Annotated in this window: 57 protein-coding genes and 1 tRNA gene (2 of these 58 running past the window's edge); 30 read left to right on the top strand and 28 right to left on the bottom strand. The window is 69.9% G+C overall.

Going from position 1 to position 54,772, the window contains the following annotated elements; all coding sequences use genetic code 11:
- The 3 genes from ACMGFI_RS17515 to ACMGFI_RS17505 all read right to left on the bottom strand — a co-directional run.
- On the bottom strand, positions 1-507 hold the 5' portion of the coding sequence (locus tag ACMGFI_RS17515; RefSeq protein ID WP_436911231.1) for a methionyl-tRNA formyltransferase. It extends 468 nt beyond the left edge of the window; 507 of the gene's 975 nt are visible here — the first part of the coding sequence; its start codon is at positions 505-507; its stop codon lies off the left edge, out of view.
- 159 nt (positions 508-666) lie between these two features.
- The gene (locus ACMGFI_RS17510; RefSeq protein WP_436911229.1) at positions 667-1,536 is read right to left on the bottom strand and encodes a CheF family chemotaxis protein; all 870 of its coding nucleotides are present in this window, start codon (positions 1,534-1,536) and stop codon (positions 667-669) included.
- Between the two features lie 60 nt (positions 1,537-1,596).
- On the bottom strand, positions 1,597-2,505 hold the full coding sequence (locus ACMGFI_RS17505) for a winged helix-turn-helix domain-containing protein (RefSeq protein WP_436911227.1): 909 nt from the start codon (positions 2,503-2,505) through the stop codon (positions 1,597-1,599).
- Positions 2,506-2,681: 176 nt separating this feature from the next.
- Between ACMGFI_RS17505 and ACMGFI_RS17500 the strand changes: the two genes are divergently transcribed.
- Entirely contained in the window at positions 2,682-2,939 is a 258-nt protein-coding gene (locus tag ACMGFI_RS17500; RefSeq protein WP_436911225.1) for a hypothetical protein, read from the top strand.
- Positions 2,940-3,075: 136 nt separating this feature from the next.
- On the opposite strand, the gene ACMGFI_RS17495 is transcribed toward ACMGFI_RS17500, so the two are convergent.
- From ACMGFI_RS17495 to ACMGFI_RS17475, 5 genes are all read right to left on the bottom strand, one after another.
- Positions 3,076-3,876 carry an ABC transporter ATP-binding protein gene (locus ACMGFI_RS17495; protein ID WP_436911224.1) on the bottom strand — a complete coding sequence of 267 codons (801 nt, stop codon included), beginning with the start codon at positions 3,874-3,876 and terminating at the stop codon, positions 3,076-3,078.
- A 9-nt stretch (positions 3,877-3,885) separates the two neighbouring features.
- Entirely contained in the window at positions 3,886-5,289 is a 1,404-nt protein-coding gene (locus tag ACMGFI_RS17490) for a hypothetical protein (protein WP_436911222.1), read from the bottom strand.
- A 601-nt stretch (positions 5,290-5,890) separates the two neighbouring features.
- Entirely contained in the window at positions 5,891-6,739 is an 849-nt protein-coding gene (locus ACMGFI_RS17485) for an undecaprenyl-diphosphate phosphatase (RefSeq protein ID WP_436911221.1), read from the bottom strand.
- A gap of 382 nt (positions 6,740-7,121) precedes the next feature.
- Entirely contained in the window at positions 7,122-7,772 is a 651-nt protein-coding gene (locus ACMGFI_RS17480) for a DUF7504 family protein (protein ID WP_436911219.1), read from the bottom strand.
- A 231-nt stretch (positions 7,773-8,003) separates the two neighbouring features.
- Positions 8,004-8,987: an NAD-dependent epimerase/dehydratase family protein gene (locus tag ACMGFI_RS17475; protein ID WP_436911218.1), complete on the bottom strand. Its 984-nt coding sequence runs from the start codon at positions 8,985-8,987 to the stop codon at positions 8,004-8,006.
- Between the two features lie 113 nt (positions 8,988-9,100).
- Here ACMGFI_RS17475 and mntA point away from each other — a divergent pair, with 113 nt between their 5' ends.
- Together mntA and hepT are read left to right on the top strand one after the other, a co-directional pair.
- Positions 9,101-9,541, top strand: a complete 441-nt coding sequence (mntA, locus tag ACMGFI_RS17470) for a type VII toxin-antitoxin system MntA family adenylyltransferase antitoxin (RefSeq protein WP_436911217.1) — start codon at positions 9,101-9,103, stop codon at positions 9,539-9,541.
- On the top strand, positions 9,538-9,993 hold the full coding sequence (hepT, locus tag ACMGFI_RS17465; RefSeq protein ID WP_436911216.1) for a type VII toxin-antitoxin system HepT family RNase toxin: 456 nt from the start codon (positions 9,538-9,540) through the stop codon (positions 9,991-9,993). The genes mntA and hepT overlap by 4 nt, the downstream gene beginning before the upstream one ends.
- Positions 9,994-10,017: 24 nt before the next feature.
- On the opposite strand, the gene aglF is transcribed toward hepT, so the two are convergent.
- A complete protein-coding gene (gene aglF, locus ACMGFI_RS17460) occupies positions 10,018-10,782 on the bottom strand; it encodes a UTP--glucose-1-phosphate uridylyltransferase AglF (protein WP_436911214.1) in 765 nt (254 codons plus the stop codon).
- 129 nt (positions 10,783-10,911) lie between these two features.
- On the opposite strand from aglF, the gene ACMGFI_RS17455 reads away from it, so the two are divergent.
- Both ACMGFI_RS17455 and aglM read left to right on the top strand, forming a co-directional pair.
- Positions 10,912-12,117: an AI-2E family transporter gene (locus ACMGFI_RS17455; protein ID WP_436911212.1), complete on the top strand. Its 1,206-nt coding sequence runs from the start codon at positions 10,912-10,914 to the stop codon at positions 12,115-12,117.
- Between the two features lie 175 nt (positions 12,118-12,292).
- The gene (gene aglM, locus ACMGFI_RS17450; protein ID WP_436911211.1) at positions 12,293-13,591 is read left to right on the top strand and encodes a UDP-glucose 6-dehydrogenase AglM; all 1,299 of its coding nucleotides are present in this window, start codon (positions 12,293-12,295) and stop codon (positions 13,589-13,591) included.
- A gap of 39 nt (positions 13,592-13,630) precedes the next feature.
- Here aglM and ACMGFI_RS17445 read toward each other — a convergent pair whose 3' ends face one another.
- The 3 genes from ACMGFI_RS17445 to ACMGFI_RS17435 are packed head-to-tail and all read right to left on the bottom strand — an operon-like array spanning position 13,631 to position 17,163.
- Positions 13,631-16,075, bottom strand: coding sequence for an STT3 domain-containing protein (locus ACMGFI_RS17445; protein ID WP_436911209.1), 2,445 nt, complete (start codon positions 16,073-16,075; stop codon positions 13,631-13,633).
- Between the two features lie 40 nt (positions 16,076-16,115).
- Entirely contained in the window at positions 16,116-16,667 is a 552-nt protein-coding gene (locus ACMGFI_RS17440) for a metal-dependent hydrolase (RefSeq protein WP_436911208.1), read from the bottom strand.
- Positions 16,660-17,163, bottom strand: a complete 504-nt coding sequence (locus ACMGFI_RS17435; protein WP_436911207.1) for an OB-like fold-containing membrane protein — start codon at positions 17,161-17,163, stop codon at positions 16,660-16,662. Before ACMGFI_RS17435 ends, ACMGFI_RS17440 begins: the two co-directional genes overlap by 8 nt.
- A 137-nt stretch (positions 17,164-17,300) precedes the next feature.
- On the opposite strand from ACMGFI_RS17435, the gene trmY reads away from it, so the two are divergent.
- The 11 genes from trmY to ACMGFI_RS17380 all read left to right on the top strand — a co-directional run bounded on the left by trmY (position 17,301) and on the right by ACMGFI_RS17380 (position 26,367).
- Entirely contained in the window at positions 17,301-17,897 is a 597-nt protein-coding gene (gene trmY, locus ACMGFI_RS17430) for a tRNA (pseudouridine(54)-N(1))-methyltransferase TrmY (protein ID WP_436911206.1), read from the top strand.
- A gap of 85 nt (positions 17,898-17,982) precedes the next feature.
- Positions 17,983-18,055 (top strand) — tRNA-Pro (locus ACMGFI_RS17425).
- A 222-nt stretch (positions 18,056-18,277) separates the two neighbouring features.
- Positions 18,278-19,519: an RNA-guided endonuclease InsQ/TnpB family protein gene (locus tag ACMGFI_RS17420; protein ID WP_436911204.1), complete on the top strand. Its 1,242-nt coding sequence runs from the start codon at positions 18,278-18,280 to the stop codon at positions 19,517-19,519.
- 215 nt (positions 19,520-19,734) lie between these two features.
- Positions 19,735-20,154, top strand: a complete 420-nt coding sequence (locus ACMGFI_RS17415; RefSeq protein ID WP_436911202.1) for a DUF8059 family membrane protein — start codon at positions 19,735-19,737, stop codon at positions 20,152-20,154.
- A gap of 72 nt (positions 20,155-20,226) precedes the next feature.
- The gene (locus tag ACMGFI_RS17410; protein ID WP_436911200.1) at positions 20,227-20,532 is read left to right on the top strand and encodes a putative quinol monooxygenase; all 306 of its coding nucleotides are present in this window, start codon (positions 20,227-20,229) and stop codon (positions 20,530-20,532) included.
- A 131-nt stretch (positions 20,533-20,663) separates the two neighbouring features.
- Positions 20,664-21,569: a complex I NDUFA9 subunit family protein gene (locus ACMGFI_RS17405; RefSeq protein ID WP_436911198.1), complete on the top strand. Its 906-nt coding sequence runs from the start codon at positions 20,664-20,666 to the stop codon at positions 21,567-21,569.
- Positions 21,570-21,871: 302 nt separating this feature from the next.
- Positions 21,872-23,056, top strand: a complete 1,185-nt coding sequence (locus ACMGFI_RS17400; RefSeq protein WP_436911197.1) for a tubulin/FtsZ family protein — start codon at positions 21,872-21,874, stop codon at positions 23,054-23,056.
- Positions 23,025-23,804, top strand: coding sequence for a hypothetical protein (locus ACMGFI_RS17395; protein ID WP_436911195.1), 780 nt, complete (start codon positions 23,025-23,027; stop codon positions 23,802-23,804). Before ACMGFI_RS17400 ends, ACMGFI_RS17395 begins: the two co-directional genes overlap by 32 nt.
- On the top strand, positions 23,805-24,446 hold the full coding sequence (gene cofC, locus ACMGFI_RS17390; protein ID WP_436911193.1) for a 2-phospho-L-lactate guanylyltransferase: 642 nt from the start codon (positions 23,805-23,807) through the stop codon (positions 24,444-24,446).
- Between the two features lie 370 nt (positions 24,447-24,816).
- Positions 24,817-25,965 carry a 7,8-didemethyl-8-hydroxy-5-deazariboflavin synthase subunit CofG gene (gene cofG / locus ACMGFI_RS17385; protein WP_436911192.1) on the top strand — a complete coding sequence of 383 codons (1,149 nt, stop codon included), beginning with the start codon at positions 24,817-24,819 and terminating at the stop codon, positions 25,963-25,965.
- 144 nt (positions 25,966-26,109) lie between these two features.
- Positions 26,110-26,367 (top strand): hypothetical protein, encoded by a 258-nt coding sequence (locus ACMGFI_RS17380; RefSeq protein ID WP_436911190.1) that lies wholly within the window; start codon positions 26,110-26,112, stop codon positions 26,365-26,367.
- A 48-nt stretch (positions 26,368-26,415) separates the two neighbouring features.
- Here ACMGFI_RS17380 and ACMGFI_RS17375 read toward each other — a convergent pair whose 3' ends face one another.
- Positions 26,416-27,492, bottom strand: coding sequence for a prepilin peptidase (locus ACMGFI_RS17375; RefSeq protein WP_436911188.1), 1,077 nt, complete (start codon positions 27,490-27,492; stop codon positions 26,416-26,418).
- Positions 27,493-27,714: 222 nt separating this feature from the next.
- On the opposite strand from ACMGFI_RS17375, the gene ACMGFI_RS17370 reads away from it, so the two are divergent.
- Entirely contained in the window at positions 27,715-29,322 is a 1,608-nt protein-coding gene (locus ACMGFI_RS17370) for an HNH endonuclease (RefSeq protein WP_436911187.1), read from the top strand.
- Positions 29,323-29,490: 168 nt separating this feature from the next.
- Here ACMGFI_RS17370 and fer read toward each other — a convergent pair whose 3' ends face one another.
- The 3 genes from fer to ACMGFI_RS17355 form a co-directional block, all read right to left on the bottom strand.
- Entirely contained in the window at positions 29,491-29,877 is a 387-nt protein-coding gene (fer, locus tag ACMGFI_RS17365) for a ferredoxin Fer (RefSeq protein WP_436911185.1), read from the bottom strand.
- A 188-nt stretch (positions 29,878-30,065) separates the two neighbouring features.
- Positions 30,066-31,265: an inorganic phosphate transporter gene (locus ACMGFI_RS17360; RefSeq protein ID WP_436911183.1), complete on the bottom strand. Its 1,200-nt coding sequence runs from the start codon at positions 31,263-31,265 to the stop codon at positions 30,066-30,068.
- Between the two features lie 168 nt (positions 31,266-31,433).
- Complete coding sequence (locus tag ACMGFI_RS17355) at positions 31,434-32,594, bottom strand: inorganic phosphate transporter (protein WP_436911181.1); 1,161 nt, start codon at positions 32,592-32,594, stop codon at positions 31,434-31,436.
- 148 nt (positions 32,595-32,742) lie between these two features.
- On the opposite strand from ACMGFI_RS17355, the gene hisA reads away from it, so the two are divergent.
- On the top strand, positions 32,743-33,462 hold the full coding sequence (hisA, locus tag ACMGFI_RS17350; RefSeq protein ID WP_436911179.1) for a 1-(5-phosphoribosyl)-5-[(5-phosphoribosylamino)methylideneamino]imidazole-4-carboxamide isomerase: 720 nt from the start codon (positions 32,743-32,745) through the stop codon (positions 33,460-33,462).
- Positions 33,463-33,469: 7 nt separating this feature from the next.
- Here hisA and ACMGFI_RS17345 read toward each other — a convergent pair whose 3' ends face one another.
- Together ACMGFI_RS17345 and ACMGFI_RS17340 are read right to left on the bottom strand one after the other, a co-directional pair.
- Positions 33,470-34,249, bottom strand: coding sequence for a zinc metalloprotease (locus tag ACMGFI_RS17345; RefSeq protein WP_436911177.1), 780 nt, complete (start codon positions 34,247-34,249; stop codon positions 33,470-33,472).
- Positions 34,250-34,555: 306 nt separating this feature from the next.
- Positions 34,556-35,812 carry an RNA-guided endonuclease InsQ/TnpB family protein gene (locus ACMGFI_RS17340; RefSeq protein ID WP_436911175.1) on the bottom strand — a complete coding sequence of 419 codons (1,257 nt, stop codon included), beginning with the start codon at positions 35,810-35,812 and terminating at the stop codon, positions 34,556-34,558.
- A gap of 142 nt (positions 35,813-35,954) precedes the next feature.
- Between ACMGFI_RS17340 and ACMGFI_RS17335 the strand changes: the two genes are divergently transcribed.
- Positions 35,955-36,134, top strand: coding sequence for a hypothetical protein (locus ACMGFI_RS17335; protein WP_436911173.1), 180 nt, complete (start codon positions 35,955-35,957; stop codon positions 36,132-36,134).
- On the opposite strand, the gene ACMGFI_RS17330 is transcribed toward ACMGFI_RS17335, so the two are convergent.
- Entirely contained in the window at positions 36,115-37,188 is a 1,074-nt protein-coding gene (locus tag ACMGFI_RS17330) for a TrmB family transcriptional regulator (protein WP_436911172.1), read from the bottom strand. The genes ACMGFI_RS17335 and ACMGFI_RS17330 overlap by 20 nt on opposite strands.
- Before the next feature lie 111 nt (positions 37,189-37,299).
- Here ACMGFI_RS17330 and ACMGFI_RS17325 point away from each other — a divergent pair, with 111 nt between their 5' ends.
- On the top strand, positions 37,300-38,592 hold the full coding sequence (locus ACMGFI_RS17325) for an MFS transporter (RefSeq protein WP_436911171.1): 1,293 nt from the start codon (positions 37,300-37,302) through the stop codon (positions 38,590-38,592).
- A 9-nt stretch (positions 38,593-38,601) separates the two neighbouring features.
- Here the strand turns inward: ACMGFI_RS17325 and ACMGFI_RS17320 are convergent, their stop codons facing one another.
- A complete protein-coding gene (locus tag ACMGFI_RS17320) occupies positions 38,602-38,772 on the bottom strand; it encodes a hypothetical protein (RefSeq protein WP_436911168.1) in 171 nt (56 codons plus the stop codon).
- A gap of 178 nt (positions 38,773-38,950) precedes the next feature.
- Here ACMGFI_RS17320 and hisB point away from each other — a divergent pair, with 178 nt between their 5' ends.
- The 4 genes from hisB to ACMGFI_RS17300 all read left to right on the top strand — a co-directional run bounded on the left by hisB (position 38,951) and on the right by ACMGFI_RS17300 (position 41,058).
- Positions 38,951-39,538, top strand: coding sequence for an imidazoleglycerol-phosphate dehydratase HisB (gene hisB, locus ACMGFI_RS17315; RefSeq protein ID WP_436911166.1), 588 nt, complete (start codon positions 38,951-38,953; stop codon positions 39,536-39,538).
- Between the two features lie 105 nt (positions 39,539-39,643).
- Positions 39,644-40,132 carry a TrpY family transcription regulator gene (trpY, locus tag ACMGFI_RS17310; RefSeq protein ID WP_436911528.1) on the top strand — a complete coding sequence of 163 codons (489 nt, stop codon included), beginning with the start codon at positions 39,644-39,646 and terminating at the stop codon, positions 40,130-40,132.
- 31 nt (positions 40,133-40,163) lie between these two features.
- Entirely contained in the window at positions 40,164-40,352 is a 189-nt protein-coding gene (locus tag ACMGFI_RS17305; protein WP_436911165.1) for a P-loop NTPase family protein, read from the top strand.
- A 100-nt stretch (positions 40,353-40,452) separates the two neighbouring features.
- A complete protein-coding gene (locus tag ACMGFI_RS17300) occupies positions 40,453-41,058 on the top strand; it encodes an IMPACT family protein (RefSeq protein WP_436911163.1) in 606 nt (201 codons plus the stop codon).
- Positions 41,059-41,341: 283 nt separating this feature from the next.
- On the opposite strand, the gene ACMGFI_RS17295 is transcribed toward ACMGFI_RS17300, so the two are convergent.
- Both ACMGFI_RS17295 and ACMGFI_RS17290 read right to left on the bottom strand, forming a co-directional pair.
- Positions 41,342-42,751 carry a hemolysin family protein gene (locus ACMGFI_RS17295; protein ID WP_436911162.1) on the bottom strand — a complete coding sequence of 470 codons (1,410 nt, stop codon included), beginning with the start codon at positions 42,749-42,751 and terminating at the stop codon, positions 41,342-41,344.
- A 159-nt stretch (positions 42,752-42,910) separates the two neighbouring features.
- Positions 42,911-43,480, bottom strand: coding sequence for a type IV pilin domain-containing protein (locus tag ACMGFI_RS17290; protein WP_436911160.1), 570 nt, complete (start codon positions 43,478-43,480; stop codon positions 42,911-42,913).
- Positions 43,481-43,572: 92 nt separating this feature from the next.
- Here ACMGFI_RS17290 and ACMGFI_RS17285 point away from each other — a divergent pair, with 92 nt between their 5' ends.
- The 3 genes from ACMGFI_RS17285 (at position 43,573) to ACMGFI_RS17275 (ending at position 45,462) form a co-directional block, all read left to right on the top strand.
- The gene (locus tag ACMGFI_RS17285; protein WP_436911159.1) at positions 43,573-43,842 is read left to right on the top strand and encodes a glutaredoxin family protein; all 270 of its coding nucleotides are present in this window, start codon (positions 43,573-43,575) and stop codon (positions 43,840-43,842) included.
- Positions 43,843-44,355 carry a redoxin domain-containing protein gene (locus tag ACMGFI_RS17280; RefSeq protein WP_436911158.1) on the top strand — a complete coding sequence of 171 codons (513 nt, stop codon included), beginning with the start codon at positions 43,843-43,845 and terminating at the stop codon, positions 44,353-44,355.
- A 117-nt stretch (positions 44,356-44,472) separates the two neighbouring features.
- A complete protein-coding gene (locus tag ACMGFI_RS17275) occupies positions 44,473-45,462 on the top strand; it encodes a ring-cleaving dioxygenase (RefSeq protein ID WP_436911157.1) in 990 nt (329 codons plus the stop codon).
- Positions 45,463-45,968: 506 nt separating this feature from the next.
- Here the strand turns inward: ACMGFI_RS17275 and ACMGFI_RS17270 are convergent.
- A complete protein-coding gene (locus ACMGFI_RS17270; protein WP_436911155.1) occupies positions 45,969-46,568 on the bottom strand; it encodes a conditioned medium-induced protein 4 in 600 nt (199 codons plus the stop codon).
- A gap of 197 nt (positions 46,569-46,765) precedes the next feature.
- On the opposite strand from ACMGFI_RS17270, the gene ACMGFI_RS17265 reads away from it, so the two are divergent.
- On the top strand, positions 46,766-48,931 hold the full coding sequence (locus ACMGFI_RS17265) for a heterodisulfide reductase-related iron-sulfur binding cluster (RefSeq protein WP_436911154.1): 2,166 nt from the start codon (positions 46,766-46,768) through the stop codon (positions 48,929-48,931).
- An 89-nt stretch (positions 48,932-49,020) separates the two neighbouring features.
- Here the strand turns inward: ACMGFI_RS17265 and ACMGFI_RS17260 are convergent, their stop codons facing one another.
- The 3 genes from ACMGFI_RS17260 to ACMGFI_RS17250 form a co-directional block, all read right to left on the bottom strand.
- Complete coding sequence (locus ACMGFI_RS17260; RefSeq protein WP_436911152.1) at positions 49,021-49,617, bottom strand: L-threonylcarbamoyladenylate synthase; 597 nt, start codon at positions 49,615-49,617, stop codon at positions 49,021-49,023.
- A gap of 554 nt (positions 49,618-50,171) precedes the next feature.
- Positions 50,172-51,968 carry an archaeosine synthase subunit alpha gene (gene arcS, locus ACMGFI_RS17255; protein WP_436911150.1) on the bottom strand — a complete coding sequence of 599 codons (1,797 nt, stop codon included), beginning with the start codon at positions 51,966-51,968 and terminating at the stop codon, positions 50,172-50,174.
- A 45-nt stretch (positions 51,969-52,013) separates the two neighbouring features.
- Positions 52,014-52,331, bottom strand: a complete 318-nt coding sequence (locus tag ACMGFI_RS17250; RefSeq protein WP_436911149.1) for a hypothetical protein — start codon at positions 52,329-52,331, stop codon at positions 52,014-52,016.
- Positions 52,332-52,473: 142 nt separating this feature from the next.
- Between ACMGFI_RS17250 and tmk the strand changes: the two genes are divergently transcribed.
- Complete coding sequence (gene tmk, locus ACMGFI_RS17245; RefSeq protein WP_436911147.1) at positions 52,474-53,079, top strand: dTMP kinase; 606 nt, start codon at positions 52,474-52,476, stop codon at positions 53,077-53,079.
- A 20-nt stretch (positions 53,080-53,099) separates the two neighbouring features.
- Here the strand turns inward: tmk and ACMGFI_RS17240 are convergent, their stop codons facing one another.
- Positions 53,100-53,453 carry a DUF7991 family protein gene (locus tag ACMGFI_RS17240; protein ID WP_436911144.1) on the bottom strand — a complete coding sequence of 118 codons (354 nt, stop codon included), beginning with the start codon at positions 53,451-53,453 and terminating at the stop codon, positions 53,100-53,102.
- A 90-nt stretch (positions 53,454-53,543) separates the two neighbouring features.
- Here ACMGFI_RS17240 and ACMGFI_RS17235 point away from each other — a divergent pair, with 90 nt between their 5' ends.
- Positions 53,544-54,596, top strand: a complete 1,053-nt coding sequence (locus ACMGFI_RS17235) for a thiamine pyrophosphate-dependent enzyme (RefSeq protein WP_436911141.1) — start codon at positions 53,544-53,546, stop codon at positions 54,594-54,596.
- Positions 54,597-54,677: 81 nt separating this feature from the next.
- Here the strand turns inward: ACMGFI_RS17235 and ACMGFI_RS17230 are convergent, their stop codons facing one another.
- Positions 54,678-54,772 carry the final stretch of an Lrp/AsnC family transcriptional regulator gene (locus tag ACMGFI_RS17230; RefSeq protein WP_436911139.1) on the bottom strand. 136 nt of this gene lie beyond the right edge of the window, so only the last 95 of its 231 coding nucleotides appear in the window; its start codon lies off the right edge, out of view — the gene reads right to left on this strand; its stop codon occupies positions 54,678-54,680.

Raw genomic sequence — 54,772 nt, 5'->3', positions numbered from 1 at the left:
CGTGTCGTGGTCGTTGACGTCGTACTTCCGGGTGGCGACGATCGAACCCGAGTCCGCGTCCTCGTCGAGCTTGATCAGCGAGAGCAGGAAGCGGTCGAGCTTCTCGATGATGGTCCAGTTCATCGGCGACCGCCCCCTCCCCTTCGGGAGGCCCGACGCGCTCCCGTGAACGCCGAACGCGCCGATCGACAGCGTATCGAGGATCGAATCCCTCACGAGCCGCTGCCACCCGTTCACGATCATGACGTCGATGGCTTCCCTCTCGAAGAACGCCACGTCGGATTCCTCGTCCATCTCGTAGGTCTCGGGGTAGTATATCGGAATGTCGTGCTCCTCGGCGATCCCGTCGAACGGGTGATACCCGGAGACGCCGTATTCTTCCGCCTGGTCCGGCTTCAGCGACACCACCAGGTCGACCGAGACGCCGGACCGGATCAGGTCGGACAGCACTTCGTACCCCGCTTCCGTACAGCTGGTGTAGCAGACCGTCCCGCTCTCGGCCGTCATGAATCAGTGTTTAAATATCGGGGTAATAAAGCTGCCGAGAGCGCCGATCGGGATCCACGCCTCCCCGGGTAGACCCGCCGAGGGATCGGGCCCCGTGGCGGGCGGCGTCTTTCGATGTCGGGCCGCCGGGAGTTCCCGTCGGCACCCGCGGCCGTCCCATCACTGCTCGCTCATCGCTTCGCTCGCCAGGTTCCGCCCGTGGGCGTTGAGCGACACCTCGGTGCGGGTGCGGACCTCGTCGACGGCGTCCATCTCCAGCAGTTTCCCGTAGATCTCCTCGACCTCCTCGACGCTGATGCCGACGAAGTCGCTCATCTCGAAGGGGGAGACGCCCGAGTACAGCGCCATCAGCACCTGCCGTTCCGTCTCGGTGAGTTCGTGCTCCTCGCTGCCACGCTCGGAGACGACGGCCTCGAACAGGTGGGCGAGCGCGCGGCAGTGGGCGTCGGTGCCCGAGAAGTGCGTCTCGACGCTGCGGCCCTCCTCGTCGGTGTGTTCGAGCCGGACGACCTGCCGCTGGCTGCCCGTGACCTCCTGGGTGGCCGTCTCGACGGTGCCCACGTCCGAAACCGGGAAGGAGGTGCTCCGGCCGCCGGGGAGCGCGAGCCTGACGGTGTCGTCGGCGAAGCGGAACCGGGCCTTCGACCACTCGGTGTCCCGGACGACGCCGCCGACGACCGCGGGGTGTTTGACGAGGATGACCTCCGCGTCCAGCGCCGCGCGGCAGTACTCCCGGTCGAAGGCGTCGACCTCGGGCGCGTCGACGAGGACGGCGTGGTTGCCGGCCCGCAGCGCGGTGGCGCCCTCGGCGGGGAACCCCTCGGGGACCACGCTGTCGGCGTCGTCGACGAGTTCGACCGCACCGTGGGGGAACGACTGGTTGCCGTCGGCGTCGGCGAGGACGAGCCGCTCGCCGGTGAGGACGACCCGCGAGGAGCGCCAGCGCGGCTCCGCGACCGGCTCGCCGTCCCTGACGACGAACGCGTAGTCGCCCGAGGCGTCCACGAGTTTGGCTTCGTCTCCGCTCATACCCAACTATCGAAGGATGACGGCCCGACGCATATAAATTCGTCTGGGTACGCACCGCGGTCAGGCGCGGCGCTCTTCGACAACGTCGGCGTCCTCGTCCAGCGTGAGCACGAGGCGGTCGCCGTCGTGTTCGACGGGAATCTCGACCCGCGGCGGGTCCTCGGCGACGACCGAGGCCGTCGGCTGGACCGCCCAGTCGAACGCCCAGATCGGCGTCTCGGCGACGTCGATTCCGCGCTCGTAGTAGAAGGCGACCACCGACGGGTGCGAGAGGATAGTCGCCTCGGCGTTGGCGAACATGTCGTCGCCGCACCGCCCGCAGGCGTACCGGACGCCGGCGTCGTACACGTCGTGGACGTCGGGCGGGTCCAGCTCCAGGTGCGGGTCGACGGGACCGTGACAGATCCCGCAGAACCCGTGCTGGTAGTTCTCGAACGTCCGGCGGGTCCAGCGCTCGGCGACGGCGGGCCACTCCGCGCGGGGGTAGCTCTCGAACGCGCCCGGCGGGACGAACAGGCTGATGACGTTCCGGTCGCACGCCGAGCAGGCGACGCGGACGTACTCCTCGTCGAACAGCGCCGCGAGCGACCCCTCGCAGTACGGGCAGTCGGCCTCGACCGGGACCGGGTCGCCCGCGACGGTCTTCGTGTACTGCCCGGCGAGGACCGACCCGACGACGTAGGTTCCCGCCGCGGTCAGCGCGTACCCCTCGCCGGTCTCGCGGACGAACGACCCGCGGAGTTTGTCGAGGTGGTAGTTGAACTGCCCGCTGTCGCGGACGCCGACGGCGTCCCGCAGTGCCGAGAACGACAGCGGGTCGTCGGCCTCGAACAGCGCCCGGACGGTGGCGAGACGCGTCTCGTTGCCCAGCAGTTCGAAGGCGCCCTCCGCGGACACCCGCTCGACGATCCCGTCGTCGGGCTCGTCGCTACCCGACTCCTCCTGCCCGGAGTCGCGTCCGTCGACCATACCGCGATACTCGGGACCCCGCGGCACAAATATCCCGCGCCGCCCCACCCTCCACCGCTCGGTGACCCCGTCGGCCGCGTCGTGACAGGCCGCTTACCGGACTGCGTTTCAGTATCCCGGCTTACAGAAATGTATTTCAGATTATACTTATGGTGGAGTCGCCCCTTCGATCAGATATGAGCCAACCCGTCCACGGTTCGACTGCAGTATCGGCTTCCGTCGCGTCCCAGTCCGTCGCCCGGGTCGTCGCGGTCAGCGCGGTCGTGATGGCGGTGGCGGTCGCGATGGTGGCGGTCGTCGCCCAGCCCGCGGTCGTCGTCGGCGTCGCGGTCGTCGCGGCGGCCGTTCGCTTCCGGCGCGTCGTCACCGTTCCGGTGGCGCGGCGCGCCCACGAGCGGCTGAGCGCCGAGCGCGGCCGCCCGGCGGCGAAGTGACATCGTCCGCCGCTCTCCGACGGACACCCCTATCCAGCAGGGAACTCGCGACGAGGGGTGCCCAGACCGGAGTGCGCGCGGAGGCAAACTCGCCCCTGTTGGCGCGTAGCCGAGCCTCCGGAGGGATCCCGTGGCTTCAGCCGCGGGAGGACGTTAATTCGAGAAACACGTCTTCGAGTGTCCGTTCCTCACCGATCTCCCTGTCGCCCGTGAGTTCGCTGGGCGGGCCTTCCGCGACGAGGTCACCATCGTAGAGGATGCCGACGGCGGTCGCGATCTCCTCGACGACGGGGAGGATGTGCGTCGAGAGGAACACGGTGGTTCCCTCCGCAGCCAGGTCCGTGATCGTCTCCCGAACCGTTCGGGCGGCGCGCGGATCGAGCCCGGAAGTCGGCTCGTCGAGAAAGACGACGTCGGGGTCGTGCATGATCGCCTGGATCAATCCGGTCTTCTGTCGCATCCCTTTCGAGTACGTGGCGATCCGCTGGTCGGCCGCGTCGGTCAGCTCGAACCGGGCGAGGAGCGTCTCGATCCGGTCGTCGATCGCCGCAGGTGTCATATTGCGTAGCCCGCCGTGGTACTCGAGCTGTTCGCGGGCGGTGAACTCCTCGTGGATCGGCGGTGATTCGGGCAGGAACCCGATGTGTGTGACGAGCGCCTCGCGGTCAGTGACCGGCGTCCCCGCGACGCGTCCGGAGCCGCCGGTCGGTGGCAGCAACCCCGTCAGCATCCGGATCGTCGTCGTCTTTCCCGCGCCGTTCGGGCCGAGAAAGCCGTACACGGTACCCCGCTCGACGGCGAGATCGAGGCCGTTGACGGCCGTCGTCTCGCCGTACGTCCGCGTCAGGTCGTCCGTGCTGATCGCTGGTCGCGTCCCCGTCCCGACCGCGGATGCCCGGTCGTTCGATACTTGCGTGTCGTTCGGTTCGTTAGCCATTTCCGATAGTCACCCGAGTTGATACTCCCGAAACCGCTGTACTGCGGTCTCGAACGCGGTCCTCGCGACGGCCGCGGCGAGCACCACCGCGAGGAGAAGCGAGCCGACGTGGACGGCGCCGGTCGGCACGCCGACGGCTGCGATACGCTCGGAGACGGGCGGAGCGGTTCCCACGAAGGCCGGCGCGCTGGCGAGCACCGCGATGGCGAGGACCAGTCCGTGCCGGAGGAACGCGCCTGCACCCAGCTCCGCGTAGATCGGAACGTCGGTGAAGAAAAACGGGACCGGCGCGTACTCGACTCGCTCGGCGCCCAGCCCGACCATCGCTGCGACCGACGCGGTACACGCACAGACGGCACCTCCGAGGAGCGCGATGGCGAGCGTCCGTCCGATCCCGACGGACCCGACGAGGCCCAGCGGGACGATGACGGCGGTACTGAGCGGGATACCCACCGCGGCCGCAGCGAGGACCAGTCCGGCGACGAACTGCCGCCCGGTGACCGACGTGAACAGCATCGGCAACGCGCGGTATTCGCTCCCGATCGGGTCCGCGGCGAAGGCGACGCCGGTGACGAGACCGAGCGTGACCGCGAAAAACACCAGTACCGTGGCCGTCCCGCCCGCGAGCGCGACCAGCGGGAACCCGACCACGCCCATGAACAGGAGCGCGTACCCCGTGGACAGGAGGCCCTGCGGAACGCGCCGCTCCATCAGCCACCGTTCTCGGGCGACGGTGTGCGTGGCTCGCGGGATGCGCTCGCCGACGAGTCGCTCGACCACCCCGGTTTCGAGGAGCGAACGCGAACCGCGAGTCCCCGCCGAACCGGCGGCATCGCGCTCCCAGACGCGGCGAGCGAGGACCGTCGTCCCGGCCGCGAAGACCGGGAGCGTGGTACCGAGGAGCGCGAACACGCCCAGCGTGTGACGGGCCGAGCCGACCGTCCCGTCGAGCGCGCCGACGAGCGCCAGGTCCACGAACCACGCCAGCGGCACTGCGCCGAAGAGCTCGACCGCGGGGGCCACCGAGAGCGACAGTTCCTGCAGGACCATCGCACCGACGACGAGCGGGATCCAGCCGAACACGACGAGGAGGTCCCTGTAGTGCCGTGCGCGTGCGAACCGGAGGGCGACGAGTCGGGCCGCGAGTCGACTGGTGGTCCCGACTGCAGCGGCGAGCGCAGCGATGCATACGAATGCGAGGGCGACCGTGAGCGCGACCGTCGGCGACCGGAGCCCGACGGCGATGCCGACCCCGACCCCGAGCGTCGGCACTGCGAGCGCGGCGAGCAGTCGCGCGCAGACGAACCCCAGCAGGCCGAGGGCAGCCGTGCTGGCGGGGACAGTCGTCAACAGCAGATCCGGGTTCAGCCGCTCGAACCGAACGTGCGTGTACTTCGAACTCCGCCAGACCATCCAGACGAACGCGACGCTCGCGAAGAGGCCCAGCGTATCGGCTGGAAGCGGCTGCCCCGCGGAGATGTCGCGCCCAAGCGAGTGACCGAGCCGTCCGAGACCGGCGGCGATTCCGAGGAGGGCGACGAGCAGGAGCGGGCGCCCGGTCAGCGGGTGTCCGAATTCACGACGGTGGCGTGTCCACTCCGCCCGTGTGATCTTCGTCCCCTGCCGGAGGTGTGCCGGTATGCGAGTGGGTAGGGTCATCGTCTCTTTGAGGGCGCAGTTTCGCGGACCCACTCGCTAGATTCGCCCGCCTCCGGAGCCACCGATCAGCTGGAAGGCCGACAGTTTCGGATGGGTTCTGAGCACGCGGCCGCTCCGGCGTGACACGCTGACTCCGATCTCGCGGCGACTGAACGCTTCCATCAGCTGGAAGCACGTCCCCGGCGACATTCAAAAATGCGCCCGTGTTTCAATTCGGCAACCGGCGCGAAAGTTTTTTATATGCCGAGTGATCCGCCGCGGTTCAGAACTCTAACCGACGCGCCAACGCTGGCGGCCGAACGCGTCGGGAATCGTTCCGGTTTCCGATGGACGGACGATGTGACCGAGCGGCGGCCTACAGCACCGCGAGCCAGCCGTGCTCCGCTGCCACGAGCAGTCCACCGCCGAGGACCGCCAGCGCGCCGAAGCCGACGCAGACGCCCCAGAAGGCGACGCGACGGACCAGCGCCACCAGCGCGCCGACGGTCAGGTAGCCGACGACGGCGCTGACCGCGAGCGCGAGGACAGCCTGCGGGACCGGGATCGTCGGCACGCCCTCGTCGAGGACGACCAGCAGGCCCGCACCGAGCGAGGCGGGGATCGACAGCAGGAACGAGAGTTGGAGCGCGCGCTCGCCCTCGTGGCCGCGGAGGAGCAACGCGCTGACCGTGGTGCCCGACCGGGAGACCCCGGGGAGCAGGGCGAGGCCCTGGCAGACCCCGACGACGGCCGCGTCGACGGCGTCGGGGGTCGCGCGCTCGCCCAGCCCCCAGCGGTCGGCCGCCCGCTGGACCAGGCCGGTGCCGACGAGCAGGACGCCGACGGCGGCGACGAACGCGCCGCCCGCCAGCTCCGTGGCGGCCTCCGCGAGCGCGGCGTAGACCGAGAGGCCGACGACGCCCGAGACGAGCGTCGCGACCCCGTAGAACGTCAGGTCCGCCCGGTCGGCGGCGAAGGCGTCGCGCGGGCGCCACTCCGGCGCCGAAGCGAGGAGCCCGACGGCTTCCCCGCGATAGAAGGCCAACGCGGCGGTGGCCGTGCCGGCGTGCAAGAAGAGTGCGAACTGCGTCGCCTCGAACGCCGACTCGCCCGTCAGCAGCGCGACGACGAGCGCGACGCTGCCCTCGCTGGAGATCGGGAGCCACTCGAAGACGCCCTGGACGAGTCCGACCAGCAGCGCGAGCAGCGTCGCCTGCAGGTCCATGGCGGGAGAGAGCACGTCGCGGATAAAGGCGTTCGGGTCTGGACGGACGGCCGGTCGGTCGTCGCGCCGGTCCCGGCACTCACGTCTCCCCCGCGGTCGTAAGACGGCCTTTCGACCGACGGGTCGAGCGGGCAGTCCGGCCGAGGACAGAGTAGCCCCCGCTCGCGCCGGGAGACAGGTCGCCTAGCCCTGGAGCCGTCCGCGGCGCGTCGAGTACCGTGACCCCACTCGTCGACAGGTCGGCCCTATCGACGCGGGCGAGCGAGTACGGTCGCGTTTGCCGCGAAAACGGCTCTCGGCCTTTATCGGCGCTCCGGGCCAGCATCGGAACCGGCGCCCGACGCGGCCGCGATCGCCGCGGTCGGGCCCTGCCGCGGGGCGGTCATCGGTCGAGGTCGTCGGCGGTTCGGACCGTCCACTCGCCGTCCTCGAAGGCGACCGTCGTCGCGAACAGGTCGTCGAGGCGCTCGATGGCCTCGTCGTCGTGGGCCTGCGGGTCGAGGTGGTAGTGGGCGACCGCGTCGGTCGCCGCGCAGCGCTCGGCGACCACGTCGAGGAACTCGGCCGCGCTGTCGAGGTCGACGTACTGCAGCAGCGTCGTGACCGACTGGAAACAGACGACCGTGCGGTCCGGCGCGTCGTCCCACTCGTCGAGACAGTCCGCGATCTGAACCCCGAGCCGCGTCAGGTTGTGCGGCGACCCCACCCGCTCAACCGCCCGGTCGGGGTCCCCCTCGGCCCCGTCATCCTCCTCGTCGGCTCCGTCGCGCGACCGATCCGAGCGGGCGCTCGCGTCGACGGCGAGGATCCGCATCCGGGTGGGGTAGCCGCCGGCGACCCGCTGCCAGGCGTCGACGTGTTCGGCCGGGGACTGGGTGAAAAGCACCGACAGCGCGCGTACGTCGGTCGACCCGTCGGGCGTCAACAGGTCCAGACAGAGCCGCGGCTCCGCCCCCGTGAACGACGGGCAGCAGACGAGGACGTTGTCGCCGGGTCGTATCGACACCCCCGACTGTTCGATGATCGAACACATGCGGGCGTGGTCGTTGCTACCCCGCTATGGGCCATAAAGCTACGTATCCGCGCCGCAGACCCGGCCTGGTCGACCATGTCCGGACGACGGGACCGGCCGCCACTGGGGAAACCGACGAGCGGTGTTCGAGCGGTGCGGCGGTCGGCAGTCGGCGGTGGGCAGTCGCCAGTCGCAGGTCGCGCGGCGGTCGACAGTCGGCGGTGGGCAGTCAGCGACCCCGCGGCGTGGCGGCTACGAGTTTCGGACGAGCGGTTCGTACCACTCGCGGTTCTCGCGGTACCACTCGACGAACGCCGCGACGCCCTCGCGGATCGTGTAGGTCGGTTCGTAGCCGATCAGCTCGCGGGCCTTCGACACGTCGGCGTGGCTGTGGTCGGCGTCGACCTCGTAGGCGTCGGTGTGCTCGATGTCCAGCTCGGGCGCCAGCTGGTCGCGGATCTCCTCGGCCAGCGTCCGGATGTCGATGTTGTCCGTGCTGCCGACGTTCATCACCTCGCCGTCGGCGGCGTCGGTGTCGAGCAGCGCGCGGTTGGCCGCGAGGATGTCGTCGACGTAGGTCATGTCGCGGGTCTGGGTGCCGTCGCCGTAGACGACCGGCGGCTCGCCGTTCATACAGCGCGAGACGAAGTTCGAGATGGCCATGTTCGGGCGCATCCGCGGGCCGTAGACGGTGAAGTACCGCAGCGCGACCGCGGGGACGCCGTAGCGCTCGGCGTAGACCATCGCGTAGCGCTCGCCGGCCAGCTTGGACGCGCCGTAGGGGCTGATCGGCGTCGTGAGGTGGTCCTCGTCGTAGGGGAGCGAGCGGGGCTTGCCGTACACCGACGAACTGCTGGCGAACACCAGCCGCTCGATCTCGTGGTCGCGGGCGGCGTCCAGCACGTTCAGCGTGCCGTCGACGTTGACCTCGTCGTACTTGCGGGGGCTGTAGTCGGTGCGGACGCCGGCCTGGGCGGCCTGGTGGTAGACGCAGTCGGCGTCGGCCACGAGGTCGTCGACCAGATCGGCGTCGCGCACGTCCCCCTCGACGAGGTCGTAACTGCCGTCGCTTCTCTCGGCGGCTTCCCGGGCGGTCTCGACGTTGTGCTCCTTGATCCGGGCGTCGTAATACGGGTCGAAGTTGTCGAGGACGACCACGTCGTGGCCGTCCCGGGCGAACGCTTCGGCGAGGTGCCCGCCGATGAACCCGGCGCCACCGGTGACGAGAATTCGCATTGTCGTATCGCTTACCCGGCGAGAGAAAAAGCCATCGTCACATCCCGCTGGCGATCCATCTCTCGAATCGGCACGGACTGACAATTAAATATAGTCGGTCCGTACCCTAAGACATGGAGCGTATCGAGGACACGGGTCTCGAATCTGATCTCCCGGTCGGTCAGATCCGAGCGACGCTAGACGACGCGCCGGTCCGGGTCGCGATCCTGTTCGGTTCTCACGCGGCCGGCCGTGCCCACGACCAGAGCGATGTCGACCTCGCCGTCGAGTTCGACGGTCTCGAACCCGGTGATTCCGAATACAACGAGACCCGATTCGGGCTGAGTACTGACCTCTGTGAGGCTCTAGGAACTGACGATGTCGACCTCGTCGACGTTCACTCGCTCCCGCCGTCACTCGCTCGCTCCGTCTTCGATCACGGGATCCTTTTGATCGGATCCGGTGACCGGATCGCGGTCCTCCGCGAGCGACTGCTTGACGAAGGGTCGGACGAACGGTCACCGCGTGAGCGATTCGATTCAGCACTCCGTCGGATCGACGAACACCTCGCATGAGCGACCTCCCGGCGGACCGGGCCCGGCGGATCCTCGATGCCGTCGACACTATCGAGCAATCGCTCGGTGTCCTTGCACAGAAGCGGAAGGCGGTCGACCGGGAGCAGTACAGAAGCGACCGCGACACGCGCGACATCGTGGAGCGTCGGTTCGTCAAGGTGACCGAAGCGGCGATCGATATCGGTACCGTCCTCGTCGTTCACGAGCGCGGTGAACCACCGGAGAGCAATCCAGCGACGATGCGCGCGCTCGCGGAAGAGGGTATCGTCCCGCCGGAAGTCGCGGAAGAGATGGCCGAAACGGCACGCTTCCGAAACGTGCTCGCACACACGTACGGCGATGCGATCGACGACGATGTGGTGTACGACGCACTGAACGACCTGGAGCGGTATCGATCGTTTCTCGTCGAAGTCCGGAAATATCTCAACTCGATCGACGCGCTGGACGAATGAACTGACAGACAGAGGAGGGGATCGCTACTCCGCAGTCGCGTCGGCCTGCTCACTGTCGTCGTCCGTCTCGACGGCGTCGGCCTCACGCAGGCGCTGTTCGGCGGCGTCGCGGTCCTCGGGGTACCCCACGTCGGTGCGCCAGCCGTCCATGCGGATGGCGTCGATGGTCCGCCCCGAGTGGATGAGGAGATCGATCGCGTCGCTGATCTCGTACTCCCCGCGGTCGGAGGGCTGGACGAGGTGACAGGCGTGGAGGATCGCCGGTGTGAACGTGTAGAAGCCGGTCATCACGAGGTTCGACGGTGGATCGTCGGGCTTCTCGACCACGTCGGTGATCTCGCCGTACTTGTTGGTGTCACAGACGCCGTACCGAGAGGCCTCCTCCCAGGGGACCTCCTCGACGAGGAAGGCGGCGTCGGCGCGGGACTCGGCCTGGCGGTTCACCACGTCCTCCAGGTTCGCCCGGAAGACGTTGTCGCCGAGCATCATCATGAAGTCGTCCTCGATGTGGTCCTCGGCGGTCAGCAGGGCGTGTGCGATCCCGAGCGGCTCGCGCTGGTGCGTGTAGGTGATCGGGACGCCCTCGAAGGCGTCGTCGTAGTGCTCGATGATCTTCTCTTTCTTGTAGCCGACGACGACGATCAGCTCCTCGGCGCCGAGTTCGACCAGGTTCTCGAAACAGTGGGTGAGGATGGGCTTACCCGCCACCTCGACCATCCCCTTGGGTTTGTCCTCGGTGAGCGGCCGGAGGCGCGTCCCCTCCCCGGCCGCGATCACGACGGCTTGCATGGCACCGACTGGTCCCTCGTCGGGTAAAACTCTTGTCGAGGGGAGAGAGGACGGGATCCGAGGGCGGGTCTCCGGGGAGCGTATGCCGGCACCAGGCGTTTGGGGGTCGCGGCCCTCGTTCGGAGCCGAATGGTCGACTCCGACGGCGCCGTCCCGTTCGACCGATCCCGGACCGGATGGTGGCTGTTCGTCGCGCTGCTCGCCCTCGCCGCGGCGTATCTCGCCCACGCGTTCGTCGGGCTGCTCGTCACCGGGGTCTTCGGGTACTACGCGACCCGGCCGATCAACGACCGCGTCGACCAGGTGATCGACGCCGACGCGGTGGCGGCGGCGGTCACCGTCCTCGTCGTGCTGGTCCCGGTCATCGCGCTGACGCTGTACGCCGGGTTCCAGTTCGTTACCGGGCTCGCGGACGTGCTCGGGAACGCCGTCGACCCGCTCTCGCTCGCCGCGCAGTACTTCGGGCTCGGGGAGGTCCCGGCCAGCGAACGCGAGGCGCTTCGGACGCTCGTCGAGAACCCCGACGAGTTCGTCGCGGACCCGCGAGCGGCGGCCCAGACCGTCCTCGCTCGCGGGGCAACCGTCGTCAGCGCGGTCGCCAGCACGCTCCTGTTCCTCGCTCTGTCGATCACGCTCTCGTACTTCCTGCTGGAGAACGACGACGTGCTCTCGACCGCGCTCGAACGGCTGTTCGGCGGGCGGGACACGACGGCCTACGCCTACGCGACCGCGCTCGACGCGGACCTCGAATCGGTCTTCTTCGGGAACTTCCTGTTCGTCGTCGTCATGTTCGTCGTCGCGACGGTCGCCTACGCAGCGACGAACCTGCTCGTGCCGCCCGCGGCCGGGATCCCCATGGTCCTCGTCCTCGGCTTTCTCACCGGCGTCGCCAGCCTGATCCCGATCGTCGTCGGCAAGATAATCTACGTCCCGATCCTCGGCTACCTCGCGCTCCAGGCGACCCGGACGGACGGCCTGGCGCTCGCGCTCGTCGGCGGCGTCGCCGTCGCCTACTTCCTCGCGCTCGATTTCCTCCCGCAGACGTTCCTGCAACCGTACATCTCGGGGCGCGACCTGGACGGGATCATGCTCATGTTCGCGTACCTGCTCGGTCCGATCCTCTTCGGCTGGTACGGGTTCTTCCTGCTGCCCATCCTCTTCGTCGCGATGCTGGAGGCCGTCCGGATCGTCCTCCCGGAACTGCTCCACGGCGAACGGCTCACGACGACCGCGACCATGGCCGATTCGGTCGGCGCGGACCCCCAGGACGAGGGCGCGGTCCCGACCGACGACCCCGGCGAGAGCGGAACCGGGCCGACCGCGGACGGCGAGTGAGCGGCCCGGTTTCATACGGATGATTGCAAGTCATTCCGGGATCGACCGCATGACTGCGTGCGGTCGACCCGGGAAACGCTTGCAATCATCCGTATCAGTCCCGCCGTTCCGTCCGCCGGCGGACTCGCGCCACCGACCCGAATCCTGAAGGCCGGCGGTAGCGAACGCCCCGCCAATGCACGTCAGCATCGTGGGCAGCGGCTACGTCGGGACGACGGTCGCCGCCTGCCTCGCCGACCTGGGCCACGACGTGACGAACGTCGACATCGACGAGGACATCGTCGCCGCGATCAACGGCGGCGAGTCGCCGATCCACGAGCCCGGTCTCGACGACCTCGTGGCCGAGCACGCGGGCGAGCGCCTGCGGGCGACCACCGACTACGACGCCGTCCGCGAGACGGACGTGACCTTCCTCGCCCTGCCGACCCCCTCCGAGGACGACGGCGCCATCGACCTGGCCTACATGGAGGCCGGCGCCGCCTCGCTGGGCGAGGCGCTGGCCGACAAGGACGGCGACCACCTCGTCGTCGTCAAGAGCACCGTCGTCCCCGGCTCGACCGAGGAGGTCATCGCGCCCGCCATCGAAGAAACCTCGGGGAAGACCGCCGGCGAGGGCTTCCGCGTCGCGATGAACCCCGAGTTCCTCCGGATGGGCACCGCCGTCGAGGACTTCCTCGACCCCCAGAAGATCGTCTTCGGCGCCCGCCGGCCGGCCGCCTACGACACCCTCGGGGAGGTGTTCGCGCCGCTGGTCGAGGAGAGCGACGCCGCGGTCGTCGAGACCGGGATCCGCGAGGCCGAGATGATCAAGTACGCCAACAACGGCTTCCTCGCCGCGAAAGTCTCGCTGATCAACGACATCGGAAACATCTGCAAGGAGTTCGATGTCGACGCTTACGAGGTCGCCGACGCGATCGCCTTAGACGACCGCATCGGCGGGAAGTTCCTGCGCTCTGGGATCGGTTACGGGGGTAGCTGCTTCCCGAAAGATGTTAACGCAATTATACAAGCTAGTCGAAGCGAGGGGTACGAGCCGCCCGTTCTCGAAGCGGCCGTCGAGGTAAACGACCTGCAACCGCAGCGCCTGCTCGGACTGCTGGACGAGCGGGCGGACGTGGCCGGCGAGCGGGTCGCCGTCCTCGGCCTCTCGTTCAAGCCCGGCACCGACGACGTTCGCAAGACACGGGCGGTGCCGGTCATCGAGGGCCTCCAGGAGCGCGGAGCGGAGGTGGTCGCCTACGATCCGGTGGCGACCGAGAGTTTCGACGACCACTACCCTGACATCGAGATTGAGTACGCCGACAGCGCGGCCGAGGCGCTGGAGGGCGCCCACGCGGCGGTCGCGGTGACCGACTGGGACGAGTTCGCCGCGCTCGACGCCGAGTTCGACGCGATGGCGAACCCGCTGGTCCTCGACGGCCGCCACATTATCGAGCGCCGCGACGGCATCGAGTACGTCGGGCTGACGTGGTGAGCGGCCGGCGACGACACGCCTCCCGGCTCCGTTGCCGGACTACCCGCCGACGGTCACTCGCGACCCGTCGACGACGGCCGACTCCGGCACCCGGACGGTCCGGGACTCGTTGCCGACCGTGAGGTCGTAGGTCCCGGGATAGGGGACGACCAGCCTGTAGGTCCCGTCGGCTCCGACCGTCGCTCCCTGGCGGTACGGGAACGACGTGCCGGGAATCTCGACCGTGGTCCGGGCCTCGACCGTCGCGTTCGCCGGTGCGGTCCCCGCGACGGTCGCGCCGGGGACGAGCGTGAACACCTTCGTCGTCGCCGCCGGCGAGGCGTAGACCGCGCGGTAGTGCGAGACCGCGTCGTACCCCCGTTCGGCCCAGCGGCTCCCGTAGGTCACGTAGAGGTGTTTCTGGATGGTTCCGTCACGGCGCGGCAACTGCTCGACGACGACGAAGCCCGTGTCCTCGTGGAGCCGTTCGTACCAGCGGGCGCTGGCCGCGGCGTCGTCGTAGACGAACGGCCGGTAGCTGTCCCGCGCCAGCGAGTAGTTCTCCGCGACGCCGCTGGTGAAGTAGTTGTAGACGCGGTTGACGCCCCACCGGCTGAAGACGTAGCTGTCGGGGTACTCCAGTCCCTGTTCGTCGGCGTAGCCGCCCATCCAGGTGGCCGTCTCGTAGGTCTCCTCCTCGACGACGCCGCTCTCGACGTCGCCGGGCAGGTAGGCGACGCCGCCGGCGACGACGGCGAGGACGACCAGCGCCGGCACCGCGACGGACCGGAGCGTCAGCGCGGCGCGGTCGAACCCCGCCGGTTCGACCCCACCGTCGGCGCCGGTCGCGGTCCGCCAGTCCGTCCCGACCGGGCGGCGGACGGGCGCCGGGAGCGCGGCGAGGTCGTACCGGGCGAGCAACCAGACGAACGCCACGGCCGCGAACACGGCCAGTACCGGCGCGAAGTGGGCGGCGAAGCGGATCTGCAGCGCGGTCAGAAAGAGGAGCCACCACGCGTAGCCGCTCAGGGCGAGCCACTGGCGGTCGCCCAGGGCCGCGCGCCGGAGCGCCCACACCATCACCGGCAGTCCCAGCAGGACGACGACGCCGAAAAACTCCAGCCCGAAGGCGTTGCCGGGCGTGAACACCGGCTCCTTCTCGGCGACGTTCGACCGGAAGAGCAGGAACCCGACCCCGCCCAGCAGTCTCCCGACGGCCTCCGGAACGAGGGCCCACAGGACCGCGAGCCCGACGACCGGGCCCGCGAGTTCCGTCCCGACGAGCGCGCGGACGGACAGCGACCCGCGGCGGACGAACTCGCCCACGCCGGCGAGCGCGAGCCCGCCGGCCAGCAGTACCCCGGGCACGACGGCGGCGGCGACCGACTGCCAGCCCAGCGCGACGTGGGCCCCCAGTGTCAGCACCGCCGCGGCCGCGATTCCCGCGAGCACCGGGCCGTTCGCACGCAGCGGCGACCGTTCCTCGACCACGTCCAGCGGGACCGCGGCGGCGAGGTACCCCGCGACGGGCACGAACAGGAGCGGGCTCCCCTCCCAGGCGAGCGTCTGTCCGGCGACGGCGACGCCGAGCAGGCCCGCACCGCGCAGCCCCGCCGACTCGAACGCCTCGTCGGCGTCGACGGTGACGACCCACGCGAGCACCGTCAGCGTCGCCGCTCCCCAGACGTAGTCGAAGGCGTGGTGGTCGGCGAACCCCAGCGAGGTCCGGAAGGCGAACGTCGGGACCAGCGCCAGGAGGACGGCCGCGACCAGTCCGACGCGCCGGTCGTCCATCACGCGAGCGCCGAGGAGATACACGACCGCGGCGGTCGCGAGCCCCGCGACGACGGGGTACCACGCCAGGACCGCGCCGGTCGCGGTCTGTCCGCCGCCGGCGAGGCCGGCGACCCACCACAGCGCCGCCAGGAACAGCGGCTCCCCCGTCGGGAGGTCGACGAGCGCCCCCAGATCGAGCGGCCCGCCCGACCCGCTCAGTAGCCGGTCGACCTGGTAGCGGTAGAAGTACGGGTCGTTGGCCGTCAGCACCACGTCGCCGCCGCGGAACACGTCGCGGTAGATGTACGCCCGGGTCCACACGAACAGCGCGGCGACCGCCAGGGCGACGCCGACGGCGGTCCCGCGCGCCGACGCGACCGCGGAGAGGTCGGGGCCGTCGGAACCCCGGAGCGACGAGCGGTCGGGCAGACCGAGATTCGAGACGACCGCCGCGAGTCCGCTCCCGTCAGCCGACCCGGTCCCGTCCGCGCCCGTCGCGTCGGACTCCAGCGCGGCCCGGACCGCCTCGGGGTCGGCGAGGCGGTAGCCGCCGCCGGTGTCTTCGACGACACCCTGCTCGACGAGGCGGCCGAACGTCCCGGTGTCGACCGCCACGTCGTCGAACGTCCACGAATCCGTCGCCTCGTCGGCGTCGAGGAGCGCGGCCAGCGCCGCCTCGAACTCCGGGTCCTCGGCGGCCCGCGCCGCGAGGTCGTCCCTGTCGGCCATCTTGCCGGGGAACTGTTTCCGCAGGAAAAAGACGTTCCGGTTACCGTGCGCCGTCGGCGTCGCTGCCGGCGCGCTCGCTCCGGTCTCCGTCCCCGGTTTCGTCGACCACCCCGCGACGACGGTCGACCGCGAACACGGCGCCGGCGACCAGTAGCGCCGCGACGAGCACGCGCGGATTCGAGGTGACGTAGAGGCTCGGCGTCGGCGGGCGCCACCAGGTGAACGGGTAGAGCCACGGACCCGTGTGCCCGTCGGCGTACACCCGGAGGCCGTCCAGCGCCAGCGACAGCGACCCGCCGGCGACGAGCGCGGCGAACGCCCGTCGCCGGTGTCGGTCCCCGAACGCCAGCGCGACCGCGCCTGCGACCAGGACGACGCCACCCAGTGTGCTCACTGCGCTCCACGTGAACGGGACGCCGAGCGCGGTCTCGACCGTCGCCGAGTCGACCACGGTGTCGATCTTCACGAGGTCCGGGACCGCGGCGCCGCACGCCCCCACGGCGACCCACGGGGGCGTGATCCGCTCGACCCGCCAGCTCGCGACGGTCAGAACGGCGTACGCCGCGAGGACGTGCGTCAGCAGGTCAGCCATCCCGGCCCACCTCCCACTCGTCCGCTCGCACCTCGAAGGTCAGCGACGCCCGGTCGACCCGCCAGTGGCGGAAGAACAGCGCGAGGACTAGCAGGGCGCCGACCGCGGAGACGGCGTACTTGTAGCCCGCCGAGCCGCCCGCGGGGTTGACGACCGCGACGGCCGAGGCGTCGATGGTCCGCCCCTCCCGGAGGGTGCCGTACGCCTGGACGAACCCGCCCGGCCGGACGCGCTCTGTGAACCCGTGGACGGTCATCTCGAAGGCGCCTTCGCCGGAGTCCACCCGTATCGTCGCGCGGTCGGCGTCGGGCTCGAATCGCTGGACCGTCCCGAACAGTAGCGTCCGCTCGCCGACGTGCGCGTCGTAGTCGGTAGCGAGGTCGTCGGTCTCCGGGTACGGGCTGTGTGTCGGCGCGACGGCGTCGTAGTGGACGCAGAGCCCCCCGAGGACGCCCAGGAGCGCGACCACGCCGACGAGTCGGACCAGCGGATGCACGCCCCCGTCTCGCGAGGGCGACGAGAAAACGTTTTCGCGCCGTGCTCGATACCGACGAGGTCCCCGCTCTCCCGAGCTACCGCCCCCTCCCGACGCACTTCGACGGAGGTATACCCCGACCGCGCCTCCCCTCGCTCATGCGCCAGTTCGTCGTCCTCGGTCACGACGCGCCGACGACCCCCGACTTCTCGCTCGACGACATCGCCGGCGGCGCCGGCCGCCTCGACGTGCTCTGTCGCTGCGTCACCTCCGCCTTCTTCCTCTCGCACGACATCCGCGAGGCCGTCCGCGTCCACCTCGTGCTGGCCGACGAGTTCACCGTCACCTTCGACGGCCGCGATCTGCGCCGGCTCAACCCCGACGAGCGCTCGACGGCCGCCCTGGTCCGCGGCGCCCTTGAGGAACGCGAGGAGGCCATCGGCCACCAGCCCGTCGAGACTTCGCCGGGCGTCTCGCTCACTCGCCGCGGGTTCGAGCCGACCCTCGACGCCGTCGCCAGGGACGGCACCGTCGTCCAGCTCCACGAGGACGGCGACCCCGTCGTCGCCGCCGACCCGCCGAACGACCCCGTGTTCGTCCTCTCGGACCACCGCGACTTCACCGACCGGGAGGCCGACCTGCTGACCGACGCCGCCGAACGCCGGGTGCGGCTGGGGCCCGAACGGCTCCACGCCGACCACGCGATCACCGTCGCCCACAACTACCTCGACACCGACGGCTTCACCGCGTACTGACCGCTCGGCCGGCCGCTGTCGGGCGATAGCCGCGCTTCGGAACTGTTAAAAACGGCCAGTGTCTCCGTCCAAGTGCTACCAGCGCGGGCCGGTGGGGTAGCTTGGTATCCTTCGGCCTTCGGGTGGCCGTAACCGCAGTTCGAATCTGCGCCGGCCCATAACTTCTCTGGCTTGCTGCTGGAATACGAACGCTCCTGTTAGTGTCAACAACTTTGTCGGAGTCTGATTAGCAGTGTTCTCGGTATTGATGAGGGCCCGCCGGAACCCGATCGCCACGGGTTCATCGCACTGTAGTTCCCACGTCATATAGAAGACATCACTATCTAGAGGGGAAGAGTCAAGCATTTATTTATAAATGATGCCGAATCTAGATCAGGATAGTGGGTGCCGATTACGTACGTCGGACGGCAATTACCCGTCTCGTGGTCGATAGCGAGCAACGCAAGCTGCTAAAGGACACGGTTACTGCGTGGAAACGCGGGTGCCAACTCGCCACAGATCTCGCGTGGGGACAGTGTAGCGACAAGAGCGACGTTCAAGCGCTTGCTTACGATACCGTGCGTGAAGAAACCGATCTGGGCAGTCAGCATACTGTTCTTGCCACTCACCAGGCCGCCCAAGCTATCACTGGGTGTATGGAACACCAGTCGCGGGGACAGCGGACCAGTAAACCGACGTTCACGGCACCGACTGTAAAATATGACACCCGGACGATGACGCTGTTTGATGACGAGACTGTGTCGTTGTCTACGACAGAAAGTCGTGTTCGGTGTCCGCTGGCACTTCCTGACGACCAAGAGGGCTACCAATGGCAGTATCTGGACGGTGACAACTGGGAGGTAACTGAGAGTACACTCACTGTTCGCGATGGTGAGTATTTTTTGCACATTGGATTCCGCCGACAGAAGACACGAACCGAGAAAAATACTACCGAGGACGGAACGGTTCTTGGGGTTGATCTCGGTATCGAAAATCTTGCTGTCACCAGTACTGCATACTTTCTGAACGGCGATGAACTCAGACACAAGCTACGAGAGTTCGAAAAGGTCCGTGGTGGGCTGCAACGGACTGGTACCCGTAGTGCCCACCGAACGCTGGCTGAGACCAGTCGCCGTGAGGTTCGATATCTCAGGGATGTAATCCATCGTGCGTCACGAGCACTTGTAGACGAGGCACTCAGATATGACTGTGATATCATTTCGTTCGAAGACCTATCGCATATCCGAACTCGAACGAATGCTTCGTGGGGCCACAGATGGGCGTTCCGTGCCCTTTTCGAGTTCGTCGAGTACAAGGCAGAGGTCCATGGAATCTCAGTAAAGCAAGTTGAACCGTCGAACACGTCGAAGCAGTGTGCGGAATGTGGCTCTACCTCTGACGAGAACCGTCCGACTCGAACCGATTTCCGATGTCAACAGTGTGAAACGGAAGCGAATGCGGACTACAATGCGGCAAAGAACATCGGGCTGCGGTACGTCCGTCGAGGTCAACAGTTGTCTCGGCGGACGGGCAACAGTCAACTTGCCCTGAAGTCCGGAACTGTGACGCCGAACGGTGGATTTACCGCCTACCCCCATGGGTTTGAGGCGAAGTTCACGGACAAGCCCCACCCGACGAGTTGAGGTTTCTGACTGGGTAGCGGTGGGGTTGTTGATATTCGTGCCGGCCCACTTTTCCACCGCACTATCTCCAGAGCGACGGGTTCGCGACGATACACCTGATACCTGGTGGACGGTACCCGGCAGTGTCGGGGATCCGATACCACGGTGTCGGGATTTACAGTCCCCGTGACCCGTCGCAACTATTAATGCAATCGAATATGTTCCCTATCCTGGGTATGACGAAGGCACTCAAGGGTTCGGGTTTTCTCGGATTGGCCGTGATGATGGCGGTCGGGTTGCACCAGTTCGTGATTCTGTCGGGCGGAAACGCGGTTCCGCCGTGGATGATCGGCGGCCACGCTCACCTGGGCGTGCTGTCGATCCTCGCGATCGTGATGGGCTTCGCGGTGCCGGCGGTGGGCGTGACGGGCACCCTGCGGACGGCGGTCACCGCGCTGTTTATCGCCGGCCAGTGGGGCATCCCGGGCATCGTGTGGCTCGGCGAGGGCTTCGGGCTCACGTTCCTGATGCCGACCGGGTTCCTGTGGGGCGGCGCGCTCATCGTGTCGATGCTGATCATGTTCTACAAGACGGTCACGCAGGACGCGAGCGCCGGCGGGAGCGGTCCCGCGCCGGCGGCGCCGGCCGACGACTGACGGCCGGGCGGGACGACCCCGAAACTGTCCGGTTCCGTGGTCTATTTTCCGGCGGCGCCTCGGGATGTGCCCGTGATCGTACTCCACGCGTCGTTCCCTATCGACCCCGAGCACCGCGACGAAGCGCTCGAACTGGCCGACGACCTCGTCGAGCGGTCCAACGAGGAACCCGGCATGATCGACTACCGGGCCACCGTCGACCTGCAGGACGAGAACGTGATCCGGTTTTTCGAACAGTACGAGGACGAGGCCGCCTTCGAGGCCCACACCGGGACCGACCACTTCCAGGCCTTCGAGGAGCGCCTGCCGGATCTCCTGGCCGGCGAGCCCGAGGTCCGGCGGTTCGAAGTCGAGTCGGCGACGGACCTCGAACTCTGAGCGGCGGCGCGTCCGGGACGCGGACCGCCGGGGCCGTAGTCGCGGGGTAGAGTCCCGAAGCGACCGCCCCGCCGACGTACACCACCAGTTGGGCGGGAACGTTTAGGGGACTGGCCCCGAATCGTTCTGACATGAACGTACTCGTCGTCGGCGGGAGCGGGTTCGTCGGGACGCACCTCAGCGAGGAACTGGTCGAGCGGGGCCACGACGTGACGGTCCTCTCGCGGAGCCCCGACGGCGAGGGGCTGCCCGCGGCCGTGAGCACCTACGCGGGGGACGTTACCGAGTACGACTCCATCGAGGGGGCCTTCGAGGGGACGGACGCGGTCGTCTACCTCGTGGCGCTGTCGCCGCTGTTCAAGCCCGACGGGGGCGACGAGCTGCACGACCGCGTCCACCGCGGCGGGGCGGAGAACTGCCTGCGAGCCGCCGAGGAGCACGGCGTCGAGCGGTTCGTCCACCAGAGCGCGCTCGGCGCCGACGCCGACGGGCCGACCCACTACCTGCGGGCGAAGGGCCGCGCCGAGGAACTCGTCCGCGACTCCGACCGCGAGTGGGTGATCTTCCGGCCCTCTATCATCTTCGGCGAGGGCGGGGAGTTCGTCGAGTTCACCAAGAAACTCAAGTCGTGGTTCGCGCCGGGCCTGCCGGTGTATCCCCTGCCCGGCGGCGGCAAACAGACGCGGTTCCAGCCCATCTGGGTCGGGGAGTTCGTCCCGATGATGGCCGATGCTGTCGAAGACGACGCCCACGTCGGCGAGACCTACGAGATCGGCGGCCCCGACGTGCTGACGCTCCGGGAGGTGACCGAACTCGTCTACGACTCGGAGGGGAAGTCGGTCTCCATCGTGCCGCTGCCGATGGCCCTGGCGAACGTCGGCCTCACCGTGCTGGGCAGCGTCGGGTTCCCGATGGGCAGAGACCAGGTCCGGTCGCTGCGGCTGGACAACACCACCGCCCGCAACGACGTGGACGCCTTCGGCGTCTCCGAGTCCGAGCTGACGACGTTCCGCTCGTATCTCGGCCTCGGCGGCTGACCCCACGACCGTCACTGACCGCTACCTCCTGGCCGCACCGTTCGACTGTCAGGTATCGGCGTGCTACGCCGTAGTATAGACCGCCTTCCCGACGACCGCCCGTGGTGTGTCCGCACTTCAACCGCTGGCTGGGGCTCGCTATCGTTCGACGCCTATCTCACCGGAGAAAGAACGGCCTACCCGGCCACAGTCGTGCGGTTCTCCGGTAACTAGTTACTACTATGACAACATCAGGTTCGATACCCGGACAAAAAGCTTATATCCGCGATGGGATTGTTTATTTCTCAACGGTAACGGCAGCTATGAAACTGGCGATGATCGGCTTCGGGCAGGCCGGCGGTAAGATCGTTGATAAGTTCCTCGAATACGACGAGGCCACCGGGAGCGGGATCGTCCGCTCCGCGGTCGCGGTCAACACAGCGAAAGCGGACCTGCTCGGGCTAGAACGAATCCCGGAGGAGAATCGAGTACTGATCGGCCAGGCGCGCGTGAAAGGGCACGGCGTCGGGGCCGACAACGAGCTCGGCGCGGAGATCGCCGAGGAGGACATCGACGAGATCCAGGGGGCCATCGACAACATCCCCGTCCACGAGATCGACGCGTTCATGATCGTGGCTGGGCTCGGCGGTGGGACCGGCTCGGGCGGGTCGCCCGTGCTGGCCAAGCACCTCAAGCGCATCTACACCGAGCCGGTGTACGGCCTGGGCGTGCTGCCCGGCGGCGACGAGGGGGGCATCTACACGCTCAACGCCGCCCGCTCGTTCCAGACGTTCGTCCGCGAGGTCGACAACCTGCTCGTGTTCGACAACGACGCATGGCGCAAGTCGGGCGAGTCGATGGAGGGCGGCTACGAGCAGATCAACGACGAGATCGTCCGGCGGTTCGGCGTCCTCTTCGGGGCCGGCGAGGTCGGTTCCGGCGACGAGGTCGCCGAGAGCGTCGTCGACTCCTCGGAGATCATCAACACCCTCTCCGGCGGGGGCGTCTCCACCGTGGGGTACGCCGCCGAGACCGTCGAGGAGGACGACTCCAGCGGGTTGCTCTCCCGGTTCAAGGGCGACGACGACGGCCTCGACGACGGCGGCATGGACACCGCCAACACGACCAACCGGATCACGTCGCTGGTGCGGAAGGCGGCGCTGGGGCGGCTGACCCTGCCCTGCGAGATCGACGGCGCCGAGCGGGCGCTGCTCGTGATGAGCGGTCCGTCGAACCACCTCAACCGGAAGGGCATCGAGCGCGGCCGCAAGTGGCTCGAGGAGCAGACCGGCTCCATGGAGGTCCGCGGCGGCGACTACCCCGTCCAGGAGAACAACGTCGCCGCCTCGATCCTGCTGTCGGGCGTCCACAACGTCCCGCGGATCAAGGAGCTCCAGCAGGTCGCCATCGAGGCCCAGGACAACATCGACGACATCCGGCAGCAAAGCGAAGAGAACTTAGAGGAGTTGGTGGAAGATGACGAGGATGAGTTGGATCCGCTCTTCTAAGAGCGCCGCGCTGGTCGCATTGCTCGCCCTCTCGCTCGCGGCGGTCGGGACAGCCGGAGCTATCTCTGTCTCGCCCGGCGAGGTCCCCAACGAGACGCAGGTCGGCGAAACGGTGACGACGACGGTGACCGTCGAGGACCCGTTCGTCGACATGCCCGACGAGTGGACCCTCCAGGGGAGCACCGAACTGGAGAACGTCAGCTGGACGGTGACGGTCCGCCAGCAGGGCGAACAGGTGAGCCAGGAGACCTTCGGCGACCAGTCGTTCGAACACCCGCTCAACGCCAGCAACAACGGCGACACGGTGGTCGTCGAGCTCACCGGCGACACGCCCGCCATCGAGAACTACACCTACGAACCGGCCGAGACCTACACGCTCTACGACTTCGAGTCGGTCCAGGGGAGTTCCACGAGCGGCCTGAACGCCACCTCCGTCCACCACTACACGAACGCCAGCAAGGACGCGCGCGAGTCGATCGACGAGGCCGCCGAGGCGATCAACGCCTCGGACGCTGACGACGGCCAGGACGACCTGAACCAGGCGATCTCCGCCTACGAGAACGGCAACTTCGAGAACGCCGAGTCCAACGCGCAGGACGCCCTGGAGGCGGCCGAGCAGGCCGAGCAGTCCGCCCAGCGGAACCAGACCATCCTGATGGCCGTCGGCGCGCTGGTGGTCCTGGGGATCATCGGCGGCGGCGTCTACTACTGGCGCTCCAACCAGGACGAACCCACGAAGCTGCAGTAGATGCGCGTCGTCGTCCCGTTCGCCCCCGAGCGGCCCAAGACCCGCCTCGCGCCGGCCCTCGACGAGGCCGAGCGGGCCGCGTTCGCGCGGACGATGCTGGACGACACCCTCTCCGTTCTTTCGACGCTCGACCGCGAGCGTCGGGTCCCGGTCGACCCGCTCGTGCTCTCGACGGCGCCCGTCGACGTCGACGCGCCGGTCGCCGTCGACGACCGGCCGCTCACCGACGCGGTCAACGACCGCCTGCCCGCGAGCGGCGGCGACGACCCCGTCGCGGTCGTCATGGCCGACCTGGCGCTCGCCACGCCCGACGCGCTCGAACGACTGTTCGAGCCCGACGCGGACGTGGTGATCGCGCCCGGTCGCGGCGGCGGGACGAACGCGCTCGTCGTGCGGGACCCGGCGTTTCACGTGGACTACCACGGCGCGTCGGTCCGCGACCACCGCGCGGTCGCCGCCGAGGCGGACCTGTCGCTCGCGCACGTCGACTCCTACCGGCTGGCGACGGACGTGGACGAGCCGGCCGACCTCGTCGAGGTGTTGCTCCACGGCGAGGGGGCGGCCGCGGCGTGGCTCCGCGAGGCCGGCTTCTCGGTCGCCGCGGCGGACGGCCGGGTCGGCCTCGAACGGAATTCGGGCTGAATCCGAACGAAATTCGGACAACGGTTTTCACGCGGTGGGGCAACGGTTCACACGCACGGGTCGACCCCGTGCGGACGGGTCACGTCTCGCGCCGGCACCCGGCCGCGTCGCCGACGCCGCTCCCAGTCACCCCGTCCGGGGACGCGGTCGGCCGTTCCGCGGCCGGCGGTCCCGGGTCCGCCGCCGGCCGTCCATTGTTCGTCCGTTTCGGCGGACCCGACCCCCGCTGGCTCCGACCGCGCCCCGTCGGCGCCGGTTCGTTCGACACCCCGTCGGCGTCGCCGCTCCCGGTATCCGTTCCCCCGGCCTCGACCCCTTCCCCGTCTCCGGGAGCGTCAACGCTTTGCCGGTCGAACGTGGACGGGCGAGTGTGATCCCCGGCGCCGACGAGTACGACGTGACCGTCGACCCCGACCCCGCGGAGGTCGAGCGCCTGCTCTCGGTCACGCCAGCGGACGTGGCGGCGGCCGACGAACTCACCTTCGCCCGCAACGTGTTCGTCCCGCTGACGACCGCCTGCCGGTACACCTGCACCTACTGCACCTACTACGACCCGCCGGGCCAGGCCGAGCTCATGTCGCCCGAGGACGTGCGCGAGGTCGTCCGAACCGGCGCCGACGCCGGCTGCACGGAGGCCCTGTTCACCTTCGGCGACGACCCCGACGACCGATACACCGCCGTCCACGAGCAACTGGCCGAGTGGGGCCACGACTCCATCCACACCTACCTCCGGGAGGTCTGCGAGATCGCCATCGAGGAGGGGCTGCTCCCCCACGCCAACCCCGGCGACCAGACGCGCGAGCAGATGGCGACCGTCGCCGACGTGAACGCCAGCATGGGCGTGATGCTCGAGACGACCGCCGACGTGCAGGCCCACGGCGGGCCCCGCGCCAAGAACCCCGGCCAGCGACTCAACACCATCCGCACCGCGGGCGAACTGGGCGTCCCGTTCACGACGGGCATCCTCGTCGGCATCGGCGAGGAGTGGGCGGACCGCGCCGAGAGCCTGCTGGCCATCCGCGAGTTGCACGACCGCTACGACCACGTCCAGGAGGTGATCGTCCAGCCCGTCCGCGAGAACGAGCGCTGGACGGACGGCTCGCCGGGCGTCGAGACGCTGCGCCGGACGGTCGCGATGGCCCGCGCGGCACTGCCCGAGGAGGTCTCGGTGCAGGTGCCGCCCAACCTCGCGCCCGTCCGCGACGTGGTGGACTGCGGCGTCGACGATCTGGGCGGCGTCTCCCCGGTCACCGACGACCACGTCAACCCCGACTACAAGTGGCCGGCGCTCCGGGAACTCGAAGATATCGCCGACTACGCGGACGTTCCGCTCTCCGAGCGCCTCCCCGTCTACGAACGATTCCTCCCCGCGCGGCTCCGGTCGGCGGGGGTCGACCCGGCCGACCCGCCGGCGGAGGCCGACCGCTGGGTCTCCGCGCGGGTCGCCGACGCCATCGACGCCGACGACGACGCGGGACGGCGCTACCGGGCTGTGCTGTCGGACGAGGCAGCGGACTGAGCGCCTCGCGCCCGGTGGACGCGCCACGCAGCGGCCCCACGGGCCGCGAGGAGGGCTCCGCCGGACAGAGTGGGTCCGCGACACGGCCGCCACCGTCGCGAGGAGCGCCCACAGTTAAGGCGGACCGGGAACAACCGACGGGCGATGATCGGGTCCGTCCGGCAGTACCTCGCGACACTGGCCGAGGAAGACCGCCGGACCGCGGCGTTTCTCGTCTGGAACGCGGGCAACACCGTCGTCGCGGTCGGGCTGCTCGTCGGCGCGTTCGCCCTGCTGGTCGTGACTTCGGCGCCCGGCTTCCAGCGGGGGGTCCTGCTCGCCTACATCGCCGTCGCCGTCCTCTGGCTCGTCTCCATCTTCACCATCGGGCCGCTCTACGAGCGGTTTGCCCCCGGGGAGTAGCCCGCTCGTGGGGCACGGTCCCACGTCGGACACACCGGCGCGACCGCCTCACACCAGCAGGGAGACGAGTTCGAAAAAGAGGTCGCCGTAGACGAGGCTGACGACGAGCGCGACGAACATGGGGACGATGAAGGGCATCCCCGGGGAGATCCAGACCACGTCCGCCTCGGCGAGCACGTCGAGCCCGTCGCGCAGCCCCTCGGCGGTCGTCCCGTAGGCCGACCCCTCGATATCGTCGAGGAACGCCCCCGCGCCCCAGGGGTCGTCGTAGTCGCCACCGCCGCCGGTGGCCGCCTGGGCGTCGCCGCCACCGCCCGCTTCGCCCCTTCGACCGCCGTCGGCGGTCGCCTCGTCGTCCCCTTCGACGGCGAGCTCGCCGCTCTCGGGGATCGAGCCGTCGCCGGGCGGAGCGGGGTCGTCGGGGAGGCTCGCGGGGTCGCGCAACCGCTCGGGGTTCTCGCGGACGGCAGTCAGCGTCGTCCCGCGCCAGCGCAGATACATCCGCAGGGCGTCCAGGTCGAGGCCCCGCCGGGTGAAGCCGCCGGGGGTCTGGAGCAGCGAGCCGTACTCGGCGGTCGCCTCCTCGGCGCGGATCGGCCTGCCGATGAACATGATCGGCGCGAGGTGGCCCGAGAGGGCGTTGCGCAGCGTGACGGCGACGGGGTAGGCGGCGCCGACGATGACCGTGTTCGAGAGGACGGTCAGCGAGAAGACGCCGACGGTCGTCCGGGTCAGCGGCAGCGACGCCGCCGGGAGGTAGTAGGTCGGGAAGGTCGGGAAGAGGACGGCGAGGACGATCAGCGCCTTGGCGTCGGCGCCGCCGAAGCCGCCGAAGTAGTAGAAGAGGTAGCCGATGGACCCGACCATCCCGAGCGACAGCGCGACGCGGAGGTAGAACCGCTCGCGGGCGACCAGCCCGCCGGGGAGGTCGCCGGCCGACACCCGCGCCACGTCCCAGGCCAGCAGTGCGATCCCCAGCAGGGCCAGCGGGAGCCAGGTGGCGTTGGGCACCCGTCGGGTGCGCACGTCCCGGTAGGCGGCCCAGGCGAAGACGGGGACGGCGGCCAGCCGCAACAGGTCCGGCGGCGGGCTCTCCGTCAGGACGGTTCCCAGCCAGTCGAGCACGACCGAACCAGCGCGCCGGCGGCCATTAGTGGTTTCGGCGCCGGAGACAGAAGTATATCCGTCCATACATGATCGGCCGGAGACGCCGTCCCGAACGGACGCCGGTCGGGCCGGGGTTCCGGTACTGATTTATATTCCTCTCGTGACGGTTATTGGCCGTATGCAACGTTGGGTGACGCGGGCGACGTCGACGGGCAGTCGAGTTCGGAGGGCGGTGGTCGGATGACGGCCGGGGACGGAACGGCCGACCGGGAGTCCGCCGACGGGGCGCGGGACGGCGACCGCTTCGACGAGGAGCGGGTGCTCTCGCTCCGGTACGTCCGGGACGACCGCGACGACCGCTACGAGGAGCACGGGATCGACCGGCGGCTGGACGACCCGGACCGCAGCGACGACAGGACGCCGGACGACTGGCAGACGCGGCGCGAGGCCATCGCGGACTACTACGACGGCGAGTGCGGTCGGTGCGGGAGTTCGCTCGAAGCCGGGTGGCACTGTCACCACGTCCGGCCGCTCAAGGAGAACGGGACCCACGCGCTGGAGAACCTGGTGGCGCTGTGCGAGCCGTGTCACACGCTGTTGCACCCGTACATGGACGACGCCGACTGGGCGGACGCGCCGATGTTTCCGGCGGCCGACGCCGACCCGCGAGTCGCCGTCGAGCGGCGGCCGGTCTCCGCCCCGGAGGACGAGTGGTTCCTCCACGAGTCGCTCGGGGGCGAGCAGTCGCTCGGGGGCCAGTACAACTACCAGTCGCGGTCGGCCGGGACCACGACCGTCCCCGCGGTCGCCGCCGTGCAGAAGACCGACCCCGAACCCGCGGAACTCGAGGAGGTCGAAGACCGACTGTCCGCCGACGTGCTCACCGACCCCGGGATGCGAGCGCGTCCCTACCCGATCTCGAACGGGAAGGCGACCGAGAGCGACCAGCGGTCCGCGTGGCGGCGGAAGCGACGGGCGGCCGCCCGACGGTATCGACGGGACCTCGACGCCGGAGCGGGCGGGTCCGAGGGGGGTACGGACGACGGCGCCACCGGATCGAGTTCGGGCACCGCGGATACGGACACCGACGCCGGGGGGAGCGACGCGGACGAGGCGTGGCTGCTCGTCGCGCTCGAAGGGAAGATGGGAGTGGGCGCTTTCGTGGGTGCGTTCCTCGCCCTCACTGTCGGATACGTCGCCGGGTCGGCACTGATGGGCATCTCCGAACCGGCGGGCGGGGCGCTGATGGGGATCGGCATCTGCCTGGGCGGGCTCGTCGTCCTCTTTGCGGTCTGGACGGTCGGTCACGACGCGGCGTTCCACCCCGAGGGCCCCGACGGGAAGGCGCGATACGCGGTCGGTCCCTGGTCGCTCGCGACGGTGCCGGTCGCGGCGCTCGCGTTGAGTTCGTATCCGCCGGGGCGGTCGCTCGGCGTCGTGGTCGCCTGGTTCGCGCTGGTCGGGCGACTGAGCGCGGTCGTCGGGGCCGACTGGCGGCGGTACGTCCGCCCCCGGTACGGCGACGGGAGCGACGGACTGGTCGGACCGGCGCTCGTCGCCGGCGTCGTCCTGCTCGCGGCGGTCCCGGGGGTCCTGGCGACCCTCGCGCCGCGAGTGTCGGCGCTCGCGTGGACCGTGCGACCGATCGACGGGCTGGCAGTCGCCGTCCTCTCGCCGGTGGAACCGATCCTCTCCGCGCTGTGGATCGACTTCGGTCTCCTCGTGGCCCTCCCGTCGCTCAGCTGGCCGCTCGCGCTCGCCGTCGGCTACGGGGCGGTCTCGAGCGCGGTCATGCTCGGGTCCCGCGTCACGGCCGCGCTCTCCCCGAGTGATCCGGGCGGGGAGTAGCGACGACGCGACGGAGCGGGACGAGACGGAACGGGACGGGAAGAAACCCCGCCGACGGCGCCGCTACGTGTGGTCCCTTCGTCCGACTAGAGCGTTCAGCGGCCGCTGAGGCGGCGGAGAGTGGGGGCGAGTCGCCCCGCCCAGAAGCGTCGAACCGGCGCGGTCCGACTATATGACGCGGTTCTGCAGGTAGTCGAGGTGCTTGGCGTTGTAGACGATCTTGACCTCGTCGGTGGCCGCGCTGCCGATGCAGGTCAGGCGGACGTTCTTCTCCTCGACCTCCTCGTCGGAGAGGATCTGCTGCATGTCCATGTCGATGTCGCCCTCGACGGCGATGGCGGCGCAGTTGGCGCACGCGCCGGCGCGACACGAGAAGGGCCAGTCGTAGCCCTGGGCCTCGGCGGCCTCGAGGATGTACTCGCCCTCGTTGACCTCGAGCGTGCCGTAGTCCTCGTCGCCGAGGTCGGCGTCGGCCGCCTCCTCGAAGGCCGATGCGTCCATGTCCCAACCCTGGTCGTCCAGTACTTCGTAATTCAGGTACTCTACGGTGGGCATCACTTGCTGGATTCGGCCCCCTGACTGTTAGACCTTGCTGTTCGTCGGACCGTTTCGCGGCCGCGAGCGCAATATCTGCCGGCCGCGCGGCCCTTGCGGTGGACGTACGTCCGAACGTGTTCCGGCCGATGCGGAGGGGTTCACGGGGGACGAACCGACCCGGTTCACGGGGGACGAACCGACCCGGTTCACAGCGGGACGAACCGGAAGAGCAGGAACGAGGCGACGGTCGCGATCCCCGGGACGACGTTCTGGAGGAAGATGACCCGGGCGGTCGTCGCCGGTTCGAACAGGTCCTCGGCGTCGGGGATCGACTCGCGGTCCTCGCTGCCGATGGGCGGGGCGTCGGTCGCGTCGGGTGCGCCGCCGTCGCCGCCGACGGTGGGCGCCTCGTCGGCCTCGGCGGCCAGCGCGCCGACCGACACCGCCGGCGGGTCGCCCTCCCTGGCGTCGGCGATGGTGACCGTCCGCGTGGCCCGGCCCCATCCGAGGCCGACGATGCTCATCGTCGCGATGATGACGAAACTCGCCGGCACGCCCAGCGCCGAGAGGCCGGTGACGATGGTCGAACTGACCGCCGCGACGACCAGCGCCGCCAGCAGCGGCAGGTCCGTCAGGTCGTTGCCGACGGTGTCCATCGTCCGGCGAGCGATCGTGAAGGCGCCCAGACCGATGGCGCCGCCGCCCAGCAGGATCGCCTGGCTCATCTCCAGGTCGCCGCTACCGTACAGCGGCGCGACCGCGTTGGCGACGTTGCTCGCGCCCGCGGAGAAGGCCATGTAACAGCCGATCCCGACGACCAGTAGCGTCCCGACGAGTTCGCGCGGCGTGGTGTTGGGGCCGAGCTCCGGCCGCGGCAGGGTCCCCGAGCGGTCGAGGACGACCAGCGACCCCTCGGTCTGCGTGACGGCGAACCACTCGACCAGCCGTGGGTAGTAGTAGCGGCCGACGACGGCGCTGACCCAGAAGGCGAGCACCGGCGAGACGAGCCACCAGGTGACGATCCGGCCCATCTCGCCCCAGTTGAGCGTGCCGCGGGCCAGCCCCAGGCCAGCCATCGCGCCGACGGCGGTCATCGACGTGGAGGCCGGGACGCCCGCGACGTTCGAGAGGAAGAGGGCGAACCCGACGAAAAACAGGACGCCGATGCTGATCTCCAGGGTGAAGGCGGTCGTGACGATGTCGCTGCCGAGCGTGTCGATGACCTCGCGGCCGACGGTCCACCCGCCCAGCAACGCGAAGACGGTCATCAGCGCCGCGGCGGTCGCCTTCGAGACGGTACCGCTCCCGACGGCCGGGCCGAACGCCACCCCCGTCGAGGAGCCCCCGATGTTGAACCCGACGAAGACGGCGACGGCGAGCCCGACGACCAGGAGGGCCTCGACCATACCGATCCCCTGAACCACCGAGAGGTAAAGCCTACCGACAGCGGTCGCGGCCGGGTGCTCCGGGCGAAGCCGACCGGCGGTCGCCCCCTCCGGCCGGCGGGGCCGCGGACGCGGCGGTGTCGTGGTCGGGCGAAGCGGCGTCGTAGTCGGAGGCGGCGGCCGCGCCCCTCAGACGAGCGGGAGGTACCGGAAGACGAGATAGGAGGCGACCGCCGAGATCGACGGCGTGAGGATCCACAGCATGACGACCCGGCCGGTCGCCGCGGGGTCGAAGAGATCCGCGGCGGTGACCTCGGCGGGCTCCTCCTCGCCGATCTTCGGCACCTCCCCGGGCTCCGGGGCGGCGGGCCCGTCGCCGTCGGCGATGGCGTCGACCGAGACGCCGCCCTCGTCCCCGTCCGTCTCGGGGGGGCCGGCGACGGCCTCGGTCGCGGCGTCGGCGAGTGTCGTCGTCCGGGTCGCCCGTCCCCAGCCGAGGCCGACGATGCACATCGTCGCCGAGACGGCGAGGCTGGCGGGGATGCCGATCTGCGAGAGGCCGGTGATGATGGTGGCGCTGACGACCTCGACGATCAGCGCCGCGAGGACCGGCAGGTCGGTCAGGTCGTTGCCGACGGTGTCGAGGGTCCGCCGGGCGATGGTGAACGCGCCCACCCCGATGGCCAGGCCCGCCAGCGCGACGTAGGGGGTGAAGGCGTCGCCGAACAGCCGCCCGCCGTACAGCGGGCCGACGGCGTTGGCGACGTTGGACGCGCCGGCCGCGTAGGCCATGTAACAGCCGATGGCGACGACCAGCGCGGTGCCGACCCGCTCGCGCGTCGACCGCTCCTCGCCGGGCGACTCCAGCGCGAACCGGGCTTCGAGGTGCGGGTAGAGGTACCGCCCGACGACCGCGCAGAGCCAGAAGGCGGTGATCGGCGCGACGAGCCACCAGGTGACGATCCGGCCCATCACCTCCCAGTCGACGGTCCCGGTGGCGACGCCGAGGCCGGCGATGGCGCCCACCGCGGTCATCGACGTCGAGGCCGGGACGCCGAAGAGGTTCGAGACCAAGAGCGCGAGGCCGACGAAAAAGAGGACGGCCACGCTGGCGACCAGCGTGAACTGGCTGCTCGGGACGATGTCGCCGCCCATCGTCTCGATGACGTTCGTGCCGGCGGTGGCGCCGCCCAGCACGGCGAAGACGGTCATCAGCGCCGCGGCACCGGTCTTCGAGACCGAGCCGCTGCCGACCGCCGGGCCGAACGCCACCCCCGTCGAGGAGCCCCCGATGTTGAACCCGACGAACGCCGCGACGGCGACGCCCGCGACGAGCAGGAGCGAAACCATACCTGTCCCGTCGCCCGACTGCGAGTAAAGACTGGCGGACCCCGGGGCCGCGAGCGCGACTGCGGCCGCGAGCACGGAGCGCCCGCTCCCGGTCGCGGCCGGGCGCCGGACCGACACGCTTTCGCCCCCCGCTCGCCCACGGGCGGGTATGTTCCCCGAGTTCGAGGTCGTGCCCGCGGTCGACGTGCAGGACGGGCAGGTCGTCCAGCTGGTCGGCGGCGAGCGCGGTACCGGGAAAGCCTACGGCGACCCCGTCGAGGCCGCCGAGGGGTGGGTCGAGCAGGGCGCGAACACCTTGCACCTCGTCGACCTCGACGGCGCCTTCGAGGGCGAGCGAGAGAACGCCGCGGCCATCGAGGCCGTCGTCGACGCCGTCGACGTCGAAACGCAACTCGGCGGCGGCATCCGCACCGTCGACGACGCGACGGGGCTGCTGGCGGCGGGCGTCGACCGGGTGATCCTCGGGACCGCCGCCGTCGAGACCCCAGACATCGTCGGGGAGATCAGCGACGACTATCCCGGGAGCGTCCTCGTCAGCCTCGACGCGAAGGACGGCGAGGTCGTCGTCTCCGGGTGGACGGAGGGGACGGGCCTGGACCCCGCCGAGGCCGCCGCCCGCTACGAGGACCTCGGTGCAGGGGGGATCCTCTTCACCGACGTGGACGTGGAAGGGCAACTGGAAGGGGTCCGCACCGACCCCGTCGAGCGGGTAGTCGAAGCCGTGGACATCCCGGTGGTCGCCAGCGGCGGCGTCGCGACGCTTTCCGACGTGCGCGCGCTGAAGGACGCGGGCGCCGCAGCCGTCGTCGTCGGCAGTGCGCTCTACGAGGGCGAGTTCACGCTCGAAGCGGCGATCGAGGCCGTCTGAGGGCCCCTCAACAGGCGAGACGGCTCGCGTTCGGGTCGTAGAGGTTCCGATCGAGATAGCCCCAGTCGTCGAAGTCGCCGGCCCCGTTCGACCCGTCCGAGAAGCCGAGTCGGTCGGTCTCGGCGGCGACTCGCCGGTTCATCACGCTCGGGTACCGCTCGACGGGCCGGTCCCAGCTATCGATGCCGTCGAAGACTCCCGGCACCAGCCCGAGCGAGTGGCCGAGTTCGTGGGCGAACACCTGTGTCACGAACCGCTCCGAGCGGTTCTCGGCGTCTCGCTGGACGACGAGGGTCCCGTTCTCGCCGTGTCCGTAGGCGTCGCCGCGGATCTCGTTCACAAACAGCGCGTAGTGGACACCCCGGCCGTCGGCGTCGAAGTGCCGACTCGCGTACGCCGAGAGGTTGTCCACGGCCAGCGGCCGCTGGCGAGCCGGCAGTTGCTCGTCGAGCGCGACGTGGAGCGCCACGCCCCGCTCCCCGGAGGGGTTGTGGACCGGCGCCGCGTCGTAGACCGCCCGGAGCCTGTCCAGTTCGGCGGGGTCCGGCCTGGCGCCCGCGGTCCAGTCGACCTCGACGAACACGTCCATCCGACCGGGATCCGCGCCGGCCAGCGCACGCTCCTGGCACGCCGTGAGACCGTCCTCGTCGAGGTCCGACCCCGGCGAGTACGGCGGATCGACCGTCGTCCGGACGGACGTCTCGACCGGCGCGGGCCCGCCGATAGCCTGACAGCCGGCGAGCGCGACCAGCAGGAAGACGACCGCCGTGCGCTCCGACCGCGACACAGTTTCGTTCGCTGTCAGGTTCGGTGGGCGGATAACTCCTCCGGCGTCGCGGGTCCGTGCGGCCTGGGTACGAGATGGACCCCGACACAGGTCGGATTGAGACGGGATACCAATTTCTGCGGGCCGGGTACTCACGAAAAGTGAACCGTTATGCGCAGACAGCGGAGTGGCCCGCTATGGGTCTGAAGTCGATACTCGTGTCGGACACCGAACGCACCGAACAACTCGCCGGCGTCGCCGGCCTGGGCTGGACCACCTCGACGCTGGGCTTTCTGGGTACGGTCCTGGGCTACGGCAACAGCGTCGTCAGCTACCCACCGCTGAAGCGGTGGGCTTGTCGGTGGACTCCCGTTCAAACTCCAAGCTGGAGTAGACGTTGGACACGTCGCTCACGTTCAACGTCCCCGACTTCAGGGCAAGCTGACCGTTGCCCAACCCATCGGGGCGTTTGCCCGATGGTAAAGCTAACAGACGGAGGCCGACGTTTTTCGCCGCGTTGTAATCGCCGTCCACCTCGTACCCACACTCGTTGCACGCGAACCAGCCTGTCTCTATGTCGCGGTTCGTGCTGGACCGGTGGCCGCACTTCGAGCAAGTCTGCGAAGAAAAAGCAGGGTTGACTGACTCGACGCGGATGCCGTACTCGGCGGCCTTGTACGCGATTTGCTCTTGCAGTTCGCGGAACGCCCAGTTGTGCATCTGCCGCTTCAACTGATCGTCGCGGGCGTCCATTCGCTCGCGGATGTGGGTCAGGTCTTCAACGGCGATGTACGAACAGTCGTGCCGTAGGGCTTCCTCCACGATTCCGCGAGAGATGTTGTGCAGGCGGTTCAGGACGAAGCGGTTTTCACGCCCCGACAGTCGCCCCAACGCCTGCCGAGCGGAGCGTGTGCCTTTGTCCTGAAGGCTTCGTCTCACGCGGAAGTAGTGGTTCTGCCCCCACAGCAGTTCGCCGCCGTCGAAGAACCGCCCCGTGCTGGTCACGGCGACGTTCTTCAGGTTCAAATCCACACCAAGCACCCGGTCGCCGTCACGCTGATCGACCTCTTTCTGAATGACGACATGGAGGTAGAACCCATCCTCGTCGGGACGGTAGTGGAGCGTTCCCATCCGCTTCTCGTAATTGTCGTCTTCGAGGTACGACCGCTGGTACTCGCCAAGCACGAAGTCGGCTTCAACGCGCCCGTTGACCGTTGAAAGTGTCGCGTATTCGTTCTTGATCGTCAGGGTGCGTTTGTCATAGACGGCAGAAGGTTCATCGAAGGATGGGAGCGGGCGGCTGTTGGCTTTCTCCCACCCCGCGACGGTGCTTTTCATCGCTTCGACGGCTTTCGAGTAGGCGCGTACCACGAGGTTGGCGGGAAGGTCGGTTTCGTCGCGCAGGTCATGGTATACTTCGTCGTGGATGGTGGACTTGTTGAGGATCAGGTCGCCATCGTCGTCTCTACCGTGGGCGATGGTGTAGTTGGCGGCGGTGTCGAACTGGTGGATGGTCTGATGGAGGTCATCACGCCGCTCCTCGGGCACGTCAAGCTTGATGGGGACGGTGCGTTTGACCTCCATCGCACACTCACACATGGATGCTTTGTTTATATATTCAGTGCCATCGTTGGGGAGTCGGCCCTGTTGTCGTCGGTGGGTTGTCGCACGGAGCTTACGCGCTTGCTCCCACCCCTAAAGGGGTGGGCTTCCGCGCTATGCCGCTGTGAGCCGGCTGGTGGCCGACCCGAGTTCGCTGCTGTACGTGGGGGCGGTCTGCTTCCTGGCGACGCTCGGGCTGGACCGGCTCGCGAACCGCGCGGCCGACCGGGACGGCGGCGAGGCGGGCGACGGCGGTGACGACGGCTCCGTAGCCGGCCCCGACGCTACGCCGTCCGAAGCGTGACCCGCCGGGCGGCGAAGTCCTCGAAGTAGGGGTCGAAGCCCGGGGAATCGCCGCCGACGCTGACGGGACCGCTCTCGGTCTCGACCACGAGGGCGTTCTCGACGGGGAAGGAACTGGTGACCGGCGGGACCAGCGTCTGGTTGGCCTCGCGGACGGGGACGCCCTCGAAGTCGAGTTCGTGGTCGCCGCCGGTGTCGGCGACGGTCAGGTCCGCGACGAGGTCGCGGTCGGCCGCCAGGTACTGGGCGGCGGTCGTGACGCCGTTGCGGAAGTACTCGAAGGTGGCCGGCAGTTCGGGCGGCTCCGCGACGTGGCGCGGCTCGCCCATCGGCCAGACGTTGCTGACCATGTTGCCGTAGAAGCCGTTGGCGACCTCGGGCTGGCCGAAGGTGACGGCGTACTCGTCGCCGTGGCGCCCCGTCAGGACCCCGTGGGAGCCGACGAGGCCGGCGCGGGCGTCCCGGAGGACGAACACCTGCGGGCGGGCCTCCCACGTCCGGACGACGTGGGCGTACCGGCCGAAGTCGTCGACGGCGTCGGCGACCACGTCCGTGTCGGGCGCCAGGAGCAGACAGTAGACGAAGACGCCGCGGTCGACCGCCGCGGCCATCGCGTCCCTGACGCCGGCGAAGGCCGTCGCGGGGACGACGACGAACGCCTCGTGGGTCGCGTCCGCGAGGAAGCGCTCGGCGCGGCGCTCGACGGTCCGCCGCGAGCGCACCACCTCGAAGCCCACGTCGGCGGCCGCCGGCTCGCTGTACACGTCTGCGATCGCCGACTGCAGGTCCGACACCCGCGTCGACAGGTCCGCGACGGCCTCCGCGGCAGGCCGCGCGCGCAGCACGGTCGGGCTCGCGCTCTCGTCGACGGTGACCAGCCCGCGGTCGACCAGCGTCTCCGCCACGTCGTAGACGTACCCCTGGGACACGTCCGCCGCGGCCGCCACGTCCCCCGTCGTCGCCTCGCCCCGCCGGAGGACCGCCAGGTAGGTCTCGACCTCCGTCCCCGATAGCCCGAACGCCCCCAGGTGCTCGCTGATCCGCGTCTCGCTCATCGTCGAGGATTCTTGGACTATCTACAAAAACGTTTTCCGGATCGAACCGGGAGGGAGGGGTATGTATCCGACGAGCGAGCGGCACGGACCGCGACCGAGGGGGCGCGCCCGGTGAGCGGGTCGACGGCGGACGGCGACGGGACTGGCGGCGCGCCCGCGGGCAGCGGCACACCTCCCGGCGGCGACGCCGACAGCGACGGCCCGACCGGGACGGACGCCCGCAACCGCCGGCTGTGGACGGCGGCCATCTTCCTGACGATGGCCTGTACGGGCGCCGTGATGCAGATCCGCGGCGCGGTACTGCCGACGCTGGAGACCTTCTTCACCGTGCCCGAGTGGCAGCTGGGGCTCGTCGCGCCGGCGGGGACCGTCGGCTACCTGCTGGTCATCCTCGCCGTCGGGTCGAGCGCGGGCCGGGTCGACGCGCGGCGGTTCATCGCCGGCGGCGCCGCCCTGGCGGGGGGCGCGCTGCTCGCGATGGGGCTGGCGCCCTCCTTCCCCCTGTTTCTCGCCGCGCTGGTCGTCCAGGGGGCGGCCGTCGGGGTCTTTCGCGCGCTCGACCGGCCGCTGCTCAGCCACTTCTACCCGAGCCAGCGCGGGCGCGTCTACAACCGCTACGACGGCACCTGGGCGGTCGGCGCGGCGCTGGGCCCGCTGGCGGTCGTCCTCGCGCTGCGGGCCGGGTCGTGGCGGCTCGCCTACGCCGCGGTCGGGCTCGCCGTGCTCGCGCTCGCAGTCGTGTTTCGGTCGCTCCGCTCGCCCGCCGTCGAGTCGGACGAGGAGCCGCTCACCCGGGCGGACCTGGCCGGGCTGGTCCGCCGGCCGGAGGTGCTCGCGCTGCTGGCCGCCCTCTTCTTCGTGACCGGCGTCGAGGGCGGGCTGTTCACCTGGCTGCCCTACTACGCGCGGGCGGAACTCCCGGCCGGGTGGGCGGAGCTGACGCTGACGGCGATGCTCGTCGCGTACGTCCCCGGCCGGTTCGCCTGCGGCGCGCTGACCGACCGGCTGGGCCCGCTCGCGCTCCTCGTGGGCGTGCTCGGGCTGCTCGTCCCCGCGTTCGCGTTCACGTTCTTCGTCGCCGACGGCCTCGCCGTTCTGGGCGGCGTCGTCGCCATCGGCCTGCTGATCTCGGGGGTGTTCCCGACGATGATGGCCTACGCGACCGACGCCGTCCCCGAGCACAGCGGCCCCGTCAACGCCCTCGCGTCGGCGGTGTCGTCGGTCTCGGTCGGGGGCGCGCCGGCGGTGATGGGCGTCGTCGTCGGCGGCGCGGACGCCGCGACGGCGATGCGGTTGCTCGTCGCGCCGCTGGTGGCCGCGCTGGGCGTGGTCGTGCTGGCGCGGGTCGCCGAGCGGCGCCGGACCGGGCGGGCCGCGGGCACATCGACGCCCGGCGACGACTGAGCGGGCGCGTCAGCGGGGACTGGTCCGACGGTCGGCCGCCAGTTCCGGGAGGAGGAGGGCGACGGCACCGAGAGCGCCCACGCCGGCGGCCAGCGGGGTCGCGTCGCCGGCCGCGAAGATGACGGCGCCGGCGAGGACCCCCGACAGGGCGACCAGTTCGTGCGTCCAGTGTCGGTCCACGATCCTGTCATCGTCACAACCGGAAATAAAGCCCGGGCAGACGCGCGTCTGACGCACGGCGGACGCGGCGCCGTCGGGCGGCCGACGGTCGCGGGGAGCGGCGGATGTCGGGGCCGCCGTTCGGAGCGCCGCTCGAACGAACACAACGGCCAAATAGGCGGGCGCGCTTGGTCGACGTATGACCGAGCGGACGGCGGCGGTGACCCGCGAGACCGCCGAGACGGCGATCGAGGTGACCCTCGACGTGGACGGCGACGGCGACGCGACCGTCGACACGGGGATCGGCTTCTTCGACCACATGCTGGAGTCGTTCGCCACCCACGGCCTGTTCGACCTCACGGTCCAGTGCGACGGCGACCTGGAGATCGACGACCACCACACCGTCGAGGACGTGGCCATCACTCTCGGTGAGGCCCTGTCCGAGGCGCTGGGCGACAAGCGCGGCATCCGCCGGTTCGCCGACCGGAAGGTCCCGCTCGACGAGGCCGTCGCGGGCGTCGTCGTCGACGTGAGCGGCCGCCCCTACTTCGCGTTCGACGGCGAGTTCTCCCAGAGCGAGGTCGGCGGGATGACCAGCCACATGGCCCAGCACTTCTGTCGGTCGCTGGCCACGAACGCCGGGCTGACGCTGCACGCGGGCGTCGACGGCGAGAACGCCCATCACGAGGTCGAGGCGCTGTTCAAGGGGCTGGCCCGCGCGCTCGACGACGCCACCCGGATCGACGAGCGCCGGACGGACGTGGCCAGCACGAAGGGCGAGCTATAGATGCACGGGGAGCGCGACGCCCCCGCCGACCGCGCCGACGGAACGACCCCCGACCTTCGCACCGACGGCGGAACCCCCGAGGAGGAGGCCACCTTCGACGCGATCATGGAGAAGTTCGCCGACTCGCCCAGCCAGCAGGCGGTCATCCGGCTGTTGCTCGAACGGGGCTTCTCCGTCAGCGACGAGGGGCGAGTGGTCTCGGGCGGCATCGAGATCCCCAACACCGGGATCGCCCGCGAGGTCGACGTGGACCGCCGGGTCGTCGACGCGACCACCGACGCCATCCTCGAAGACGACCAGCTCCGCCGGATCTTCCAGAACATCTCCGCCATCCCGAGCCTGATGGACCTGGCCCCGGTGCTCGACCTCTCGGCGCTGGCGATAACGGTGCGGGACGCCGAGGAGACGGGCATCGTCGCGACCGTCACCGGCGCCATCGCCGACCGCGGCATCTCCATCCGTCAGACCATCAGCGAGGACCCCGAGTTCACCGACGAGCCGAAGCTGTACGTCATCACCGACGGGACGATTCCCGGAGACCTACTGACGGAGATCCGCGCCATGGAGTTCGTCCACAGCATCGAACTGCGGTGAGTTTTTGCCGCACCCGGTCGTCGCCCCCGCCGTGAGCGACTCGCCGCCGCTGGCGCACCTCGACTTCTCGCCGGTCGCCGCGGTCGCGGGTACCGTCTTCCTGGCCGCTATCGTGGTGTCGACGGTGCTCGGGACAGGTGTCTCGCCGGAGGCGGCCCTGGCCGTCGTCGTCGCGGGGCTGGCCGCCGGGGTCGCCGTCCTCGTCCGCCGCCGGCAGTGACCCACCGGTAAATTCCTGTTCGCGGCGTTCGACCGGGCGACCGCAAGCGACGGCGGCGAGTAACGCAAGCGCTTTTCGGCTCCCGCCGGAAGCCCGCGGTGTGAGCCAGCGCGAGCCCTACCGGACGGTCGCCGGCCGCGGCGAGGCCCGCTTCGAGGTGCGGGGATCGGAGTTCATCGGGCACGTCGCGCCCGCCCGGACGGTCGAGGCCGCCGAGGACTTCGTCGCGGAGATCCGCGGCGAGTACCCCGACGCGACCCACAACGTGCCCGCCTACCGGGTCCGCGCGGACCCGTTGCGCGAGTGGGCCAGCGACGACGGCGAACCCTCGGGGTCGGCCGGCGACCCCGCGCTGAACGTCCTCCAGCAGGAGGAGGTCGAGAACGTCGTCGCCGTCGTCACCCGCTACTACGGCGGGACGAACCTCGGCGTCGGCGGGCTCGCCCGGTCGTACTCCCGCGCGGTCAAGGACGGCCTCGACGCCGCCGGGACGACCACCGAGCGCCCCCACGAGCGGTTCGCCGTCGCCGTCGACTACGACGACTCGGGGACCGTCCGCGGCATTTTGGAGAGCGAGGCCGTCGAGTTCGACGCCGACTACGCCGAGCGGGTCGCCTTCGACGTGCGCGTCCCGGTCGAAGACGGGTCCGCCCTCCGCGACCGCATCCGCAGCGCCACCAGCGGTCGGGCGGAGATCGACCGGTAGCCGGCGACCCCCGCGGATCCGACGCGACGCCTTCCCCGACGTGGAACCGGACCACCGACCGGCGACGCGAACCCGTCGCTCGCCGGCGGATCTCCAGCCGAAACGGAGGCGTCGGAACAGGGAACACGGCGGGCGAGAACGGAACGGGGAGCGGTCGAAGTCCGTCGGGACGACGGGGCCGCTGCCGGTCAGGGCGGTCGGCGCTGGCTCGGGCGGTGGCCCCTCCCGTCGGTCCGGGCGGTGGCCGCGTGGGGCACCACTCGGGCGGTGGCCGCGTCCGCGGTCACTCGGGTTGGGCCTCGCCCGTGTCGGGTTCGACCTCCTCGTCCTCGGGCGTGTCGGCGGGGTCGTAGGCCTCGGTTCTGGTGACGCGGGCCTTCATGATGCGGGTGTTCTCGACCGCTTCGACGGCGATCTCGACGCCGTCGTAGTCGATCACCTCGCCCTCCTCGACGAGGCGGCCGGCGAGGTTGAAGATGAACCCGGCGATGGTCTCGAACTCCTCGCCCTCGGGGATGTCGATGTCCAGCGCCTCGTTGACCTCCTCGATGTTGACCTCGCCCTTGACGACGACGGTGTCGTCGTCCTCGTACTCGATCGGTTCCTCCTCGCCGCCCTCGAGGATCTCGCCGACGATCTCCTCGGTGAGGTCCTCCATCGTCACGAGCCCCTCGGTGGTCCCGAACTCGTCGATGACGATGACCATGTGGAGCCGTTCCTTGCGCATCTCGGTCAGCAGGTCGTCGACGTTCTTCGACTCGGGGACGTGCAGCGTCGGCTCGATGAGGTCCTCGAGTTCGAGGTCACCGTCGCCGGCCTCGCCGTAGTTGCGGTCGCGGACGAGGTCGCGGATGTTGACGACGCCGATGACGTTGTCGAGGCTACCCTCGTAGACCGGCAGGCGCGCGTGGCCGCTGTGGATGCACTGCTCGATGGCCTCGTCGATGGACGCCTCCGTCGAGATGGCGTCCATGTCCAGCCGCGGCGTCATGACCTCCTTGGCGATCGTGTTGTTGAACCGGAGGGTGCGCTGGAGCATCTCGCGCTCCTCCTCGTCGAGGATGCCCTCGCGCTCGCCCGTCTTGATCATGTTCCGGATCTCGTCGCGGGTGACGTACGACGACTCGATCGAGGGGCTGCCGCCGACGATGTTGTTCACGATCGTCGTCACGTAGTGGAATACGGTGATGAGCGGCCACAGCACTTTCTCGACGATCTTCAGCCCCCGGGCGACGCGCCGCGCGTGCAGTTCGGTGTTTTCGACGGCGTAGGACTTGGGCGCGGTCTCGCCGAATATCAGCACTATCGACGTGATACCGAACGACGAGACGATGACCGCCGTCCCCGGGTCGAAGTAGAAGCCGACGAGGGTCGTCGAGATGGACGACATCGTGATGTTGACCATGTTGTTCCCGACGAGGATCGTCACGAGCAGGCGGTGAGGGTCCTCCTTGAGGGACTTGACCGCCTGTGCGCCGCGCAGGCCCTGCTCGACCATCCCGTCCACCTGGTGGTCCGGCAGCGAGAACATCGCGATCTCCGACGAGGAGAAGAATCCGGAGCCCATGATGAGAAACAGGATCATCACGATACCGCCGGCGGTGACGACGCCCCGGGAGAGTTCGACGCCGAGTATCTGCGCGAGCGGCTCTACGGCTCCCAATAGCGGCCACGCTGCTACCGGTATGTGCATCGACGCCGGAGTTTGTATGGCGGCGCGATTAAGTCTTGCCATACCACGGATCTCCCGCCGTCGCCACCGCTTCGGGCGATCCCACGGCGAAGTTGCGACCTCGACCGCGAGTCGGCGGTCACGCCCCCGTGGCCACGCACCGCAGTCCCGACCTGGCGGTCACGCCCCCGCGGTCACGACTCGCTCGGCGAGGACCGCTCCCGCCTCCCGGTGGACGACCCTGACCGTCGCGCGGTCGCCCGGACGCACGTCGAGTTCGCCCTGTGCGATCCGGACGGTGGCCGTCTCGCCCGCCGTCCATCGTCCGTCCGTCTGCGTCGCGTCGAGCGCCCCGTCGACCCCGGCGTAGGTCCGGTCGAACAGGTCCGCCCCCCGCCGGTGCTCGTCCGTGAGCCGCCCGGTCGGGAACCCCGACAGCCGCGCGCGGTCGCCCGTGCGCTCGAACGCGACGACGACCGCCAGGTCCGCGACGCTCAGCGTGTCGCCGCCCTCGTGGACGATCCGGAGTCGCTGGCCGTCCGGCCACCCGTCGGTCGCCGACAGCTCGGCGTCCAGGCTGACCTGCGGCGCCGGCTGTGGACGGGCGCGGTCGAGCCCGACGGCCGCGACGACGGTCGACGCGAGCAGCACCGTCACCCCGACGAGGACGACGACGCCGACGACCGGACTCGCTGCGCGGTCGCTGCGGCGGGACGGTCGGGTCGGCGCCCGCGGAGTACGGTCGGTCACGCGCCGGGGTGGCCGCCCCATCGCACATAAGGTTCCGGGGAGACTGCCGGCGGCGACACGCTTACCCGGCTGTTGGCCCTATCGCCGACGAGATGAGCGACCCAGCCATCACGCTCTACCGGTTGCAGGCCTGCCCGTTCTGCGAGCGGGTCGTCCGCAAGTTAGAGGAGTACGACCTCGACTACCGCTCGCGGTTCGTCGAGCCGATGCACAGCGACCGGGACGCGGTCGCCCGACTCACCGGCAAACGCTCCGTGCCGGCCATCGTCGACGAGTCGACCGGCGTGACGATGTCCGAGAGCGGCAACATCGTCGAGTACCTCGACGCCACGTACGGCGAGCGCGCGAAGGGGGGCGCCTGAATGGACCTGCCCTTCGAGGTGGTCGACCTCCCCGAGACCGACCACCCCGAGGAAGGCGACCGCGTCCCCGACTTCGAGCGCCCGCTGGTCGGGCCGGAGTACTGGGAGGACGTGTCGCTCTCGACGCTGACCGACGAGGGACCCGTCGTCCTCGTCTTCCACCCGATGGACGGCGCCTTCCCCGCGACCTACGTCTGGAACGAGGTCCGCGACCGCGGGTGGCTCGACCGCGACGCCCAGGTCGTCGGGCTGTCGATCTCCTCGCCGTACGAGCACGCCGACCTGCTGGACGAGCGCGGCGTCGACGCCCGACTCTACTCGGACCCGAGCAACGAGGTCGCCGAGCGGTTCGACATCGTCAACGACCTGGACGGGATGGCCGGGGTCTCCGAGCCTCGACCGGCCGTCTTCGTCCTCGACGAGGAGCGGGTCGTCCAGTACGCCTGGGTGGCCGACGAGTGGCCCGAGTTCCCCGACTACGACGAGGTCGAGGACGCGATGGACGAGTTGTAGGGCCGGTCGAGCGGAGATTCGGGAACCACCGCGTCGCCGCGGACCGCGGACGCCGGCGCGACCCGGTGACATCGATGTCAGCGCCTATTGAAGTACCGCGAGCGCGTACCGGGAGCAATGGCAGATCCGAACCCGACACCGGGCATCCACCACGTCACCTGCATCGCCGGCGACCCCCAGCGGAACATGGACTTCTGGGTCGAGACGCTGGGCCTGCGGCTGGTCAAGCGCTCGATCAACCAGGACGACCCCAGCACCTACCACTTCTTCTTCGCCGACGCGGAGGGGACGCCCGGGACGAGCATGACCTTCTTCCCGTGGGAGGGGATGACCCAGGGGAAGGTCGGCTCCGGCCAGGTCTCCCGGACCGCGTTCCGCGTACCCGAGGGGAGCCTCGACTACTGGGAGGATCGGTTCGACGACTACGGCGTCGACTACGACGACCGGGTCGAACGGTTCGGCGAGACCGTCCTCCCCTTCGAGGACCCCGACGGCCTCCCCGTCGAACTCGTCGAGGTCGAAATCTCCGATGACGACCCCACCGTTCCGTGGGCGGAGTTCGTCCCCGAGGAGGCGGCGATCCGCGGGTTCCACTCGGTGACGCTGTGGCTCGCCGACCCCCAGCCCACCGAGGAGTTGCTGGAGGCGATGGGCATGGAGCGGGTCGGCACCGAGGCGGCCGAGGGCGACACGCCCGGCGACGAGCGCACCCGCTTCGAGGCGACCGGCGAGGTCGGGCAGTACGTCGACGTGCTCCCGACGATCCAGGGCGGCCGGCAGGGCCACGGCACGGTCCACCACGTCGCCTTCCAGACGCCCACCGACGAGGACCAGGAGGCCATGCGCAAGGCCGTCCGCTCGCGCGGGCTCAGCCCCACCCAGCAGATCGACCGCCACTGGTTCCGCTCGGTGTACTTCCGCGAGCACGGCGGCGTCCTCTTCGAACTCGCGACCAGGGATCCGGGCTACACCAGCGACGAACCGCTCGACGACCTGGGCGGCCGGCTCGTCCTCCCCGGGAAGTTCGAGGACCGCCGCGAGGAGATCGAGGCCAACCTCACCGACGTGACCGTCCCGAGAGCGGAACAGGCGGAAGCCGACGACTGAGACCGCTCGGCCGACGCGCGTATCGGACCGAGAAACAGCCACCGTGGCGCGTGCTGGAGCGCGCTTTCATGCGCGCGACGGAAACCGCGCGAGGTCTTCTCGAACTCGTGAGAGAAGGCTCGTCAGAGCTTGCCTCTGACGGTGGATGAGCATCGCAGGCCGAAGGCCGAGAAGCGCAATCGGCTGGGGAGGTTCGTGGCCGTCTGCGGTGCTGTGCGGCGCGGTCCTGGCGGACTGAAAGGGCGAGGCGCGCTCGCGTACAGTTCAGTCGCCTGAGCGACCCCTATCCGCGCGGGCGGTGCCGAGAGCGCGGATATGTCGCTCAGCGACCGCGAGCGCGCCGAGGGCTTTCAGCGCCTGATGACGAGTGCGGTCGGGTTCATCAGACTTCTTTCCAAACGAGAACGGACAGAAACAACGACTCAACTCACACGCGAAACACGTCAGTACGAGTCGAGCGCAGATGGAGACCTCAGCGCCGGAAAAACCGGCATCGAAGCCGCCACTCAGAACGACACGTCGGTCTCGATGTCCTCGGCGGCCTCGTCGAGGCCGTCCTCCGCGACGGACTCGGTGAGCTGACCCGAGATGGCGGCGTCGGTCAGTATCTCGTCGAACTCGGTCCGGTAGCGGTGGTTCGCGGCCCGGGCGGCGTCCTGGGCGTCGACGACGCGGCGGTAGCGGGCCAGCGTCGCCGCCTCGACGCCGAACTCCTCGGCGAGCGCGGCGTCGGGCTCGTCGCGGCGACGGCGCAGCTCGCAGACGTCGAACGGCGCGTCGGTATCGCCCTCCCGGAACAGGTGCAGATCCATGCGTGCGCGGAACACTTCCTCGGTCGAGACGCCCAGATCCCGTGCGAGCTCCTCGTCGGACCCGTCGTCGTAGAACCCCCGGACCAGCTCGACGTACGCCTCCGTCTCGAGGTCGGAGTCGAAGTCGTAGCGGTCGTCGAGCGCCTCGATCACCCCCCGCAGGCGCTCGCGGACGGTCGCCTCGTCCGGCTGGTCCGCGATGGAGCCCCGCGGCTCCTCCTGGGTCTCCGTGACCGTCTCCTCGTCGGAAACGTCCATGAAGATGTCCCGCAGTTCCTCGGTCTTTTCGTCCATTGCCCGACCCCAATTCCGGGGCCACACACCTAAATAATTGTTGACACCTGCGAACGAACGGGCAGTCAGAGAGCACGGCCACTCCCGGTGACTGGCGCCCTTCCGGCACCGAAACCGACAAACGGGACGCCGGTTGCGTGTCGTTGTCGTGCGAATTCGTGGCAAGCTTTATGCGCGGCGTGGTCCGCCTCTAGGGTATGCTCGTGCTCCAGGCGGGGGCGCCGACCCGCCCGACGTTCTGGGGGATCGGCCCCGTCGGGAAGGCGGCGTTCTACTACCTGGCCGCGGTCGCCATCGCCGTCTTCCTGCTGGGGTCGTACCGCCGCGTCGCCCGCTACGCCGAGGGCCGCGAGGACCCGCTCAACCGCCTCGACGACCTCCCGCGGCGGGTCGTCGCCGCCGCGCGGGTCGTCCTCTCGAACCGGACCCTGCGCGACGGCGACCTCGTCGCCGGCCTCGCCCACGCGTTCGTCCTCTGGGGCTTCCTGACGCTGCTCATCGCGACCACGATCCTCGGCATCGACATGGACATCTACGGCCCGCTGACGGGCGAGTCCTTCTTCGTCGGCGACTTCTACCTCACCTACTCGTTCGTGGTCGACGCGATGGGTCTCCTCTTTGTCGTCGGCCTCGGCGTCCTGCTCTACCGGCGCTACGCCGCCCGCGACGGCCGCCTGTGGGGCCGCCACACCTCCGCCGAGGACGATCTCTTCGTCTGGGCGCTCTTCCTGCTGGGCGTCGGCGGCTACCTCACCGAGGGGTGGCGGATCCTCGGGCAGGACTTCCCCGACTTCGAGACGGTGAGCTTCGTCGGCTGGGCGGTCGCCGTCGCCCTCGACGGTGCGGGGATGACCCCCGCGACGGCCGAGGCGACCTACCCGCTGGTCTGGTGGAGCCACGCGATCCTCGCGCTGGCATTCGTCGCCGCTGTCCCGCTCGGGAAACCCTTCCACATGCTCGCCTCGGCCGCCAACGTCGTCGCCCGCGACGAGGACGCCGGCCGGCGCCTCCCCGGCGTCCCCGCCGACCTGGACGCCACGAACGCCGAGTCCATCGACGACTTCACCTGGAAGGAACTGCTCGACCAGGACGCCTGCACCAAGTGCGGCCGGTGTTCGGCGGCCTGTCCCGCCAAGGCCGCGAACCGTCCGCTCGACCCCCGGGACGTGATCCTCGACCTCAAGAACTACCGCGAGGCCCGCGACGCCGGCGGCGAGGAGATCGACATCGTCGCCGACGGCGGCACTTCCGTCATCGACGCCGCGACCATGGAGTCCTGCATGGCCTGCATGGCCTGCATGGACGCCTGCCCCGTCGAGATCGAACACCTCGATTCGTTCACACGGATGAATCGCCAGCTCGTCGACCAGGGCGACCTCGACAGGAACGTCCAGAACGCCTTCCAGAACGTGATGCAGCAGGGCAACACCTTCGGCGAGTCCCAGCGCAAGCGGGCCGACTGGGCCGACGACCTCGACGTCGAGCCGACCGACGCCCGCGAGGAGTCGGTCGAGTACCTCTGGTACGTCGGCGACTACCCGAGCTTCGACGACCGGAACAAGCGGGTGGCCCGGTCGCTCGCACGGCTATTCGAGCGGGCGGGCGTGGACTACGGCATCCTCTACGACGACGAGGTGTACGACGGCAACGACGTCCGCCGGGTCGGCGAGGAGTTCCTCTTCGTCGAGCAGGCCGCGACCATGGTGAGCGCCTTCGACGAGTGCGAGTTCGAGAAGGTCGTCTGCACGGACCCCCACGCGTTCAACACCTTCGAGAACGAGTACCCCGAGGTCGACTTCGAGGAGTTCGCCGACGACCCGATGCTGGAGGTGCCCGACGAGAACTGGGACGGGGCGCCGGTCTTCCACTGGACGCAGGTCGTCGAGGACCTCGTCGACGCGGGTCGGCTGGGCCTGCGCGGCGACGAGCTCGACTACACCGTCACCTACCACGATCCCTGCCACCTCGGGCGGTACAACGGCGAGTACGAGGCGCCCCGCGAGCTGGTCCGCGCGACGGGCTGCGACCTGGCCGAGATGCCCCGGAATCGCGACGACTCCTTTTGCTGTGGCGGTGGCGGCGGCGGCCTCTGGATGGAGTTCGACGAGGACCCCAAGCCGAGCGAGGAGCGACTGCGCGAGGCCGTCGAGGACACCGCGGCCGGCCCCGCCGTCGAGAAGTTCGTCGTCGCCTGCCCGATGTGTACCACGATGTTCGAGGACGGCCGCAAGACCGGCGGCTTCGAGGACGAGCTCGAGGTCGTCGACGTGGCCGAACTGCTGATCGAGGCCGTCGAGGTGCGGGAGAACGGCGGTGTCGCGGGTGATGAGACGGGTGCCGCGGCATCGCCGGCGGACGATTGAGCGGGCGCTGGGACGGCGACTCGCCTGAGACGGCGCCTCTCTGGACGGGGACCGGCCCGCCCGAGACCGCCCCTCGGTTTCGGGTCGAACTACTCGGCCTCGGCGTGCTCGGCGAGCCACGCCTCGATGTCGTCGGCCATCGCGCCGCGGCGGTGGATCTCGCCCGTCTCCGCGTCGACGACGGTGCTCTCCATCCCGTCGGTGCGGCCGCCGTCGACTACCGCGGCCACTCGGTCCCGGACCTCGTCGCTCAGTTCCGAGACCTCCCGGACGCTCCCGGTCCCCGAGAGGTTCGCGCTCGTGGCGGTGACGGGCACCTCGGCCGCCTCGAACAGTTCCAGCGCCAGCTCGTGGTCGGGGACGCGGACGCCGACCTTCTCGCGGCCGGCGGTCAACACGTCGGGCACCGCGTCGCGCCGCTGGACCACGACTGTGACCGGCCCGGGCAGGAACTCCCGCATGAACGCCAGCTCCCGCTCGGTCGGGTCGACGTACTCGGCCGCCCGCTCGACGCTCGGGACGCCCAGCGAGACGGGCTTGTCCCGGTCGCGGCCCTTCGCCTCGAAGACCCGCTCGACAGCGTCGGCGTCGACGGCGTTCGCGCCCATCCCGTAGACGGTCTCGGTCGGGTAGACCGCGAGGTTGCCGTCCGCGATCGCCCGTGCGGCCCGTTCCACGTCGGTCATTGTCGGTGCTCGGTGGGTCGGCGGGAAAAGCGTGACGCGATTCGCTCGCTAGGAGTAGTGTCGAGGATGTTCGACGCCAGTCGGTGAGCGGCCTCGGCGCGCTCGTTCTGGGTCGGAGCGGCTGTACTCGACAGTAAGCGTTGAAAGCCCTTGGCGCGCTCGCTAACTGGAGGATCGATCGCGGGAAACGATGAGTGATGAAAGCCCTCGGCGCGCTCGCGGTCGCTGAGCGACATATCCGCGCTCTCGGCACCGCCCGCGCGGATAGGGGTCGCTCAGGCGACTGAACTGTACGCGAGCGCGCCTCGCCCTTTCAGTCCGCCAGGACCGCACGGCATCGCACAGCAACCGCAGACGGCCTCACACCTCCCCAGCCTCTTGCGCTCCGCGCGCCTACGGCGTGCGGTGCTCATCCCTCGCGCGGCTATTTCGAGCGGCCCGCCACGAGGCGGGCACGCTCGACAGCGCGCGCCGACCGCACCGCAACCGCTCACTGCAACAGCGTTTCTCTGTACTAACCGTGCCCAGCGAGCGGACCGACCCGAAGTCCTCCCTCAGTCCAGTTCCTCGACGTGGCGGACGTGGGCGGCGATCCCGCGGGTCGAGCGGGCCATCTCGGGGCCGGACATCTCGGCGCGGCCGACGGCGAAGGCGCTGGGCCCCTCGAAGACGACCTCGTCCCCGACGCGGATCGACTCGTCGGCGTCGACGATGCCCGGCGCGAGGACGCTCCCGTGGGGGACGAAGTCGTCGATCTCGACCCGCTTGGTCGGCGCGTCGCTCTCGACCCAGCGGCGGGCGCCCGCGAGCGTGAACGCCAGCGTCCCGTAGGGGCGGACGACTACGGCCAGTTGCTCGCCGTCGCCGTCGTGGGCCTGGAGTCCGGGGTGGCTGCCCCGGATCCGGAGGTCGTCGAAGAGGTCGTCGCCCGCGCCGGCGCCGAACTGGTAGTCGGCGATCGCTCTGATGGTATTGTGCTGGCGCTCGCGCTTGCCGTACTTCAGCTCGCCCGAGAGTTCGCTGGCGAGGTTGCCCAGGGAGTCGGTCGTGGTCGGGTGGTCCTCGACGGTGTAGGTGAACTCGGTCCCGAGCGACTGCTCGACGCGCTCGCAGATGGGACGGTAATCCTCGGGCACGTGGGCGATGACCCGAGGGTAGTCGGTGTTTTCGAGGTAGCGTTCCAGTACGTCCGCGACGAACTCGATCTCGTTGGCGCTCCAGCGGCCGGTCACCACCGAGTCGTAGTGCTGGGCGGGATAGGTGAGTTCCAGTTCCTGCGGGACGACGCCGATGGGCGAGGTCATCGACACCTTGTGGGCGCGCCACTGGACGGCGTCGTGGTACTGGCCGTGGCTCTGGGAGTCGCCGTACGGTTTCCGGGCCGAGCAGGGCACCAGCACGAGCGGGTTGTCGAAGCGGTTGCGGTAGCGTGAGGTGACCCGCTCGGCGAACCGCTGGATCTCCACCCGGCGGATGGTGTCTTCCGTGGCGGCGGTGATCTCGGCCTGTCGAAGGACCGGCGTGCGCTCCTCCAGATAGCCGTACTGCTGGTCGAGCCGCCGGAAGACGGCGGTGAGCCACTGCTCGTGGCGGGCCTGGCCCTCGATGTAGTCGCGCAGGCGGCCGTCGCGGATCCGCCGGCGGACGGTCTTGAGGGCGGCGGCCAGCGCGTTGACGTTGTGACGGGCGCAGTCCTCGCGGTCGAACGCCTCGCGCGGTTGCTGGCAGGCCGGGCAGGCGCAGGGGAGTTCGTCGAGGTCTTCGAGGAACTGGTGGCCGTCGACGGTGAGATAGCGGCCCTGCGTGCCGCGGACGACGGCGCGGTCGGCGTCGACGAGGTCGACGCCCGCGTAGACCAGCGTCGCGACGTTCGCGGGCGTAGCGACCCCCGGCAGGTACAGGGCGGCGTCGTAGGGGATCGCCTCGCGGACCCGGACGATCGAGTCGACGAACTGCTCGGCGTGGCCGACGATCCCCGGGGCGCCGGAGAGGACGTAGGCGTCGGTCCCGAGGTCCTCGGCGGTATCGGCGGATATCACGGCGGCGCTCGGGAAGTCGGCGTCGGGGACTTCGGGCGCGAACGCCTCCTGCACCTCGTCGGGCGTGCCGGCGGGGAACCCGCGGGCGGGCAGGACGGTGAGCCGCGAGTCGTCGCCGGTCGGCGCGTCGGGTTCGGTCGCCCACCCGCTACCCTCCTCGGAGAGGACCGGGTGGGCGACTCCCGCCTCGGGCGCGTCGTCGTCGCGGTCGGCGTCGGTGACCAGGGCGGGCGTCGTCACCGGCGAGTCGAGGCGCACCTCGGCGAGACGGGCCGCCCCGTCGCGCTCGTGGACCTCGAAGTGGTCGGTCATGGTTCTCCCGTCGGCGCGTGGTGGGATGAGACTGTCGTCTCGGGCCTACGCCACCAGCGGCAGCGCCAGCAGGACCAGCAGACCGAGACAGGCAAGCGTCGCGAGGACGAGCCGCTCGAAGCGGTCGCCGACGGGTACCTCCTCGCGGCGGGTCGGACTGAGCGTCCAGACCAGCCGGTAGTACGTCCCCGCCGTCGCCGCGGCGAAGGCGCCGGTCGAGGCGACGACGCCGCCCCGCAGCGACAGCCCTAGCGCCGCGAAATAGCCCGGCCCGAACGAGTACGCCACGGCGAACGCCGTGCCCGTCACCACCAGGAAGGGCACGGGGTCGACCGCCTCGCCCTCCCGGTTGCGGAACTCCATGTCGGCGCTGAGGACCGGACGACCGTATGTCTTGTCCGCGCGCCTGCCGGGCGCCGACGCGCCGGGTGCGGGGTCGCACCGACGCCGCCGGCCGCGTGGACGGGACCGAGTCGTTTAGGTGCGGCCCCCGGGACACACGGGTATGCTCGTGACGCTGGAGGGGCTCGACGGCAGCGGGAAGTCCTCGGCGGCCGCCCACCTCGCCGACAGCGGCGCCGTCCCCGCCGACGCGGTGTTCACCCGCGAGCCCACCGAGTCGTGGTACGGCGAGGCCGTCGCCCGCTCGATCGGCGACGACGACGCCGACTCGCTGGCCGAGCTGTTCCTCTACACCGCCGACCACGCCGACCACCTCGACCGGACGATCCGCCCCGCCCTCGACGACGGCCGGCTGGTCGTCTCCGACCGCTACTCGGACTCCCGGTACGCCTACCAGGGCGCGACGCTCGCCGACCACCCGCACCTCGACGTTGACGACCCCCTCGGCTACGTCCGCGACGTGCACCGGCCGTTCACCCGGCGACCCGACGCGACGATCTATCTCGACGTCGACCCCGAGACGGGCGCCCGGCGGGCGGGCTCGACCAACAAGATGGAACAGGTCGCGTTCCTCGAATCCGTCCGCGAGAACTACGAGCGGCTGATCGACGACGACCCCGAGCGGTTCGTCCGCGTCGACGCCGCCCGCCCGCAGGAGGCGGTGCTGGCCGACGTGGAGTCGGCCGTGGTCGAATTGCTCGACGAGTGAGCGTTCCGTTATCCGGACCCTCAGCGGTTCTCGTAGCGGTTGGGCCGGTCGCCCCGGTCCCAGCGGTCGGGGAGGTCGACCTCGTCGGGGGCGGGCATCCAGAAGTAGTCGAAGGTGATGCCCGCGACCGTCGGCAGGAGGATTATCACCGTCACGACCGCCCCGGCCGAGCCCAGGTCGGGCCCCAGCGGGAGGACGCCGCTGAAGAACAGCGTCGACAGGACGAGCGCGAACGGGACGAGCAGGGCGGCGTAGAGGAACCCGCCCCAGCGGGTCGACAGCCGCACCCGGAAGAAGCGCGTCATCAGCGCGGCGACGGCGCTGTGGGCGACGACGAGGAAGACCAGTTCGAGGGCGTCGACGGCACTGACCATACCGGCCGTAGGCGCCGCGCGCTCTTTGAGGTGTCGACTGCGCTCGCGCGTCGGCGCAACCCATTTTTCGGCCCCGCCCCACGGGACGGTATGCACCGCGTCGTCGGCGAGCGGTCGCTGGGCGAGACGAGCGTCGAGCCCGACCTGGCGCGACGCGTCCTGCGGGACATGGTCTTCGCCCGGGTCTTCGACGAGCGGGCGGTCGCGCTCCAGCGCCGCGGCTGGATGAGCGGCTACCCGCCCTTCGAGGGCCAGGAAGCCTCCCAGGTCGGCGCTGCCCGCGCGCTCGCCGACGACGACTGGCTCTTTCCCACCTACCGCTCGAACGCCATGCAACTCGCCCGCGGCCGCTCGCCCGCCGACATCCTCCGCTTTCGCCGCGGGTTCTCCGAGTACGAACCCGTCGACGAGGACGACGCCATCGCAGGCAGGGAGCCGGTCACGTTCACGCAGGCGACGCCGATCGCGACCCAGCTCCCCCACGCGGTCGGCGCGGGGATGGCCGCGGCCCGCGGGGACACCGACCGCGTCGCGTGCGCCTGTCTCGGCGACGGCGCCACGTCGGAGGGCGACTTCCACGAGGCGCTCAACGTCGCGGGCGTGTTCGCCGCGCCGGTCGTCTTCTTCTGCGAGAACAACGCCTGGGCGATCAGCACGCCGGTCGGCGAGCAGACCCGCAGCGAGACCATCGCCGGGAAGGCCGACGCCTACGGTATCGAGGGCGTGCGGGTCGACGGGATGGACCCGCTCGCGGTCTACGAGGTCGTCGCCGAGGCCCGCGAGTCGGCGCTGTCGGGCGACCCGGTCCTCGTCGAGAGCCTGACCTACCGCCGGGGGCCGCACACGACCGCCGACGACCCCGACCGCTACCGCGACGCGGCGACCGAGGGCCTGCCCGAGTGGCGGACCGCGGATCCGCTGGAGCGGTACGCCGACTACCTGCGCGATGGGGGCGTCGTCGACGCGGAGTTCATCGCGGCCGCGCGCGAGGCGGCCCGCGAGGAGCTGGACGAGGCCGTGGCCGCCGCCGAGGGGAGCGAACCCGACCCCGCCGACGTGTTCGACCACGCCTACGCGGCGCTCCCGCTGCGGCTCCGCGACCAGCGGCGGTTCGTCGCCGATCGGGACGAGCGGCGGGAGTGAGCCGGCAGAACGGGTGTGAGCGGCGGTGGCGCCGCCGGGACGACGGCGGCCAGCGGCGGGGTCCGGTCGCGAGAGGAGCGGTCAGTCGAGGCAGATGTAGGTCTTCGTGTCGGCGACGCCGTCGAGGTCCCGGAGCTTGGTCGCGACGCCGTGCATGAGGTCGTAGACCTCCTCGC

The sequence above is a fragment of the Halosimplex marinum genome, assembly GCF_051414075.1.
Lineage (GTDB): Archaea > Halobacteriota > Halobacteria > Halobacteriales > Haloarculaceae > Halosimplex > Halosimplex marinum.
The sequence above is the reverse complement of the archived record's forward strand: the minus strand, read 5'-3'. Positions and strand labels throughout refer to the sequence as shown.

What these genes read in the sequence shown, in the direction of transcription:
- ACMGFI_RS17440 (WP_436911208.1), bottom strand. Translation starts at nt 16,667, where the DNA reads ATGGCTGACCTGCTGACGCACGTCCTCGCGGCGTACGCCGTTCTGACC.
- ACMGFI_RS17415 (WP_436911202.1), top strand. Translation starts at nt 19,735, where the DNA reads ATGACGAAGGCACTCAAGGGTTCGGGTTTTCTCGGATTGGCCGTGATG.
- trpY (WP_436911528.1), top strand. Translation starts at nt 39,644, where the DNA reads ATGGAGAAGTTCGCCGACTCGCCCAGCCAGCAGGCGGTCATCCGGCTG.
- trmY (WP_436911206.1), top strand. Translation starts at nt 17,301, where the DNA reads ATGCGCCAGTTCGTCGTCCTCGGTCACGACGCGCCGACGACCCCCGAC.
- ACMGFI_RS17455 (WP_436911212.1), top strand. Translation starts at nt 10,912, where the DNA reads ATGGTCGACTCCGACGGCGCCGTCCCGTTCGACCGATCCCGGACCGGA.
- ACMGFI_RS17395 (WP_436911195.1), top strand. Translation starts at nt 23,025, where the DNA reads ATGACGAGGATGAGTTGGATCCGCTCTTCTAAGAGCGCCGCGCTGGTC.
- ACMGFI_RS17505 (WP_436911227.1), bottom strand. Translation starts at nt 2,505, where the DNA reads ATGGTCGACGGACGCGACTCCGGGCAGGAGGAGTCGGGTAGCGACGAG.
- ACMGFI_RS17270 (WP_436911155.1), bottom strand. Translation starts at nt 46,568, where the DNA reads ATGGACGAAAAGACCGAGGAACTGCGGGACATCTTCATGGACGTTTCC.
- tmk (WP_436911147.1), top strand. Translation starts at nt 52,474, where the DNA reads ATGCTCGTGACGCTGGAGGGGCTCGACGGCAGCGGGAAGTCCTCGGCG.
- ACMGFI_RS17235 (WP_436911141.1), top strand. Translation starts at nt 53,544, where the DNA reads ATGCACCGCGTCGTCGGCGAGCGGTCGCTGGGCGAGACGAGCGTCGAG.
- hisB (WP_436911166.1), top strand. Translation starts at nt 38,951, where the DNA reads ATGACCGAGCGGACGGCGGCGGTGACCCGCGAGACCGCCGAGACGGCG.
- hepT (WP_436911216.1), top strand. Translation starts at nt 9,538, where the DNA reads ATGAGCGACCTCCCGGCGGACCGGGCCCGGCGGATCCTCGATGCCGTC.
- ACMGFI_RS17355 (WP_436911181.1), bottom strand. Translation starts at nt 32,594, where the DNA reads ATGGTTTCGCTCCTGCTCGTCGCGGGCGTCGCCGTCGCGGCGTTCGTC.
- ACMGFI_RS17250 (WP_436911149.1), bottom strand. Translation starts at nt 52,331, where the DNA reads ATGGAGTTCCGCAACCGGGAGGGCGAGGCGGTCGACCCCGTGCCCTTC.
- ACMGFI_RS17510 (WP_436911229.1), bottom strand. Translation starts at nt 1,536, where the DNA reads ATGAGCGGAGACGAAGCCAAACTCGTGGACGCCTCGGGCGACTACGCG.
- cofC (WP_436911193.1), top strand. Translation starts at nt 23,805, where the DNA reads ATGCGCGTCGTCGTCCCGTTCGCCCCCGAGCGGCCCAAGACCCGCCTC.
- ACMGFI_RS17495 (WP_436911224.1), bottom strand. Translation starts at nt 3,876, where the DNA reads ATGGCTAACGAACCGAACGACACGCAAGTATCGAACGACCGGGCATCC.
- ACMGFI_RS17445 (WP_436911209.1), bottom strand. Translation starts at nt 16,075, where the DNA reads ATGGCCGACAGGGACGACCTCGCGGCGCGGGCCGCCGAGGACCCGGAG.
- fer (WP_436911185.1), bottom strand. Translation starts at nt 29,877, where the DNA reads ATGCCCACCGTAGAGTACCTGAATTACGAAGTACTGGACGACCAGGGT.
- ACMGFI_RS17500 (WP_436911225.1), top strand. Translation starts at nt 2,682, where the DNA reads ATGAGCCAACCCGTCCACGGTTCGACTGCAGTATCGGCTTCCGTCGCG.
- ACMGFI_RS17285 (WP_436911159.1), top strand. Translation starts at nt 43,573, where the DNA reads ATGAGCGACCCAGCCATCACGCTCTACCGGTTGCAGGCCTGCCCGTTC.
- ACMGFI_RS17380 (WP_436911190.1), top strand. Translation starts at nt 26,110, where the DNA reads ATGATCGGGTCCGTCCGGCAGTACCTCGCGACACTGGCCGAGGAAGAC.
- ACMGFI_RS17330 (WP_436911172.1), bottom strand. Translation starts at nt 37,188, where the DNA reads ATGAGCGAGACGCGGATCAGCGAGCACCTGGGGGCGTTCGGGCTATCG.
- ACMGFI_RS17275 (WP_436911157.1), top strand. Translation starts at nt 44,473, where the DNA reads ATGGCAGATCCGAACCCGACACCGGGCATCCACCACGTCACCTGCATC.
- ACMGFI_RS17360 (WP_436911183.1), bottom strand. Translation starts at nt 31,265, where the DNA reads ATGGTCGAGGCCCTCCTGGTCGTCGGGCTCGCCGTCGCCGTCTTCGTC.
- ACMGFI_RS17265 (WP_436911154.1), top strand. Translation starts at nt 46,766, where the DNA reads ATGCTCGTGCTCCAGGCGGGGGCGCCGACCCGCCCGACGTTCTGGGGG.
- ACMGFI_RS17260 (WP_436911152.1), bottom strand. Translation starts at nt 49,617, where the DNA reads ATGACCGACGTGGAACGGGCCGCACGGGCGATCGCGGACGGCAACCTC.
- ACMGFI_RS17240 (WP_436911144.1), bottom strand. Translation starts at nt 53,453, where the DNA reads ATGGTCAGTGCCGTCGACGCCCTCGAACTGGTCTTCCTCGTCGTCGCC.
- ACMGFI_RS17400 (WP_436911197.1), top strand. Translation starts at nt 21,872, where the DNA reads ATGAAACTGGCGATGATCGGCTTCGGGCAGGCCGGCGGTAAGATCGTT.
- ACMGFI_RS17340 (WP_436911175.1), bottom strand. Translation starts at nt 35,812, where the DNA reads ATGGAGGTCAAACGCACCGTCCCCATCAAGCTTGACGTGCCCGAGGAG.
- ACMGFI_RS17370 (WP_436911187.1), top strand. Translation starts at nt 27,715, where the DNA reads ATGACGGCCGGGGACGGAACGGCCGACCGGGAGTCCGCCGACGGGGCG.
- aglM (WP_436911211.1), top strand. Translation starts at nt 12,293, where the DNA reads ATGCACGTCAGCATCGTGGGCAGCGGCTACGTCGGGACGACGGTCGCC.
- arcS (WP_436911150.1), bottom strand. Translation starts at nt 51,968, where the DNA reads ATGACCGACCACTTCGAGGTCCACGAGCGCGACGGGGCGGCCCGTCTC.
- mntA (WP_436911217.1), top strand. Translation starts at nt 9,101, where the DNA reads ATGGAGCGTATCGAGGACACGGGTCTCGAATCTGATCTCCCGGTCGGT.
- hisA (WP_436911179.1), top strand. Translation starts at nt 32,743, where the DNA reads ATGTTCCCCGAGTTCGAGGTCGTGCCCGCGGTCGACGTGCAGGACGGG.
- ACMGFI_RS17475 (WP_436911218.1), bottom strand. Translation starts at nt 8,987, where the DNA reads ATGCGAATTCTCGTCACCGGTGGCGCCGGGTTCATCGGCGGGCACCTC.
- ACMGFI_RS17405 (WP_436911198.1), top strand. Translation starts at nt 20,664, where the DNA reads ATGAACGTACTCGTCGTCGGCGGGAGCGGGTTCGTCGGGACGCACCTC.
- ACMGFI_RS17485 (WP_436911221.1), bottom strand. Translation starts at nt 6,739, where the DNA reads ATGGACCTGCAGGCGACGCTGCTCGCGCTGCTGGTCGGACTCGTCCAG.
- ACMGFI_RS17480 (WP_436911219.1), bottom strand. Translation starts at nt 7,772, where the DNA reads ATGTGTTCGATCATCGAACAGTCGGGGGTGTCGATACGACCCGGCGAC.
- aglF (WP_436911214.1), bottom strand. Translation starts at nt 10,782, where the DNA reads ATGCAAGCCGTCGTGATCGCGGCCGGGGAGGGGACGCGCCTCCGGCCG.
- ACMGFI_RS17295 (WP_436911162.1), bottom strand. Translation starts at nt 42,751, where the DNA reads ATGCACATACCGGTAGCAGCGTGGCCGCTATTGGGAGCCGTAGAGCCG.
- ACMGFI_RS17280 (WP_436911158.1), top strand. Translation starts at nt 43,843, where the DNA reads ATGGACCTGCCCTTCGAGGTGGTCGACCTCCCCGAGACCGACCACCCC.
- ACMGFI_RS17490 (WP_436911222.1), bottom strand. Translation starts at nt 5,289, where the DNA reads ATGGTCTGGCGGAGTTCGAAGTACACGCACGTTCGGTTCGAGCGGCTG.